47 protein-coding genes and 6 pseudogenes are annotated in these 52,952 nt (G+C 52.0%); 32 read left to right on the plus strand and 21 right to left on the minus strand.

Annotated elements, in window-relative coordinates; all coding sequences use genetic code 11:
- Window positions 1-317 precede the first annotated feature (317 nt).
- The 13 genes from nuoA (at window position 318) to nuoN (ending at window position 15,342) form a co-directional block, all read left to right on the plus strand.
- Entirely contained in the window at window positions 318-761 is a 444-nt protein-coding gene (gene nuoA, locus ACUU1M_RS02655; RefSeq protein WP_000062997.1) for an NADH-quinone oxidoreductase subunit NuoA, read from the plus strand.
- 15 nt (window positions 762-776) lie between these two features.
- Entirely contained in the window at window positions 777-1,439 is a 663-nt protein-coding gene (gene nuoB, locus ACUU1M_RS02660) for an NADH-quinone oxidoreductase subunit NuoB (protein WP_000386733.1), read from the plus strand.
- Window positions 1,440-1,532: 93 nt separating this feature from the next.
- A complete protein-coding gene (gene nuoC, locus ACUU1M_RS02665; protein ID WP_000247878.1) occupies window positions 1,533-3,335 on the plus strand; it encodes an NADH-quinone oxidoreductase subunit C/D in 1,803 nt (600 codons plus the stop codon).
- 2 nt (window positions 3,336-3,337) lie between these two features.
- A complete protein-coding gene (gene nuoE / locus ACUU1M_RS02670; RefSeq protein WP_000545042.1) occupies window positions 3,338-3,838 on the plus strand; it encodes an NADH-quinone oxidoreductase subunit NuoE in 501 nt (166 codons plus the stop codon).
- Window positions 3,835-5,172 (plus strand): NADH-quinone oxidoreductase subunit NuoF, encoded by a 1,338-nt coding sequence (gene nuoF, locus ACUU1M_RS02675; protein WP_000789502.1) that lies wholly within the window; start codon window positions 3,835-3,837, stop codon window positions 5,170-5,172. Before nuoE ends, nuoF begins: the two co-directional genes overlap by 4 nt.
- 52 nt (window positions 5,173-5,224) lie before the next feature.
- The gene (gene nuoG, locus ACUU1M_RS02680; protein ID WP_152028871.1) at window positions 5,225-7,951 is read left to right on the plus strand and encodes an NADH-quinone oxidoreductase subunit NuoG; all 2,727 of its coding nucleotides are present in this window, start codon (window positions 5,225-5,227) and stop codon (window positions 7,949-7,951) included.
- The gene (gene nuoH, locus ACUU1M_RS02685) at window positions 7,948-8,925 is read left to right on the plus strand and encodes an NADH-quinone oxidoreductase subunit NuoH (protein WP_000118507.1); all 978 of its coding nucleotides are present in this window, start codon (window positions 7,948-7,950) and stop codon (window positions 8,923-8,925) included. The genes nuoG and nuoH overlap by 4 nt, the downstream gene beginning before the upstream one ends.
- A 14-nt stretch (window positions 8,926-8,939) precedes the next feature.
- On the plus strand, window positions 8,940-9,482 hold the full coding sequence (gene nuoI / locus ACUU1M_RS02690; protein WP_000172749.1) for an NADH-quinone oxidoreductase subunit NuoI: 543 nt from the start codon (window positions 8,940-8,942) through the stop codon (window positions 9,480-9,482).
- Between the two features lie 11 nt (window positions 9,483-9,493).
- Window positions 9,494-10,048: an NADH-quinone oxidoreductase subunit J gene (gene nuoJ / locus ACUU1M_RS02695; protein WP_000393511.1), complete on the plus strand. Its 555-nt coding sequence runs from the start codon at window positions 9,494-9,496 to the stop codon at window positions 10,046-10,048.
- Window positions 10,045-10,347 (plus strand): NADH-quinone oxidoreductase subunit NuoK, encoded by a 303-nt coding sequence (nuoK, locus tag ACUU1M_RS02700; protein WP_000612644.1) that lies wholly within the window; start codon window positions 10,045-10,047, stop codon window positions 10,345-10,347. The genes nuoJ and nuoK overlap by 4 nt, the downstream gene beginning before the upstream one ends.
- Window positions 10,344-12,185 carry an NADH-quinone oxidoreductase subunit L gene (nuoL, locus tag ACUU1M_RS02705; RefSeq protein ID WP_001056622.1) on the plus strand — a complete coding sequence of 614 codons (1,842 nt, stop codon included), beginning with the start codon at window positions 10,344-10,346 and terminating at the stop codon, window positions 12,183-12,185. Before nuoK ends, nuoL begins: the two co-directional genes overlap by 4 nt.
- 163 nt (window positions 12,186-12,348) lie before the next feature.
- Window positions 12,349-13,878 carry an NADH-quinone oxidoreductase subunit M gene (gene nuoM, locus ACUU1M_RS02710; RefSeq protein ID WP_000926433.1) on the plus strand — a complete coding sequence of 510 codons (1,530 nt, stop codon included), beginning with the start codon at window positions 12,349-12,351 and terminating at the stop codon, window positions 13,876-13,878.
- 6 nt (window positions 13,879-13,884) lie between these two features.
- Window positions 13,885-15,342: an NADH-quinone oxidoreductase subunit NuoN gene (nuoN, locus tag ACUU1M_RS02715; protein ID WP_000156718.1), complete on the plus strand. Its 1,458-nt coding sequence runs from the start codon at window positions 13,885-13,887 to the stop codon at window positions 15,340-15,342.
- A gap of 66 nt (window positions 15,343-15,408) precedes the next feature.
- Here nuoN and ACUU1M_RS02720 read toward each other — a convergent pair whose 3' ends face one another.
- From ACUU1M_RS02720 to rbn, 4 genes and pseudogenes are all read right to left on the minus strand, one after another.
- Window positions 15,409-15,912, minus strand: coding sequence for a YfbM family protein (locus tag ACUU1M_RS02720; protein ID WP_000525354.1), 504 nt, complete (start codon window positions 15,910-15,912; stop codon window positions 15,409-15,411).
- A 102-nt stretch (window positions 15,913-16,014) separates the two neighbouring features.
- Window positions 16,015-16,398 (minus strand): annotated as a pseudogene (locus tag ACUU1M_RS02725) (M28 family peptidase); the annotation flags it as partial.
- 464 nt (window positions 16,399-16,862) lie between these two features.
- Window positions 16,863-18,083 carry a deubiquitinase ElaD gene (gene elaD, locus ACUU1M_RS02730; protein WP_134799656.1) on the minus strand — a complete coding sequence of 407 codons (1,221 nt, stop codon included), beginning with the start codon at window positions 18,081-18,083 and terminating at the stop codon, window positions 16,863-16,865.
- Window positions 18,084-18,270: 187 nt separating this feature from the next.
- Window positions 18,271-19,188 (minus strand): ribonuclease BN, encoded by a 918-nt coding sequence (rbn, locus tag ACUU1M_RS02735; RefSeq protein WP_005075994.1) that lies wholly within the window; start codon window positions 19,186-19,188, stop codon window positions 18,271-18,273.
- 64 nt (window positions 19,189-19,252) lie between these two features.
- Between rbn and ACUU1M_RS02740 the strand changes: the two genes are divergently transcribed.
- The 9 genes and pseudogenes from ACUU1M_RS02740 to pmrD all read left to right on the plus strand — a co-directional run bounded on the left by ACUU1M_RS02740 (window position 19,253) and on the right by pmrD (window position 27,525).
- Window positions 19,253-19,714, plus strand: a complete 462-nt coding sequence (locus ACUU1M_RS02740) for a GNAT family N-acetyltransferase (protein WP_000574091.1) — start codon at window positions 19,253-19,255, stop codon at window positions 19,712-19,714.
- 54 nt (window positions 19,715-19,768) lie between these two features.
- Complete coding sequence (elaB, locus tag ACUU1M_RS02745) at window positions 19,769-20,074, plus strand: stress response protein ElaB (RefSeq protein WP_000070621.1); 306 nt, start codon at window positions 19,769-19,771, stop codon at window positions 20,072-20,074.
- A gap of 78 nt (window positions 20,075-20,152) precedes the next feature.
- On the plus strand, window positions 20,153-21,448 hold the full coding sequence (gene menF / locus ACUU1M_RS02750) for an isochorismate synthase MenF (protein ID WP_001191398.1): 1,296 nt from the start codon (window positions 20,153-20,155) through the stop codon (window positions 21,446-21,448).
- Window positions 21,449-21,536: 88 nt separating this feature from the next.
- Entirely contained in the window at window positions 21,537-23,207 is a 1,671-nt protein-coding gene (menD, locus tag ACUU1M_RS02755) for a 2-succinyl-5-enolpyruvyl-6-hydroxy-3-cyclohexene-1-carboxylic-acid synthase (RefSeq protein WP_005075990.1), read from the plus strand.
- A complete protein-coding gene (gene menH, locus ACUU1M_RS02760) occupies window positions 23,204-23,962 on the plus strand; it encodes a 2-succinyl-6-hydroxy-2,4-cyclohexadiene-1-carboxylate synthase (protein WP_000600518.1) in 759 nt (252 codons plus the stop codon). The genes menD and menH overlap by 4 nt, the downstream gene beginning before the upstream one ends.
- A 14-nt stretch (window positions 23,963-23,976) precedes the next feature.
- The gene (gene menB / locus ACUU1M_RS02765; RefSeq protein ID WP_000640007.1) at window positions 23,977-24,834 is read left to right on the plus strand and encodes a 1,4-dihydroxy-2-naphthoyl-CoA synthase; all 858 of its coding nucleotides are present in this window, start codon (window positions 23,977-23,979) and stop codon (window positions 24,832-24,834) included.
- Window positions 24,834-25,796 carry an o-succinylbenzoate synthase gene (gene menC, locus ACUU1M_RS02770; RefSeq protein ID WP_001255583.1) on the plus strand — a complete coding sequence of 321 codons (963 nt, stop codon included), beginning with the start codon at window positions 24,834-24,836 and terminating at the stop codon, window positions 25,794-25,796. The genes menB and menC overlap by 1 nt, the downstream gene beginning before the upstream one ends.
- Window positions 25,793-27,148 carry an o-succinylbenzoate--CoA ligase gene (gene menE, locus ACUU1M_RS02775; protein WP_000577603.1) on the plus strand — a complete coding sequence of 452 codons (1,356 nt, stop codon included), beginning with the start codon at window positions 25,793-25,795 and terminating at the stop codon, window positions 27,146-27,148. The genes menC and menE overlap by 4 nt, the downstream gene beginning before the upstream one ends.
- A gap of 109 nt (window positions 27,149-27,257) precedes the next feature.
- Window positions 27,258-27,525: pseudogene (gene pmrD / locus ACUU1M_RS02780) on the plus strand (signal transduction protein PmrD).
- Here the strand turns inward: pmrD and arnF are convergent.
- From arnF to arnB, 7 genes are read right to left on the minus strand one after another with little or no spacing between them, the layout of a single operon-like run.
- A complete protein-coding gene (gene arnF / locus ACUU1M_RS02785; RefSeq protein ID WP_000523005.1) occupies window positions 27,519-27,905 on the minus strand; it encodes a 4-amino-4-deoxy-L-arabinose-phosphoundecaprenol flippase subunit ArnF in 387 nt (128 codons plus the stop codon). The pseudogene pmrD and the gene arnF overlap by 7 nt on opposite strands.
- Window positions 27,905-28,240, minus strand: a complete 336-nt coding sequence (arnE, locus tag ACUU1M_RS02790) for a 4-amino-4-deoxy-L-arabinose-phosphoundecaprenol flippase subunit ArnE (protein WP_000638031.1) — start codon at window positions 28,238-28,240, stop codon at window positions 27,905-27,907. Before arnE ends, arnF begins: the two co-directional genes overlap by 1 nt.
- Window positions 28,237-29,889, minus strand: a complete 1,653-nt coding sequence (gene arnT, locus ACUU1M_RS02795; RefSeq protein WP_000844005.1) for a lipid IV(A) 4-amino-4-deoxy-L-arabinosyltransferase — start codon at window positions 29,887-29,889, stop codon at window positions 28,237-28,239. Before arnT ends, arnE begins: the two co-directional genes overlap by 4 nt.
- Window positions 29,889-30,779, minus strand: a complete 891-nt coding sequence (gene arnD / locus ACUU1M_RS02800) for a 4-deoxy-4-formamido-L-arabinose-phosphoundecaprenol deformylase (RefSeq protein WP_000169734.1) — start codon at window positions 30,777-30,779, stop codon at window positions 29,889-29,891. Before arnD ends, arnT begins: the two co-directional genes overlap by 1 nt.
- The gene (gene arnA, locus ACUU1M_RS02805; protein ID WP_000860241.1) at window positions 30,776-32,758 is read right to left on the minus strand and encodes a bifunctional UDP-4-amino-4-deoxy-L-arabinose formyltransferase/UDP-glucuronic acid oxidase ArnA; all 1,983 of its coding nucleotides are present in this window, start codon (window positions 32,756-32,758) and stop codon (window positions 30,776-30,778) included. Before arnA ends, arnD begins: the two co-directional genes overlap by 4 nt.
- Entirely contained in the window at window positions 32,758-33,726 is a 969-nt protein-coding gene (arnC, locus tag ACUU1M_RS02810) for an undecaprenyl-phosphate 4-deoxy-4-formamido-L-arabinose transferase (protein WP_000461657.1), read from the minus strand. Before arnC ends, arnA begins: the two co-directional genes overlap by 1 nt.
- A gap of 3 nt (window positions 33,727-33,729) precedes the next feature.
- Window positions 33,730-34,869 carry a UDP-4-amino-4-deoxy-L-arabinose aminotransferase gene (arnB, locus tag ACUU1M_RS02815; RefSeq protein ID WP_001379974.1) on the minus strand — a complete coding sequence of 380 codons (1,140 nt, stop codon included), beginning with the start codon at window positions 34,867-34,869 and terminating at the stop codon, window positions 33,730-33,732.
- A 307-nt stretch (window positions 34,870-35,176) separates the two neighbouring features.
- Between arnB and ais the strand changes: the two genes are divergently transcribed.
- On the plus strand, window positions 35,177-35,779 hold the full coding sequence (ais, locus tag ACUU1M_RS02820) for a lipopolysaccharide core heptose(II)-phosphate phosphatase Ais (RefSeq protein WP_005075977.1): 603 nt from the start codon (window positions 35,177-35,179) through the stop codon (window positions 35,777-35,779).
- Window positions 35,780-35,817: 38 nt separating this feature from the next.
- Here the strand turns inward: ais and nudI are convergent, their stop codons facing one another.
- Window positions 35,818-36,243, minus strand: coding sequence for a nucleoside triphosphatase NudI (gene nudI, locus ACUU1M_RS02825; RefSeq protein WP_152028872.1), 426 nt, complete (start codon window positions 36,241-36,243; stop codon window positions 35,818-35,820).
- Between the two features lie 278 nt (window positions 36,244-36,521).
- Here nudI and ACUU1M_RS02830 point away from each other — a divergent pair, with 278 nt between their 5' ends.
- The 3 genes and pseudogenes from ACUU1M_RS02830 to ACUU1M_RS02840 form a co-directional block, all read left to right on the plus strand.
- On the plus strand, window positions 36,522-37,064 hold the full coding sequence (locus ACUU1M_RS02830; protein WP_000717009.1) for a YfaZ family outer membrane protein: 543 nt from the start codon (window positions 36,522-36,524) through the stop codon (window positions 37,062-37,064).
- A gap of 86 nt (window positions 37,065-37,150) precedes the next feature.
- Entirely contained in the window at window positions 37,151-38,353 is a 1,203-nt protein-coding gene (locus ACUU1M_RS02835) for a nicotinamide mononucleotide deamidase-related protein YfaY (RefSeq protein ID WP_000921659.1), read from the plus strand.
- Window positions 38,354-38,416: 63 nt separating this feature from the next.
- Window positions 38,417-38,878: pseudogene (locus ACUU1M_RS02840) on the plus strand (aldolase/citrate lyase family protein); the annotation flags it as partial.
- A 40-nt stretch (window positions 38,879-38,918) separates the two neighbouring features.
- Here the strand turns inward: ACUU1M_RS02840 and ACUU1M_RS02845 are convergent.
- The 5 genes and pseudogenes from ACUU1M_RS02845 to glpA form a co-directional block, all read right to left on the minus strand.
- Window positions 38,919-39,155 (minus strand): annotated as a pseudogene (locus tag ACUU1M_RS02845) (hypothetical protein); the annotation flags it as partial.
- A 3-nt stretch (window positions 39,156-39,158) separates the two neighbouring features.
- Window positions 39,159-40,058, minus strand: coding sequence for an ISNCY family transposase (locus ACUU1M_RS02850; protein ID WP_000140526.1), 900 nt, complete (start codon window positions 40,056-40,058; stop codon window positions 39,159-39,161).
- A gap of 192 nt (window positions 40,059-40,250) precedes the next feature.
- On the minus strand, window positions 40,251-41,441 hold the full coding sequence (glpC, locus tag ACUU1M_RS02855; protein ID WP_134799659.1) for an anaerobic glycerol-3-phosphate dehydrogenase subunit GlpC: 1,191 nt from the start codon (window positions 41,439-41,441) through the stop codon (window positions 40,251-40,253).
- Window positions 41,438-42,697: a glycerol-3-phosphate dehydrogenase subunit GlpB gene (gene glpB, locus ACUU1M_RS02860; protein WP_001209897.1), complete on the minus strand. Its 1,260-nt coding sequence runs from the start codon at window positions 42,695-42,697 to the stop codon at window positions 41,438-41,440. Before glpB ends, glpC begins: the two co-directional genes overlap by 4 nt.
- Complete coding sequence (glpA, locus tag ACUU1M_RS02865; RefSeq protein ID WP_000857257.1) at window positions 42,687-44,315, minus strand: anaerobic glycerol-3-phosphate dehydrogenase subunit A; 1,629 nt, start codon at window positions 44,313-44,315, stop codon at window positions 42,687-42,689. Before glpA ends, glpB begins: the two co-directional genes overlap by 11 nt.
- A gap of 272 nt (window positions 44,316-44,587) precedes the next feature.
- On the opposite strand from glpA, the gene glpT reads away from it, so the two are divergent.
- Both glpT and glpQ read left to right on the plus strand, forming a co-directional pair.
- Complete coding sequence (glpT, locus tag ACUU1M_RS02870; RefSeq protein WP_000948706.1) at window positions 44,588-45,946, plus strand: glycerol-3-phosphate transporter; 1,359 nt, start codon at window positions 44,588-44,590, stop codon at window positions 45,944-45,946.
- Between the two features lie 4 nt (window positions 45,947-45,950).
- Window positions 45,951-47,027, plus strand: coding sequence for a glycerophosphodiester phosphodiesterase (gene glpQ, locus ACUU1M_RS02875; RefSeq protein WP_000768975.1), 1,077 nt, complete (start codon window positions 45,951-45,953; stop codon window positions 47,025-47,027).
- 41 nt (window positions 47,028-47,068) lie between these two features.
- Here the strand turns inward: glpQ and ACUU1M_RS02880 are convergent.
- A pseudogene (locus ACUU1M_RS02880) lies at window positions 47,069-47,311 on the minus strand (LysR family transcriptional regulator); the annotation flags it as partial.
- Here ACUU1M_RS02880 and ACUU1M_RS02885 point away from each other — a divergent pair.
- Window positions 47,306-47,410, plus strand: a pseudogene (locus tag ACUU1M_RS02885) (hypothetical protein); the annotation flags it as partial. The pseudogenes ACUU1M_RS02880 and ACUU1M_RS02885 sit on opposite strands and share 6 nt — an antisense overlap.
- 79 nt (window positions 47,411-47,489) lie before the next feature.
- A complete protein-coding gene (inaA, locus tag ACUU1M_RS02890) occupies window positions 47,490-48,140 on the plus strand; it encodes a lipopolysaccharide kinase InaA (protein ID WP_000301039.1) in 651 nt (216 codons plus the stop codon).
- Window positions 48,141-48,193: 53 nt separating this feature from the next.
- Here the strand turns inward: inaA and yfaE are convergent, their stop codons facing one another.
- From yfaE to nrdA, 3 genes are all read right to left on the minus strand, one after another.
- Window positions 48,194-48,448: a ferredoxin-like diferric-tyrosyl radical cofactor maintenance protein YfaE gene (gene yfaE, locus ACUU1M_RS02895; RefSeq protein WP_000135039.1), complete on the minus strand. Its 255-nt coding sequence runs from the start codon at window positions 48,446-48,448 to the stop codon at window positions 48,194-48,196.
- Window positions 48,448-49,578 (minus strand): class Ia ribonucleoside-diphosphate reductase subunit beta, encoded by a 1,131-nt coding sequence (nrdB, locus tag ACUU1M_RS02900; protein ID WP_000332036.1) that lies wholly within the window; start codon window positions 49,576-49,578, stop codon window positions 48,448-48,450. Before nrdB ends, yfaE begins: the two co-directional genes overlap by 1 nt.
- Before the next feature lie 233 nt (window positions 49,579-49,811).
- Complete coding sequence (gene nrdA / locus ACUU1M_RS02905) at window positions 49,812-52,097, minus strand: class 1a ribonucleoside-diphosphate reductase subunit alpha (RefSeq protein WP_001075180.1); 2,286 nt, start codon at window positions 52,095-52,097, stop codon at window positions 49,812-49,814.
- Between the two features lie 127 nt (window positions 52,098-52,224).
- Here nrdA and ypaB point away from each other — a divergent pair, with 127 nt between their 5' ends.
- Window positions 52,225-52,368 carry a protein YpaB gene (gene ypaB, locus ACUU1M_RS02910; protein WP_001753443.1) on the plus strand — a complete coding sequence of 48 codons (144 nt, stop codon included), beginning with the start codon at window positions 52,225-52,227 and terminating at the stop codon, window positions 52,366-52,368.
- A gap of 424 nt (window positions 52,369-52,792) precedes the next feature.
- The coding region (locus ACUU1M_RS02915) for a hypothetical protein (protein ID WP_449144639.1) at window positions 52,793-52,952 on the plus strand (160 nt) is incomplete at its 3' end.

Genomic DNA, 52,952 nt, shown 5'->3' on the forward strand with positions numbered 1-52,952 from the left:
TCAAAATAGACCCGTATTTTTTCCATTGCTTCACAACGGACACGATTCAACAACATCTAATTATCCTGGAGTCGTCAAGGATCTGGGGTGAAAGGGCATTAAATGCTAATGGTGTTGATATTATGTAAACTAATGTGAAGAAGCTTTTGTTAAAGTTGACAAAAGGTTATAGAAAGGAGTAAAAGACCACATCAATTAGCTGTATAAAAGAATTTCTACAGTGATTGTAAGGTTTTTTTATTCCTCCCCATGAATCGATGTGGCGTCCATCTGCCGTGAAGAGCAGTGAATCTGGCGCTACTTTTGATGAGTAAGCAATGAGTATGTCAACATCCACTGAAGTCATCGCTCATCACTGGGCATTCGCTATCTTTCTTATCGTTGCCATTGGCCTGTGTTGCCTGATGCTGGTAGGCGGTTGGTTTTTAGGCGGTCGCGCACGCGCGAGGTCGAAAAACGTGCCGTTTGAATCCGGTATCGACTCGGTCGGCTCCGCCCGCTTACGCCTGTCCGCCAAGTTTTATCTGGTGGCCATGTTCTTCGTTATCTTCGACGTTGAAGCGCTGTATCTGTTCGCATGGTCAACCTCTATCCGCGAAAGCGGCTGGGTAGGCTTTGTGGAAGCTGCAATTTTTATTTTTGTGTTACTGGCAGGTCTGGTTTATCTGGTGCGTATTGGCGCGCTGGACTGGACGCCCGCGCGTTCACGCCGCGAGCGTATGAACCCGGAAACGAACAGTATCGCTAATCGTCAACGCTAACCGCGAGGCATTAAGATGGATTATACGCTCACCCGCATAGATCCCAACGGTGAGAACGACCGTTACCCCCTGCAAAAGCAGGAGATCGTAACCGACCCTCTGGAGCAAGAAGTTAACAAAAACGTGTTTATGGGCAAGCTCAATGACATGGTTAACTGGGGTCGTAAAAACTCAATTTGGCCGTATAACTTCGGTCTTTCCTGCTGTTACGTTGAGATGGTGACTTCGTTTACCGCGGTGCATGACGTGGCGCGTTTTGGCGCAGAAGTATTGCGTGCTTCGCCGCGTCAGGCTGACCTGATGGTGGTTGCAGGAACCTGCTTTACCAAAATGGCACCGGTTATTCAGCGTCTGTATGACCAGATGCTGGAACCAAAATGGGTTATCTCAATGGGTGCCTGTGCCAACTCTGGTGGTATGTACGATATTTATTCCGTTGTGCAGGGCGTCGATAAATTCATCCCGGTTGATGTGTATATCCCGGGCTGCCCGCCGCGTCCTGAAGCGTACATGCAGGCACTGATGCTGTTGCAGGAATCTATCGGCAAAGAACGTCGTCCGCTCTCCTGGGTGGTTGGCGATCAGGGCGTTTATCGCGCCAATATGCAATCAGAGCGCGAACGCAAGCGCGGTGAACGCATTGCCGTAACCAACCTGCGTACACCTGACGAGATTTAATTTGCGCCTGTCGGCAAAGGGATTTTTCTTCGCTTATTCCTAAATCTATTTCGCGAAGCTTACTGCGCCGACAGTCACCACGGACCATTTGCAATGGTGAACAATATGACCGACTTAACCGCGCAAGAACCCGCCTGGCAGACCCGCGATCATCTTGATGATCCGGTAATTGGCGAACTGCGCAACCGTTTTGGGCCGGATGCCTTTACTGTTCAGGCGACTCGCACCGGGGTTCCCGTTGTGTGGATCAAGCGTGAACAATTACTGGAAGTTGGCGATTTCTTAAAGAAACTGCCGAAACCTTACGTCATGCTGTTTGACTTACACGGCATGGACGAACGTCTGCGCACACACCGCGAAGGGTTACCTGCCGCGGATTTTTCCGTTTTCTACCATCTGATTTCTATCGATCGTAACCGCGACATCATGCTGAAGGTGGCGCTGGCAGAAAACGACCTGCACGTACCGACCTTCACCAAACTGTTCCCGAACGCTAACTGGTATGAGCGTGAAACCTGGGATCTGTTTGGCATTACTTTCGACGGTCACCCGAACCTGCGCCGCATCATGATGCCGCAAACCTGGAAAGGTCACCCGCTGCGTAAAGATTACCCGGCGCGCGCTACCGAATTCTCGCCGTTTGAGCTGACCAAAGCCAAACAGGATCTGGAGATGGAAGCCCTGACCTTCAAACCGGAAGAGTGGGGGATGAAGCGCGGCACCGAAAACGAGGACTTCATGTTCCTCAACCTCGGTCCGAACCACCCGTCGGCGCACGGGGCTTTCCGTATCGTTTTACAACTCGACGGCGAAGAGATTGTCGACTGCGTACCAGACATCGGCTACCACCACCGTGGTGCGGAGAAAATGGGCGAGCGCCAGTCCTGGCACAGCTACATTCCGTATACCGACCGTATTGAATACCTCGGCGGCTGCGTTAACGAAATGCCTTACGTGCTGGCGGTAGAGAAACTGGCCGGGATCACCGTGCCGGATCGCGTTAACGTCATTCGCGTTATGCTCTCCGAACTGTTCCGTATCAACAGCCACCTGCTGTACATCTCGACCTTTATTCAGGACGTCGGCGCAATGACGCCCGTGTTCTTCGCCTTTACCGATCGTCAGAAAATTTACGATCTGGTGGAAGCGATCACGGGTTTCCGTATGCACCCGGCGTGGTTCCGTATTGGCGGCGTAGCGCACGACCTGCCGCGCGGCTGGGATCGTCTGCTGCGTGAGTTCCTCGACTGGATGCCGAAACGTCTGGCGTCTTACGAGAAAGCGGCGCTGCAAAATACCATTCTGAAAGGTCGTTCCCAGGGCGTTGCCGCCTATGGCGCGAAAGAGGCGCTGGAGTGGGGCACCACTGGCGCGGGCCTGCGTGCTACCGGGATCGACTTCGACGTGCGTAAGGCGCGTCCTTATTCTGGCTATGAAAACTTCGACTTTGAAATCCCGGTTGGTGGTGGTGTTTCTGACTGCTACACCCGCGTAATGCTGAAAGTGGAAGAGCTGCGCCAGAGTCTGCGCATTCTTGAGCAGTGCCTCAACAACATGCCGGAAGGCCCGTTCAAAGCGGATCACCCGCTGACCACGCCGCCGCCGAAAGAGCGCACGCTGCAACATATCGAAACCCTGATCACCCACTTCCTGCAAGTGTCGTGGGGGCCGGTGATGCCTGCCAATGAATCTTTCCAGATGATTGAGGCGACCAAGGGGATCAACAGTTACTACCTGACCAGCGACGGTAGCACCATGAGTTATCGCACTCGTATCCGCACGCCGAGTTATGCGCATTTGCAGCAAATTCCGGCGGCGATCCGCGGCAGCCTGGTGTCTGACCTGATTGTTTATCTGGGCAGTATCGATTTTGTTATGTCAGATGTGGACCGCTAATTATGCACGAGAATCAACAACCACAAACCGAGGCTTTTGAGCTGAGTGCGGCAGAGCGTGAAGCGATTGAGCACGAGATGCACCACTACGAAGACCCGCGTGCGGCGTCCATTGAAGCGCTGAAAATCGTTCAGAAGCAGCGTGGCTGGGTGCCGGATGGTGCGATCCACGCGATCGCCGATGTGCTGGGTATTCCGGCAAGCGACGTCGAAGGTGTGGCAACGTTCTACAGTCAGATCTTCCGCCAGCCGGTTGGTCGCCATGTGATCCGTTATTGCGACAGCGTGGTCTGTCATATCAACGGGTATCAGGGTATTCAGGCGGCGCTCGAGAAAAAGCTGAACATCAAACCAGGGCAAACGACATTTGATGGCCGCTTTACGCTGCTGCCAACTTGCTGCCTGGGGAACTGTGATAAAGGGCCAAACATGATGATCGATGAGGACACTCACGCGCATCTGACCCCGGAAGCGATCCCTGAACTGCTGGAGCGGTATAAATGAAAAACATTATCCGTACTCCCGAAACGCATCCGCTGACCTGGCGTCTGCGCGATGACAAACAGCCAGTGTGGCTGGACGAATACCGCAGCAAAAACGGTTACGAAGGGGCGCGTAAGGCGCTGACCGGGCTGTCTCCGGACGAAATCGTTAATCAGGTAAAAGACGCTGGTCTGAAAGGGCGCGGCGGCGCGGGCTTTTCGACTGGCCTGAAGTGGAGCCTGATGCCGAAAGACGAATCCATGAACATCCGTTACCTGCTGTGTAACGCCGATGAAATGGAGCCGGGCACCTATAAAGACCGCCTGTTGATGGAGCAACTGCCGCACCTGCTGGTGGAAGGTATGCTCATCTCCGCGTTTGCGCTGAAAGCTTACCGTGGCTACATCTTCCTGCGTGGCGAATATATCGAAGCGGCAGTAAATCTGCGCCGCGCCATTGCCGAAGCCACTGAAGCGGGCTTGCTTGGCAAAAACATTATGGGAACAGGTTTCGACTTCGAACTGTTCGTCCATACCGGGGCAGGGCGCTACATCTGCGGGGAAGAAACAGCGTTAATCAACTCCTTGGAAGGGCGTCGTGCTAACCCACGCTCGAAACCCCCCTTCCCGGCAACCTCCGGCGTATGGGGCAAACCGACCTGTGTCAACAACGTCGAAACCCTGTGTAACGTTCCGGCGATCCTCGCTAACGGCGTGGAGTGGTATCAGAACATCTCGAAAAGTAAAGATGCTGGCACCAAGCTGATGGGTTTCTCCGGTCGGGTGAAAAATCCGGGACTGTGGGAACTGCCGTTCGGCACCACCGCACGCGAGATCCTCGAAGATTACGCCGGTGGTATGCGTGATGGTCTGAAATTTAAAGCCTGGCAGCCAGGCGGCGCGGGGACTGACTTCCTGACCGAAGCGCACCTTGATCTGCCGATGGAATTCGAAAGTATCGGTAAAGCGGGCAGCCGTCTGGGTACGGCGCTGGCGATGGCGGTTGACCATGAGATCAACATGGTGTCGCTGGTGCGTAACCTGGAAGAGTTTTTCGCCCGTGAGTCCTGCGGCTGGTGTACGCCGTGCCGCGACGGTCTGCCGTGGAGCGTGAAAATTCTGCGTGCGCTGGAGCGTGGCGAAGGCCAGCCGGGCGATATCGAAACACTTGAGCAACTGTGTCGATTCTTAGGCCCGGGTAAAACTTTCTGTGCCCACGCACCTGGTGCAGTGGAGCCGTTACAGAGCGCCATCAAATATTTCCGCGAAGAATTTGAGGCGGGAATCAAACAGCCGTTCAGCAATACCCATTTGATTAATGGGATTCAGCCGAACCTGCTGAAAGAGCGCTGGTAACCGAATTTCGATTAACGCTCGGTCCCTGACCGAGAAAACTGGAAGCATGCTAATGGCTACAATTCATGTAGACGGCAAAGAATACGAGGTCAACGGAGCGGACAACCTGCTGGAAGCTTGTCTGTCTCTGGGCCTTGATATTCCTTACTTTTGCTGGCATCCGGCGCTGGGAAGCGTCGGTGCTTGCCGCCAGTGTGCGGTGAAGCAATACCAAAACGCGGAAGACACGCGTGGTCGCCTGGTGATGTCCTGTATGACACCGGCTTCCGATGGCACCTTTATTTCCATTGACGACGAAGAAGCGAAACAGTTCCGTGAAAGTGTGGTCGAGTGGTTAATGACCAACCACCCGCACGACTGTCCGGTATGTGAAGAAGGCGGTAACTGCCATCTTCAGGATATGACCGTGATGACCGGACACAGCTTCCGTCGCTACCGTTTCACCAAACGTACCCACCGTAATCAGGATTTGGGGCCATTCATCTCTCACGAAATGAACCGCTGCATCGCCTGCTACCGCTGTGTGCGTTACTACAAAGATTACGCTGACGGTACAGATCTGGGCGTTTATGGCGCGCACGACAACGTCTACTTCGGTCGCCCGGAAGACGGCACGCTGGAAAGCGAATTTTCCGGTAACCTGGTCGAAATTTGCCCGACCGGCGTATTTACCGACAAAACGCACTCCGAGCGTTACAACCGTAAATGGGATATGCAGTTTGCGCCGAGCATCTGCCAGCAATGTTCCATCGGCTGTAACATCAGCCCCGGTGAACGTTACGGCGAACTGCGTCGTATCGAAAACCGTTACAACGGTACGGTAAACCACTACTTCCTCTGCGACCGTGGTCGTTTCGGTTACGGTTACGTCAACCTGAAGGATCGTCCGCGTCAGCCAGTACAGCGTCGTGGCGATGATTTCATTACCCTCAACGCCGAACAGGCAATGCAGGGCGCGGCAGATATTCTGCGTCAGTCGAAGAAAGTGATCGGTATTGGTTCTCCGCGTGCCAGCGTGGAAAGCAACTTTGCGCTGCGTGAACTGGTGGGCGAAGAAAACTTCTACACCGGTATCGCTCACGGTGAGCAGGAACGTCTGCAACTGGCGCTGAAAGTGCTGCGTGAAGGCGGCATTTATACTCCGGCTCTGCGCGAAATCGAATCTTACGATGCGGTACTGGTGCTGGGCGAAGACGTTACCCAGACCGGCGCGCGCGTCGCGCTGGCAGTGCGTCAGGCGGTGAAAGGTAAAGCGCGCGAAATGGCTGCAGCACAGAAAGTGGCTGACTGGCAGATTGCGGCAATCCTCAACATCGGTCAACGTGCGAAGCATCCGCTGTTTGTTACCAACGTTGATGACACTCGTCTGGATGATATCGCGGCGTGGACTTACCGCGCACCGGTTGAAGATCAGGCGCGTTTAGGTTTTGCCATCGCCCATGAGCTGGATAACTCCGCACCAGCGGTTGACGGTATCGAACCTGAGCTGCAAAACAAAATCGACGTCATCGTGCAGGCACTGGCAGGTGCGAAGAAACCGTTGATTATCTCCGGGACGAACGCCGGTAGCATAGAGGTGATTCAGGCTGCGGCTAACGTCGCGAAAGCCCTGAAAGGTCGCGGCGCTGACGTTGGTATCACCATGATTGCCCGTTCCGTCAACAGCATGGGGCTGGGCATTATGGGTGGCGGTTCGCTTGAAGACGCGTTAACCGAACTGGAAACCGGACACGCCGACGCGGTGGTGGTGTTGGAAAACGATCTGCATCGTTACGCTTCTGCTACCCGCGTGAATGCTGCGCTGGCTAAAGCGCCGCTGGTGATGGTGGTTGATCATCAACGCACAGCGATCATGGAAAACGCCCATCTGGTGCTTTCCGCTGCCAGCTTTGCTGAAAGCGACGGTACGGTAATTAATAATGAAGGTCGCGCCCAACGTTTCTTCCAGGTTTACGATCCGGCTTATTACGACAGCAAAACTGTCATGCTGGAAAGCTGGCGCTGGCTGCACTCGCTGCACAGCACCTTGCTGAGCCGTGAAGTGGACTGGACGCAGCTCGACCATGTAATTGACGCTGTTGTGGCGAAAATCCCGGAACTGGCGGGTATCAAAGATGCTGCGCCGGATGCGACATTCCGTATTCGTGGGCAGAAACTGGCCCGTGAACCGCACCGTTACAGCGGTCGTACCGCCATGCGCGCCAATATCAGCGTTCATGAGCCGCGTCAGCCGCAGGATATTGACACCATGTTCACCTTCTCGATGGAAGGTAACAACCAGCCGACCGCGCACCGTTCGCAAGTGCCGTTTGCCTGGGCGCCGGGCTGGAACTCCCCGCAGGCGTGGAACAAATTCCAGGACGAAGTGGGCGGCAAACTGCGCTTTGGCGATCCGGGCGTGCGTCTGTTTGAAACCAGCGAAAACGGTCTGGATTACTTCACCAGCGTACCGGCACGCTTCCAGCCGCAGGACGGGAAATGGCGTATCGCGCCGTACTACCACCTGTTTGGCAGCGATGAATTGTCACAGCGTGCTCCGGTCTTCCAGAGCCGTATGCCGCAGCCGTACATCAAACTCAACCCAGCGGATGCCGCGAAGTTGGGTGTGAACGCAGGTACACGCGTCTCCTTTAGTTACGATGGCAACACGGTCACGCTGCCGGTTGAAATCGCCGAAGGACTGACGGCAGGGCAGGTGGGCTTGCCGATGGGTATGTCCGGCATTGCTCCGGTGCTGGCTGGCGCGCATCTTGAGGATCTCAAGGAGGCACAACAATGAGTTGGATATCACCGGAACTGATTGAGATCCTGCTGACCATCCTCAAAGCGGTGGTGATCCTGCTGGTGGTTGTCACCTGTGGGGCATTCATGAGCTTTGGCGAACGTCGCCTGCTGGGTCTGTTCCAGAACCGTTATGGACCTAACCGTGTTGGCTGGGGCGGTTCGCTCCAGCTGGTTGCGGACATGATCAAAATGTTCTTTAAAGAAGACTGGATCCCGAAATTCTCGGATCGCGTCATCTTTACCCTGGCACCGATGATTGCCTTTACCTCGCTGCTGCTGGCCTTTGCAATTGTGCCAGTCAGTCCGGGTTGGGTGGTTGCCGACCTGAACATCGGGATTTTGTTCTTCCTGATGATGGCAGGTCTGGCGGTTTACGCGGTGCTGTTTGCGGGCTGGTCAAGTAACAACAAATACTCGCTGCTGGGTGCGATGCGTGCTTCTGCGCAGACCCTGAGCTACGAAGTGTTCCTCGGGCTTTCCCTGATGGGCGTGGTGGCGCAGGCCGGTTCATTCAACATGACCGACATCGTCAACAGCCAGGCGCATGTGTGGAACGTCATCCCGCAATTCTTTGGTTTTATTACCTTTGCCATCGCGGGCGTGGCGGTGTGTCACCGTCACCCGTTTGACCAGCCGGAAGCCGAGCAGGAACTGGCGGATGGTTACCACATTGAATATTCCGGTATGAAGTTCGGTCTGTTCTTCGTGGGTGAGTACATCGGGATTGTGACCATCTCTGCATTGATGGTGACGCTGTTCTTCGGTGGCTGGCAAGGCCCGTTGTTACCGCCATTCATCTGGTTCGCGCTGAAAACCGCGTTCTTTATGATGATGTTCATTTTGATTCGTGCGTCGTTACCGCGTCCGCGTTATGACCAGGTAATGTCCTTCGGCTGGAAAATCTGCCTGCCGCTGACGCTGATCAACTTGCTGGTAACGGCGGCTGTCATTCTCTGGCAGGCGCAATAAGGGGCAATAAGACCATGACCTTAAAAGAATTGTTAGTAGGTTTCGGCACCCAGGTTCGTAGTATCTGGATGATCGGCCTGCACGCGTTCGCCAAACGCGAAACGCGAATGTACCCGGAAGAGCCGGTCTATCTGCCGCCCCGTTATCGTGGTCGTATCGTTCTGACCCGCGACCCGGACGGCGAAGAGCGTTGCGTAGCCTGTAACCTCTGTGCGGTAGCCTGCCCGGTCGGCTGTATCTCGCTGCAAAAAGCAGAAACCAAAGACGGTCGCTGGTATCCGGAATTTTTCCGCATTAACTTCTCACGCTGCATTTTCTGTGGTCTGTGCGAAGAAGCCTGTCCGACCACGGCGATTCAGTTAACCCCGGATTTCGAAATGGGGGAATACAAGCGCCAGGATCTGGTTTACGAGAAAGAGGATCTGCTGATCTCCGGTCCGGGCAAATACCCGGAATATAACTTCTACCGGATGGCAGGTATGGCAATCGACGGCAAAGATAAGGGCGAAGCAGAGAACGAAGCCAAGCCTATCGACGTCAAGAGCCTGTTACCGTAAGGAGAGGGGCAATGGAGTTCGCTTTTTATATCTGTGGCCTGATAGCCATACTTGCGACCTTGCGAGTGATCACCCATACCAATCCGGTACACGCACTGCTGTACCTGATTATTTCGCTGCTGGCGATTTCCGGGGTGTTCTTCTCACTAGGCGCTTACTTCGCCGGTGCGCTGGAAATTATCGTCTACGCGGGTGCCATTATGGTGCTGTTCGTGTTCGTGGTGATGATGCTCAACCTGGGCGGTTCAGAAATCGAACAGGAACGCCAGTGGCTGAAACCGCAGGTGTGGATTGGCCCGGCAATTTTGTCGGCCATCATGCTGGTGGTGATTGTTTACGCCATCCTCGGTGTTAACGATCAGGGTATCGACGGTACGCCAATCAGTGCTAAAGCAGTGGGTATTACGCTGTTCGGGCCTTACGTACTGGCGGTGGAACTGGCTTCTATGCTGCTGCTCGCGGGTCTGGTTGTGGCCTTCCACGTCGGTCGTGAAGAGCGTGCGGGTGAAGTGCTGAGCAATCGTAAAGACGACAGCGCGAAAAGAAAAACGGAGGAGCACGCATGATCCCCTTACAACATGGACTGATCCTCGCGGCAATCTTATTCGTTCTTGGCTTAACCGGTCTGGTTATCCGTCGCAATCTGCTGTTTATGCTGATTGGTCTGGAAATCATGATTAACGCCTCCGCGCTGGCCTTTGTGGTCGCCGGAAGCTACTGGGGTCAGACCGACGGTCAGGTGATGTACATTCTCGCCATCAGCCTCGCGGCGGCAGAAGCGAGTATCGGCCTTGCGCTGCTGCTGCAACTTCACCGTCGTCGCCAGAACCTGAACATCGATTCAGTAAGTGAGATGCGCGGATGAACATGCTTGCCTTAACCATTATTTTGCCATTGATTGGCTTCGTCCTGCTGGCGTTCTCCCGTGGGCGCTGGTCTGAAAACGTTTCGGCGATCGTCGGCGTTGGCTCTGTGGGCCTGGCGGCGCTGGTAACCGCCTTTATCGGCGTTGATTTCTTCGCTAACGGCGAGCAGGCATACAGCCAGCCGCTGTGGACGTGGATGTCGGTAGGCGACTTTAACATCGGTTTTAACCTGGTGCTGGACGGCCTGTCGCTGACCATGCTCTCGGTGGTCACTGGTGTGGGTTTCCTTATTCACATGTACGCCTCCTGGTACATGCGCGGTGAAGAGGGCTACTCTCGCTTCTTCGCCTACACCAACCTGTTCATCGCCAGCATGGTAGTTCTGGTTCTCGCCGATAACCTGCTGCTGATGTACCTCGGCTGGGAAGGCGTGGGCCTGTGCTCCTATCTGCTGATCGGTTTCTATTACACCGATCCGAAGAATGGCGCAGCAGCAATGAAAGCGTTCGTCGTGACCCGTGTGGGTGACGTTTTCCTCGCTTTCGCACTGTTCATTCTTTACAACGAACTGGGCACCCTGAACTTCCGCGAAATGGTGGAACTGGCACCAGCGCACTTTGCTGACGGCAATAACATGCTGATGTGGGCGACGCTGATGCTGCTGGGCGGTGCGGTCGGTAAATCTGCGCAGTTGCCGTTGCAGACATGGCTTGCTGACGCGATGGCGGGCCCGACGCCTGTCTCCGCGCTGATCCACGCCGCAACGATGGTAACCGCGGGTGTCTACCTGATCGCCCGTACCCACGGCCTGTTCCTGATGACGCCGGAAGTTCTGCATCTGGTGGGTATTGTCGGGGCGGTTACGCTGCTGCTGGCCGGTTTTGCCGCGCTGGTACAGACCGACATCAAACGTGTTCTCGCTTACTCTACCATGAGCCAGATTGGCTACATGTTCCTCGCGCTTGGCGTGCAGGCATGGGATGCGGCGATTTTCCACTTGATGACTCACGCGTTCTTTAAAGCGCTGCTGTTCCTGGCATCCGGTTCCGTCATTCTGGCCTGCCATCACGAACAGAACATCTTCAAGATGGGCGGTCTGCGTAAATCTATTCCGCTGGTTTATCTCTGCTTCCTGGTGGGCGGCGCAGCACTGTCGGCACTGCCGCTGGTCACTGCGGGCTTCTTCAGTAAGGATGAGATCCTCGCGGGTGCGATGGCGAATGGTCATATCAATCTGATGGTGGCAGGTCTGGTCGGTGCGTTTATGACCTCGCTCTACACCTTCCGTATGATTTTCATCGTCTTCCACGGAAAAGAACAAATTCACGCTCACGCCGTGAAAGGGGTAACTCACAGCCTGCCGCTGATTGTGCTGCTGATCCTTTCCACCTTTGTTGGCGCACTGATTGTACCGCCGCTGCAGGGCGTGCTTCCGCAAACGACGGAACTGGCGCACGGCAGCATGTTGACCCTGGAAATTACCTCTGGCGTGGTCGCGGTGGTCGGCATTCTGCTGGCAGCCTGGCTGTGGCTGGGTAAACGTACTCTGGTGACCTCCATCGCCAACAGTGCGCCGGGCCGCCTGCTGAGTACCTGGTGGTACAACGCCTGGGGCTTTGACTGGCTGTACGACAAAGTGTTCGTCAAGCCGTTCCTGGGTATTGCCTGGTTGCTGAAACGCGATCCGCTGAACTCAATGATGAACATCCCGGCGGTTCTTTCCCGCTTTGCAGGTAAAGGTCTGCTGTTAAGCGAGAACGGTTATCTGCGCTGGTATGTGGCATCCATGAGCATCGGTGCGGTCGTGGTGCTGGCACTGTTGATGGTACTGCGTTGAGTTAAGGATTGTGGGATTGCCCCTGGGCATATAAGAACGTAGGTCGGATAAGCTGCCTTCGCGGCGCATCCGACACTACCCCCAGTCCGAAGAGAATTTTCTGTCGTGAGAATTCGTTGAAAATCCGGTCCTGACGGGACTTTTACAAGGAATAAAGATCGCCATGTTACTACCCTGGCTAATATTAATTCCCTTTATTGGCGGCTTCCTGTGCTGGCAGACCGAACGCTTTGGCGTCAAGGTGCCACGCTGGATCGCGCTGATCACCATGGGATTGACGCTGGCGCTGTCGCTGCAACTGTGGTTGCAGGGCGGTTATTCACTGACGCAATCCGCCGGAATTCCGCAGTGGCAGTCTGAATTCGACATGCCGTGGATCCCGCGTTTTGGTATCTCTATTCATCTCGCCATTGACGGTCTGTCGCTGCTGATGGCCGTGCTGACCGGTCTGCTCGGTGTGCTGGCGGTACTATGTTCGTGGAAAGAGATCGAAAAATATCAGGGCTTCTTCCACCTCAACCTGATGTGGATCCTGGGCGGCGTTATCGGCGTGTTCCTTGCCATCGACATGTTCCTGTTCTTCTTCTTCTGGGAAATGATGCTGGTGCCGATGTACTTCCTGATCGCACTGTGGGGGCATAAAGCCTCTGACGGTAAAACGCGTATCACGGCGGCAACCAAGTTCTTCATTTACACCCAGGCGAGTGGTCTGGTGATGTTGATCGCCATCCTGGCGCTGGTTTTTGTTCACTACAATGCGACCGGCGTCTGGACCTTCAACTATGAAGAGCTGCTGAATACGCCAATGTCCAGTGGTGTGGAATATCTGTTGATGCTGGGCTTCTTCATCGCCTTCGCAGTCAAAATGCCGGTGGTTCCGCTGCATGGCTGGCTGCCGGATGCGCACTCCCAGGCTCCGACCGCCGGTTCCGTGGACCTCGCGGGGATCTTGCTGAAAACCGCCGCTTACGGTTTGTTGCGTTTCTCCCTGCCGCTGTTCCCGAACGCGTCGGCAGAGTTCGCGCCAATCGCTATGTGGCTGGGTGTTATCGGAATCTTCTACGGTGCGTGGATGACCTTCGCTCAGACCGATATCAAACGTCTGATCGCCTACACCTCGGTTTCCCACATGGGCTTCGTGCTGATTGCAATCTACACCGGCAGCCAGTTGGCCTACCAGGGCGCGGTAATCCAGATGATTGCGCACGGCTTGTCGGCGGCGGGTCTGTTTATTCTCTGCGGTCAGCTTTATGAACGTATCCATACCCGCGACATGCGCATGATGGGCGGTCTGTGGAGCAAGATGAAATGGCTGCCAGCACTGTCGCTGTTCTTTGCGGTGGCAACGCTTGGGATGCCTGGCACCGGTAACTTCGTCGGCGAATTTATGATTCTGTTCGGCAGCTTCCAGGTTGTCCCGGTGATTACCGTTATCTCTACCTTTGGGCTGGTCTTTGCATCTGTTTATTCGCTGGCGATGTTGCATCGCGCTTACTTCGGTAAAGCGAAAAGCCAGATTGCCAGCCAGGAACTGCCAGGGATGTCGCTGCGTGAGCTGTTTATGATCCTGTTGCTGGTGGTGCTGCTGGTACTGCTGGGCTTCTATCCGCAGCCGATTCTGGATACCTCGCACTCCGCGATTGGCAATATCCAGCAGTGGTTTGTTAATTCCGTTACTACTACAAGGCCGTAAATCGCCATGACAATAACTCCACAAAACCTGATCGCACTGCTACCGTTGCTGATCGTCGGCTTGACGGTGGTGGTTGTGATGCTCTCCATTGCGTGGCGACGCAATCATTTCCTCAACGCTACGCTCTCGGTTATTGGGCTTAACGCGGCGCTGGTTTCGCTCTGGTTTGTTGGCCAGGCGGGCGCTATGGACGTTACGCCGCTGATGCGCGTTGATGGTTTCGCCATGCTTTACACCGGGCTGGTATTGTTGGCGAGCCTCGCCACCTGTACTTTCGCCTACCCGTGGCTTGAAGGCTATAACGACAACAAGGATGAGTTCTACCTGTTGGTGTTAATTGCCGCGCTGGGCGGGATCCTGCTGGCGAATGCAAACCATCTGGCGTCTCTGTTCCTCGGTATTGAACTGATCTCTTTGCCGCTGTTTGGCCTGGTCGGTTACGCTTTCCGCCAGAAACGTTCGCTGGAAGCCAGTATCAAATACACCATCCTTTCTGCCGCAGCGTCTTCTTTCCTGCTGTTCGGTATGGCGCTGGTGTATGCGCAGTCTGGCGACCTGTCGTTTGTCGCGCTGGGTAAAAACCTCGGCGACGGTATGCTCAACGAGCCGCTGTTGCTGGCAGGTTTCGGCATGATGATTGTTGGCCTCGGCTTCAAACTCTCTCTGGTGCCGTTCCACCTGTGGACGCCAGACGTATACCAGGGCGCGCCTGCGCCGGTTTCCACTTTCTTGGCGACGGCGAGCAAAATCGCTATCTTCGGTGTGGTGATGCGTCTGTTCCTCTACGCACCGGTGGGTGACAGCGAAGCGATTCGCGTAGTACTGGCGATTATCGCCTTTGCCTCCATCATCTTCGGTAACCTGATGGCGTTGAGCCAGACCAACATCAAACGTCTGCTCGGTTACTCATCTATCTCTCACCTCGGCTATCTGCTGGTGGCGCTGATTGCGCTGCAAACCGGCGAGATGTCGATGGAAGCGGTAGGGGTTTACCTGGCCGGTTATCTGTTCAGCAGCCTCGGCGCGTTCGGCGTGGTCAGCCTGATGTCCAGCCCGTATCGTGGCCCGGATGCTGATTCCCTGTTCTCTTACCGCGGTCTGTTCTGGCATCGTCCGATCCTCGCGGCAGTGATGACGGTGATGATGCTGTCTCTGGCCGGTATCCCGATGACGCTGGGCTTTATCGGTAAGTTCTACGTGCTGGCGGTCGGTGTCCAGGCACACTTGTGGTGGCTGGTGGGTGCCGTGGTTGTCGGTTCGGCAATCGGCCTCTACTACTACCTGCGCGTGGCGGTGAGCCTGTACCTGCACGCACCGGAACAACCGGGTCGCGATGCACCGTCAAACTGGCAGTACAGCGCGGGCGGTATCGTGGTGCTGATTTCTGCACTGTTGGTACTGGTGCTGGGTGTATGGCCACAACCGCTGATTAGTATTGTGCGGTTAGCAATGCCGCTGATGTAAACTGTTAGTTTGTAAGTCAGAAAGCCGCCGACATGTTCGGCGGTTTTTTTTGGCGCTCTGACACCATCATCCAACAATAACCGTCAGCGCATGATTCCCTTGTCGCAGCATACGTCGATACGCGCTAATCAGCTTTTCCATATCAAGCATGATCGAGGCAAAGAGTTGCCCCTCTAACTCTTCTGAAAAGGTCACTCCCGGATAAATCTCCATTTCATTGAGTCGCTTAATGGAAAACTGTTTACGCAGTTCACTTCGATCCAGTGATTCCAGTCGGTCGATTGTCGCGGCTAATTCCTGATTCCAGGTCAATCCCAGGAAGCCATCTATACCATCTTCGAGGCTGTGTTCATCAAGCACGGCACGACTCAGCGGATCATTCTTCGCGGGATCAAAAGCAGAGGTGCCTGTCAGCCCAAAGTGTAAAAAATCCCAGCGTTTATCAATATCCAGTCGGCGTAATCCTGAAAGCGTGTCATGTATATTATCCATCAAAGGTTTTTCAGTAGACTCAAGCAGTTGGTTAATCTTTTCTGAGTCAATTTCTGCAAAATAGCCAATCATTCCCATTTATTTTTCCTCCATTGAATTTTATGTTTCGCATCTTAAAACAGACGAGGGAAAATAAAATGTACATGTCGCTGTTTCTGGACCCGCCTCGAGAAATTTTTATTATTTACTGTTGTATAACAAGGTTATAACACCATCTACCACCTGAGCCATTTTCTGATAATTCAATCTGTCTGCGGTATCACCGGGCAAGTGGTATTGTTTATTACGATAAAAAGCGGTGTCAGTAATCATTACGGCGGGAATATCGTGTTGCCAATAATTAAGGTGATCAGAAAAATCAATACCGGGAATAAACCCTGGGGCATTCATAGAATAAACAGATAAATCCCGGGATGACAACAATGCCGCTTTTACCTGACGAACGGCGTTGATATCCTGCATTCTGCCGACCACAGCAATAAAGTCTCCCCGATCGGGATAAAGCCAGGACATTGCCGGGTAAGGGTAATTCTGGCTTCCAGGCGCAGAGTCGTAATAGCCAATCGGGGACGCCCTGCGCGGTAACTCTGGCACCGCTACTGACAAAGAACTCTTTTATATACTCTGCGGACCTATTCAGATTATCAATAAAAGGCGTTATTTCATTATTATTTATAATGAATTATGATCGTTTATTTTATTACGCTTGGTAGAGGTATACAAAAAGTGTTTTTTACAGTGGCTTCGCTATTTTTAAAAAGGAATTTCTGTGAGGAATAAAAATATAATTATGTTATTTATTGGCAGATTGAATTGACAAGTGGGGCAGAAATCTGAGGGTAAGAAAAGTCAGCAACTACAATCCACTACATCAACAGACCAGCAATCGCGTGCCGCGATACGCTGGAAATACCCGTAGATTGAACTGGCAGATGGTGGGACTGACATCAGTCAGTGATGACTTTTTAGCAAATTATGTTCGACCAGTCAGCATATTTACTGACTGGTCGAATTGATTAACAATGATGTTAACTCACTCTTTTGCCGGATGCTCTATTTTTGGGTTGTGAGTGTTTTATTTCTAATTGTGTATAAGAAGCATTGATTCGTGCATCGCCATATTTATCTAAATAACAATTTCTGTTTACCAGTCGATGTTGAAAATCAATTTCGTACTGCTCTTCTGCTGAATATTTTTTAAATCTGTCAGCATAGTTTTTTAATAACGTATAGGGGGCGCTGTCAGAATTGCTTTCCCTTTGTTCAATCACTTCCTGGGCTGCCATGCACACAAACGCACCGCAACTTTGGCTTAAGTATTGCTGAAGATCGGCATGTAAAAATATTATCTCTGGTTCATTTAAATGAACTTTTATATTATTATTCGACATTTCTCCCATGAGTTCAGAATTAAAACTATTAATGACACGCTTAAGTGAATTTTCTTTATCATGGCCTAGTGCACGCAATGAGTTGAATATGACGCATTTTATTTGTAGTTTATTATTTTTTTTATTTGCTATTTTCTGTAGCGAAACTAATATCCAGTGTCCGCCAGTATTTATGGGGAATAACTGGACTTCATTCGGCCATGATGGATCGCTCTTAATATTTTCATTGAGAGCGTCTTCCAGGAGAGTTCTGGTGGAGTAGGGGACGTAGAGACCAGTAGGATAATTGACTTGAGTATTTTTTGCATTAGCGGCGATCTTCTGAAGATAGCAAGCTATTTCATCTGTGGTTAATTGACGATTTTTATCCCAGAAGTTTGTACCATCACTCAGTTCATTATTCTCATCATTTAAAAGCACCTTTGAAAGCGACTGTTTTTCAGATATAAGAGGAATTTCATTACCGATAATTGTCATTAATTTCGAAGGGGAGAATAGCTTTTTGAACAGGAGAACATCTGAATTATCCGGACCAGTTGGTTTAAGGTGGGAGTTGGTTGCGGTATGTGCCAAATTATATAATTTTAAACAGGCATTTTTAATAAGTCGGATAATCGATAGGGGCTCATTTGTTGGGTTTCTAACAATATGGTAAAGAATATCTTCAGCTTTTTTTCCAAATTCATCATAACCTAACGCAATATTATGCAGTAACTCAATACTTTCTTCATCTCCGGATAACGCTGTTTTTTTTAAAGACTGCAGTAATTCCTCGGTCACAGTAAATTTTTCTGCAAATGTCTGACTGAGTTGGGTTTGAGATAATTGACAATAATTGCTGACAACTGTAACCATCATGGGCTCCTTTTAGTTGCAAAGGTTGTGCTGAATCAAGATGAAAAGAGGCAACTTATTGCTCTGAATATAGTGCGTAAGGAGATGAATAAATATCAAAAATCGCTCAATATGCCTGTGTGGGTGGATATATGTAGCGCGGGTTGCTATAACAGGGCAAGTTTCACCCTGTTTTTAATAATAAGCAGAGTTAAACGTTAAACACGGTGAAATCATTCGCCAGTTCAGTCGCCGGGAAAATTGACCTGCATTCACGTAACAGGTGTTGACAACCTTTGTCATCATAGCGCGAGCTGACGTGGGTAATGATTAGCTTGCCGACTCCAGCCTCACGGGCTAGTGTCGCAGCCTGGCGTGTAGAGCTATGGCCGCGACTATTGGCTTTGGCTTCCATGGTTATATCCAGCGTCGCTTCGTGCACCATGACATCGACACCTTTAGCCAGGTCAAGTGCGGCATCGCAGGGGCCGGTATCGCCGAAAATAGCGAGCGCTTTACCTGGCACTGGAGCAGCTAAGTAATCTGCGCCGTTAATCTGCCTTCCATCTTCCAGCGTGATTGTTTTGCCCGCTTTTAATTCCTGAAACAGTGGGCCAGGTGGCACGCCAGCAGCTTTTAATGCTTGGGCATTTAATGCACCCGGTTTATCATGTTCTTCAATACGATAGCCATAACATTCCAGTGGGTGTTCCAGCGGATAAGCGGTTACTTTGCGCAGGCCATCATCGAGAATTTCGCCAGCGCCAATTTCGACAATTTCCAGCGGATAATCGGTCCATGAGCCGCTAATCCGCAGCGCGGTTTCCACAAATTCACGGATACCTTGCGGACCATAAATCGTTAAGGGTTGGATAATGCCTGACATAGAACGACTGCACAGCAAGCCGGGTAAACCAAAAAGATGATCGCCATGAAGGTGACTGATAAAAATCTTGTCCAGTTTTCCAGGGTTAAAGGCGGCATGCAGTAGCTGATGCTGGGTGCCTTCACCGCAGTCAAACAACCAAAGTCCGCTCTGGGTCGGATGTTGCAGGTTAAGCAATATTGCCGTGACATTGCGCGTGCGGGTTGGCACACCGGCTGAAGTACCTAAAAAAATTAATTCCATGAGTTCATCACGTTTCAAAAAATATTCCGGCTAGTATAAGGCATACATCTAAAAGGAGAGCATTATGATTGAATGGCAAGATCTGCATCACTCTGAATTATCGGTTTCCCAGCTTTATGCCTTATTACAACTGCGTTGCGCGGTGTTTGTTGTCGAGCAGAATTGCCCTTATCAGGATATCGATGGTGATGATTTGACGGGGGATAATCGCCATATTCTCGGTTGGAAAAATGATGAACTGGTGGCGTATGCGAGGATTCTGAAAAGTGATGATGATCTTGAGCCGGTCGTTATAGGTCGGGTGATTGTCAGTGAAGCGTTGCGTGGTGAAAAAGTGGGGCAGCAGCTGATGAGTAAAACACTCGAAACATGTACGCATCACTGGCCTGATAAGCCTGTTTACCTCGGGGCGCAGGCGCATCTGCAAAACTTCTACCAGAGTTTCGGTTTTATCCCTGTGACGGAGGTCTATGAAGAAGATGGTATCCCACACATTGGGATGGCACGCGAGGTAATTCAGGCGTAATCAACAACTCTTGTCTATAGTTAGTGACAGGTTTTACGCAAATGGAGAACGAGAATGTCTAATCAGTTTGGTGATACACGTATCGATGACGACCTGACGCTGCTTAGTGAAACACTGGAAGAGGTGCTCCGCTCCTCTGGCGATCCCGCCGATCAGAAATATGTTGAGCTGAAAGCGCGTGCAGAAAAAGCGCTGGATGATGTGAAAAAACGGGTTAGCCAGGCTTCAGACAGTTATTACTATCGGGCGAAGCAGGCTGTTTATCGTGCTGATGACTACGTCCACGAAAAACCCTGGCAAGGAATTGGTGTGGGCGCGGCCGTCGGGCTGGTACTAGGACTGTTGCTGGCACGCCGTTAAAACCTCCCTACACCGGGGTACTGCATTTTTTTTGTAGTACCCCGTATAATGTGAGGCTTTTAACAGGGAGAGGTCCGCGTGCAATCACTTACTACGGCGCTGGAAAATCTACTGCGCCATTTGTCGCAAGAGATTCCGGCGACACCCGGCATTCGGGTTATCGATATTCCTTTCCCTCTCAAAGACGCTTTTGATGCCTTGAGCTGGCTGGCCAGTCAGCAAACGTACCCGCAATTCTACTGGCAACAACGTAATGGTGATGAAGAAGCTGCTGTCCTGGGCGCGATTACCCGTTTTACGTCGTTGGACCAGGCACAACGTTTTCTTCGCCAGCACCCGGAACACGCCGACTTACGCATTTGGGGGCTGAATGCTTTTGACCCGTCGCAGGGCAATTTACTTTTACCCCGCCTGGAATGGCGACGCTGTGGCGGTAAAGCCACGCTGCGGCTGACGCTATTCAGCGAAAGCTCCCTTCAGCACGATGCGATTCAGGCAAAAGAATTTATCGCCACACTGGTGAGTATCAAGCCCTTGCCTGGGTTACATTTAACCACCACGCGAGAACAACACTGGCCGGACAAAACGGGCTGGACGCAATTAATCGAACTGGCAACGAAAACCATCGCCGAAGGTGAGCTCGACAAAGTGGTGCTCGCTCGGGCAACTGACCTGCATTTCGCAAGTCCGGTCAACGCGGCGGCGATGATGGCTGCCAGTCGTCGACTGAATCTGAATTGCTACCATTTTTACATGGCCTTTGATGGCGAAAATGCTTTTCTTGGCTCTTCACCGGAACGGTTATGGCGGCGGCGTGACAAAGCGCTGCGTACTGAAGCGCTGGCGGGAACAGTAGCAAATCATCCTGATGATAAGCAGGCGCAGCAGTTAGGAGAGTGGCTGATGGCGGATGATAAAAACCAGCGCGAGAACATGCTGGTGGTGGAAGATATCTGCCAACGATTACAGGCCGATACCCAGACGCTGGATGTTTTACCGCCGCAGGTACTGCGTCTGCGTAAAGTGCAGCATCTTCGCCGCTGTATCTGGACTTCACTCAACAAAGCGGATGATGTGATCTGTTTACATCAGTTGCAGCCAACGGCAGCAGTTGCTGGCTTACCGCGCGATCTGGCGCGACAGTTTATCGCCCGTCACGAACCGTTCACCCGAGAATGGTACGCCGGTTCTGCGGGCTATCTCTCATTACAACAAAGCGAATTCTGCGTTTCCCTGCGCTCAGCAAAAATTAGCGGCAATGTCGTGCGATTATATGCTGGCGCGGGCATTGTCCGTGGTTCCGACCCCGAGCAAGAGTGGCAGGAAATCGACAACAAAGCGGCAGGGCTGCGTACTTTATTACAAATGGAATAGTAATGAGTCGCATCATTACCGATTCATATCAATAATCTATTTTTGTAGCTCCTTATACTTAGCCGCAATATTGATACCGGACAAACTCATGTCAGTAAGCGCATTTAACCGACGCTGGGCGGCGGTCATTCTGGAAGCATTAACGCGTCACGGCGTCAGACACATCTGTATCGCCCCAGGCTCGCGTTCTACACCGTTAACGTTAGCGGCGGCGGAGAATTCCGCATTCATTCACCACACCCATTTCGATGAGCGTGGGTTGGGGCATCTGGCGCTGGGGCTGGCGAAAGTCAGCAAGCAGCCGGTGGCGGTGATTGTGACCTCCGGCACGGCGGTGGCAAATCTCTATCCGGCACTGATTGAAGCCGGGTTAACCGGAGAAAAACTGATTCTCTTAACCGCCGATCGCCCGCCGGAGCTAATTGACTGCGGCGCGAATCAGGCAATTCGCCAGCCGGTAATGTTCGCCTCTCACCCCACGCACAGTATTTCATTTCCGCGCCCGACCCAGGATATCCCCGCACGTTGGCTGGTTTCTACCATCGACCACGCTCTCGGTACGCTTCATGCGGGGGGAGTCCATATCAACTGCCCGTTTGCTGAACCGCTGTATGGCGAAATGGACGATACCGGGCTTAGCTGGCAACAGCGTCTGGGTGACTGGTGGCAGGACGACAAACCGTGGCTGCGTGAAGCGCCTCGTCTGGAAAGTGAAAAACAGCGCGACTGGTTCTTCTGGCGACAAAAGCGCGGCGTGGTGGTTGCCGGGCGCATGAGTGCGGAAGAGGGCAAAAAAGTTGCCCTGTGGGCGCAAACTCTTGGCTGGCCGCTGATTGGCGATGTGCTGTCACAAACCGGGCAGCCGCTGCCGTGTGCCGATCTTTGGTTAGGCAATGCCAAAGCGACCAGCGAGCTGCAGCAGGCGCAAATTGTGGTGCAACTGGGAAGCAGCCTGACGGGGAAACGGCTCCTGCAATGGCAGGCAAGCTGTGAACCAGAAGAGTACTGGATTGTTGATGACATTGAAGGGCGACTTGATCCGGCACACCATCGCGGACGTCGCTTAATTGCCAATATTGCCGACTGGCTGGAGCTGCATCCGGCAGAAAAACGCCAGCCCTGGTGCGTTGAAATCCCGCGCCTGGCGGAACAGGCAATGCAGGCGGTTATTGCCCGCCGTGATGCGTTTGGCGAAGCGCAACTGGCGCATCGCATCAGCGACTATCTGCCTGAACAGGGGCAATTGTTTGTTGGTAACAGCCTGGTGGTACGTCTGATTGATGCGCTTTCGCAACTTCCGGCAGGTTACCCGGTGTACAGCAACCGAGGGGCCAGCGGTATCGACGGACTGCTTTCGACCGCCGCAGGCGTTCAGCGGGCAAGCGGCAAACCGACGCTGGCGATTGTGGGCGATCTCTCCGCACTTTACGATCTCAACGCGCTGGCGTTATTGCGTCAGGTTTCTGCGCCGCTGGTATTAATTGTGGTGAACAACAACGGCGGGCAAATTTTCTCGCTGTTGCCAACGCCGCAAAGCGAGCGTGAGCGTTTCTATTTGATGCCGCAAAACGTCCATTTTGAGCACGCCGCCGCGATGTTCGAGCTGAAATATCATCGTCCGCAAAACTGGCAGGAACTTGAAACGGCATTTGCCGACGCCTGGCGCACGCCAACCACCACGGTGATTGAAATGGTGGTTAACGACACCGATGGTGCGCAAACGCTCCAGCAACTTCTGGCGCAGGTAAGCCATTTATGATCCTGCACGCGCAGGCAAAACACGGAAAACCAGGTTTACCCTGGCTGGTGTTTTTGCACGGTTTTTCCGGCGATTGCCACGAATGGCAAGAAGTGGGCGAGGCGTTTGCCGACTACTCACGGTTGTATGTTGATCTCCCAGGTCATGGTGGTTCGGCGGCGATTAGCGTCGATGGATTTGATGATGTCACCAACTTACTGCGTAAAACCTTGGTTAGTTACAACATTCTTGACTTCTGGCTGGTGGGGTACTCGCTTGGCGGACGGGTGGCGATGATGGCGGCTTGCCAGGGGCTGGCGGGGCTTTGTGGGGTTATTGTCGAAGGCGGGCATCCGGGGCTGCAAAATGCTGAACAACGTGCGGAACGTCAGCGTTCCGATCGCCAATGGGCGCAGCGTTTTCGCACAGAACCGTTAACGGCGGTATTTGCCGACTGGTATCAACAGCCTGTTTTTGCCTCGCTCAATGACGATCAACGCCGGGAGCTGGTGGCGCTGCGCAGCAACAATAATGGCGCAACCCTTGCCGCCATGCTGGAGGCGACTTCTCTCGCCGTCCAGCCTGATTTACGTGCTAACCTTAGCGCCCGCACATTTGCGTTTTATTATTTATGTGGTGAACGTGACAGCAAATTCCGCGCCCTGGCGGCGGAACTGGCTGCCGACTGCCATGTCATTCCTCGCGCCGGACATAACGCGCATCGGGAAAATCCCGCTGGCGTAATCGCAAGTCTGGCGCAGATCTTGCGTTTCTGACTAAAGGACACAATATGATTTATCCTGATGAAGCAATGCCTTACGCACCGGTTGAATGGCACGACTGCTCCGAAGGTTTCGAGGACATTCGTTATGAAAAATCCACCGACGGTATCGCAAAAATCACCATTAATCGTCCGCAGGTGCGCAATGCCTTCCGTCCTCTGACGGTAAAAGAGATGATCCAGGCACTGGCAGATGCGCGTTATGACGACAATATCGGCGTGATCATTCTGACTGGCGCAGGCGATAAAGCGTTCTGCTCCGGTGGTGACCAGAAAGTGCGTGGTGATTACGGCGGCTATAAAGATGATTCCGGCGTACATCACCTGAACGTGCTGGACTTCCAGCGTCAGATCCGTACCTGTCCGAAACCGGTTGTCGCGATGGTGGCTGGCTACTCCATCGGCGGTGGTCACGTTCTGCACATGATGTGCGACCTGACTATCGCAGCAGATAATGCCATCTTCGGTCAGACTGGCCCGAAAGTCGGTTCCTTCGACGGCGGCTGGGGCGCTTCCTACATGGCTCGTATCGTCGGGCAGAAAAAAGCGCGAGAAATCTGGTTCCTGTGCCGTCAGTACGACGCAAAACAGGCGCTGGATATGGGCCTTGTCAACACCGTGGTACCGCTGGCGGATCTGGAAAAAGAAACCGTCCGTTGGTGCCGCGAAATGCTGCAAAACAGCCCGATGGCGCTGCGCTGCCTGAAAGCTGCGCTGAACGCCGACTGTGACGGGCAGGCGGGGCTGCAGGAGCTGGCGGGCAACGCCACCATGCTGTTCTACATGACGGAAGAAGGTCAGGAAGGTCGCAACGCTTTCAACCAGAAACGTCAGCCTGATTTCAGCAAATTTAAACGGAATCCGTAATGCGTAGCGCGCAGGTATACCGCTGGCAGATCCCCATGGACGCGGGGGTGGTTCTGCGCGACAGGCGGTTAAAAACCCGCGACGGGCTGTACGTTTGCCTGCGTGAGGGCGAGCGCGAAGGGTGGGGGGAGATCTCCCCACTGCCGGGCTTCAGCCAGGAAAACTGGGAAGAGGCGCAAAGCGTGCTGCTTGCCTGGGTAAATAACTGGCTGGCAGGCGATTGCGAGCTACCGCAGATGCCTTCCGTGGCCTTTGGCGTAAGCTGTGCATTGGCAGAACTGACAGATACGTTGCCGCAAGCAGCCAACTACCGTGCGGCACCGCTGTGTAATGGCGATCCGGACGATCTGATCCTCAAACTTGCCGATATGCCGGGCGAGAAAGTGGCGAAGGTCAAAGTGGGATTGTACGAAGCGGTGCGCGACGGCATGGTGGTGAATCTGTTGCTGGAGGCAATTCCGGATCTGCATTTGCGTCTTGACGCAAATCGCGCCTGGACACCGCTGAAAGGTCAGCAGTTTGCCAAATATGTTAACCCGGATTATCGCCACCGCATCGCGTTTCTCGAAGAGCCGTGCAAAACCCGCGATGATTCGCGAGCGTTTGCCCGTGAAACCGGCATTGCCATTGCCTGGGATGAAAGCCTGCGCGAGCCGGATTTTGCCTTTGTGGCTGAAGAGGGCGTGCGCGCGGTAGTTATCAAACCCACGCTCACGGGCAGTCTGGAAAAAGTACGCGAGCAGGTACAGGCGGCGCATGCGCTGGGGCTGACGGCGGTGATCAGTTCTTCCATTGAGTCGAGCTTAGGTCTAACGCAACTGGCGCGGATTGCTGCCTGGTTAACGCCAGACACCATTCCGGGACTGGACACGCTGGATCTGATGCAGGCGCAGCAGGTTCGTCGCTGGCCGGGGAGCCCACTGCCGTTAGTGGACGCTGATGTACTGGAGCAGTTGTTATGATCTTCTCTGACTGGCCGTGGCGTCACTGGCGGCAAGTGCGAGGAGAAGCCATCGCCTTACGTCTTAATGACGAGCAACTCAACTGGCGCGAGCTTTGTGCTCGCGTCGATGAGTTAGCTACGGGCTTTGCGGCGCAGGGTGTGGTTGAGGGCAGCGGCGTGATGTTGCGGGCGTGGAATACGCCGCAAACGCTGCTCGCCTGGCTGGCGTTACTGCAATGCGGGGCGCGGGTGTTGCCCGTGAACCCTCAGCTGCCGCAACCGTTGCTTGAAGAATTGCTGCCCAATCTGACGCTGCAATTTGCGCTGGTGCCGGATGGGGAAAACACGTTTCCGGCATTAACGTCGCTGCACATTCAGCTGGTTGAAGGCGTACATGCCGCTGCGTGGCAGCCGACGCGTCTGTGCTCAATGACGTTGACCTCGGGTTCTACCGGTTTGCCGAAAGCCGCTGTCCATACTTATCAGGCCCATCTTGCCAGTGCGCAAGGTGTGTTATCGCTGATTCCGTTTGGCGATCACGATGACTGGTTGCTCTCTTTACCGCTGTTTCACGTCTCCGGTCAGGGAATTATGTGGCGCTGGTTATACGCTGGTGCGCGGATGACGGTGCGTGATAAACAGCCATTGGAGCAAATGCTGGCAGGCTGTACTCACGCTTCACTGGTGCCAACACAACTCTGGCGTTTGCCGGTTAACCGCAGTTCCGTTTTCCTGAAAGCGGTGTTACTTGGCGGCGCGGCTATCCCGGTCGAGTTGACGGAACAGGCGCGCGAGCAGGGGATTCGTTGCTTTTGCGGCTATGGTCTGACCGAGTTTGCCTCCACGGTATGTGCGAAAGAAGCCGACGGCCTGGCAGACGTTGGTTTGCCGCTGCCGGGTCGGGAAGTGAAAATCGTTAATAATGAAGTGTGGCTGCGGGCTGCCAGTATGGCAGAAGGTTACTGGCGTAACGGGCAACTGGTTTCACTGGTTAATGACGAAGGCTGGTACGCTACGCGCGATCGCGGTGAGATGCATAATGGCAAGCTGACCATTGTCGGACGTTTAGACAATCTGTTCTTCAGTGGCGGTGAGGGTATTCAGCCGGAAGAAGTCGAGCGTGTTATTGCTGCACATCCTGCGGTTTTGCAGGTGTTTATCGTTCCCGTTGCCGACAAGGAGTTTGGTCATCGGCCGGTAGCGGTGGTGGAGTATGACCAGCAAACCGTTGATCTTGGCGAATGGGTGAAAGATAAGCTGGCTCGTTTTCAACAACCGGTGCGCTGGCTGACTTTACCGCCGGAGCTGAAAAACGGCGGTATTAAAATTTCACGTCAGGCGCTAAAAGAGTGGGTGCAACGTCAGCAATAATTAACCCTCCGTTTCACTTCTCATTTCTGCCATTCCATTGCCGTTGATAAAGAGTTTATCTGTTAATCTGTAAATTGATGTGAAAACTCTTAGCAAACAGGATAATGCAATGGAATGGCTGGCACAAAAAATCGTGCTGCAATAAACAAGATAACAGACATGTACTTATGCTCTGCGATGCTGGCGGCGCGATAAAAATGATCGCCGAAGTGAAGAGTGACTTCGCCGTGAAAGTGGGGGATTTACTCTCGCCTTTGCAGAATGCGCTTTATTGTATTAATCGTGAAAAGCTGCATACGGTGAAAGTCCTCTCGGCAAGCAGTTATAGCCCCGATGAGTGGGAACGGCAGTGTACAGCGGCAGGGAAAACTCAGTAACGTTGTTTTGTCGTGGGCAGGAAAATCAGCATCAACCCGCTCATAATACAGGCTACTCCCAGTAGTGCTTTCAGCGAAAAAGTCCCTTCCCAGCCGGGAAGTACCATTGAAGCAATCCATACCAGCACATAACTCATACTGAGCAAGGCATAGGCTTTGCTTAGCGCAAGTTTATGTAGCGTTTTATACCAACAAAAAACGGAAAGCAGATAACCCAGCAGCCCGAGTAACAGTATCCGGGCATCCAGGCCAAAAGCTAACAGAGCCGCGATAAAATCCCATAAGTGCGTCATCGGCGGCAGATGACTTGCCGCAAAACCCAGGCTTAATTGCGCAACTGAGGCAATAATGACGCTGAATAATCCCCATATCAGGCCCATTACACCGTACTCCCGAGGATCACAATGCCACCAATAATGAACGCCACCCCACACCAGTGACGCGGCGATACCGGTTCGTGCCACAGTTTTACTGCAGCCAGCGTCACCCAGACAAAATTCAGACTTAACATCGGGTAGGCAATGCCTACCGGTACGTTCTGCAAGACCAGCAGCCAGAGCACCATGGCAAGACCAAGACAAGCCAGCGCCAGTCCCAGCCACAGCACGATATGTTTGCGCCGTTTGTTTATCGCCACAAAGCAGGTTGCCTGTTTCTGACACAACTGCCCGGCAACGCTAAGCAAGCTGGCAAAGACTAATGTTAGCCAGATCATTTGGGACGATACTGAATCAGCACCAGACGTTCCTGACGAACGATGGCATCTGCGGGCGGAATGGCGAGACTGTTGATATCTTCATCGCGGTCAACCGAAAGCACGAGTGTAATAATCCCCTCCTGACGATGTTGATTAAGCCAGTTTGCGAACTCATCACCGCTGACAAATCTCCCTTTCGCATCCGGATAATTAAGGCCGTATTTCAACTCACCTGTCTGGCGATACATGATGATGTCATCGCGTTGCAGGCTCCATGCCAGACCTGCGGCAACACCGACGCTATCAGTAAGAATATAGCGGCTTGGCTGAAGTGATTCTTGTGTCATCTCGACAAAAAATTGCGGATGTTTTCCTTCCATGACTCTGTCAGGAATTGAAAATCCTACCAGCAACGCCAGCCCCAGCGGGCAAAGCGCGGCGAAAGACCAGGTCTTTTCGACGTTTGTTAAGGTGTACCAGCCGAAAAATGCCCATAGCGAAAAAATCGACCAGGCACAAAAGACTTTATAGCTCTCGAAGGTTTGCCACACCGGCGTGTTCATTGGTCCCCAGGGGGAGATCACAAATGTGGCAATAATGCCAGTGACGCCAAAAGCGATGTTAATCCAGCCATTAATCCGCAGCGCCAGAGGATTATTTTTTGCTGCCAGCAAAGCGTAATGCGCCAACAGCATTGCCAGAGGTGCAAAGCAAGAAAGAATATAGGTGGGCAATTTGCCTTTAGCGACGGAGAAAAACAGCAGCGGCATTATCGTCCAGCTCAACAAATAGACGGTTGCGGAATGCTTGCGGTTTTTCCAGCCTGTGTACAGTGCACCGGGGAGTAATCCCAGCCACGGCAGGCTACCGGCAATGATGACCGGCACGTAGTACCAGAACGGAGCTCTATGTTGGGCATCATCTAGTGCAAAGCGTTGAATATGCTCAACCCAGAAAAAATAGTGCCAGAAGTCAGGCTCCCGCTGCGCTATCGCCAGTCCCCAGGGGAGAACCGTCAGTACGCAACTGATAACCGCCAGCCAGCCGTAAATAAAGAGATCTTTCCAGCGTTTTTGCGTCGCTACCCATGGCAGCACGCTTAATACCGGCACGGCAAGGGCGAGAAAACCTTTGGTCATCACCCCCATGCCGCAGGTGATTCCCAGCAGTAAAAATCCTGCGCTTTTGCCTTTCCACGTCTGTGCCTGCATTGCCAGCCAGAAGCTGCACATTCCCGCCACCAGCCAGAATGCAATAAACGGATCGAGCACGGCATAAGTGCCGATGGCATAGACAATAAACAATGAGAGATAAATTACTGTGGCGAGTAGAGCCAGACGTTTATCGCGCCATAAGCGCAGAGTAAACCAGGTCACCAGCACGGCAGTTAACAGGGTCGCAAAGATAACGCCTGCCCGCACACCAAAGTTATTCGCGCCAAATAGCCATTGCCCAATGCTGTTAATCCAGTATCCGGCAATGGGTTTTTCGAAATAACGTAGCCCTAACAGATGGGGCACAATCCAGTCGCCGGATGCCAGCATTTCTCGACTGATTTCCGCATAACGCGTTTCATCGGGTTGCCAGAGCAGACGCGTGCTGATCGGTAACAGGTAATAGCAGGCAATAAACGCGAAGATGCCGATAAGGTAACGTACCGATTTCATCAGCGACTACCCGCAATTTGTTGGCAACCCAGCCAGCCTTCACGTCCGGCAATATTTCCGCGAACAACTTGTCCGAGCGGCAACGTCTCTGATAACAGTTCGCTTAAAGGGCAAAATGTCACGCCTTCCTGAGCTGCGCGTTTGAGGAGATCCACAAAATTATGCTGATAAGCGCAGCCTTCAACTTCTGCATGAATGGTATAAACCGGCGTGCCTTTATCTCGCAGGATGCGGTTGAGTAACCAACCGTTAAAATCTTCTGCTTTCACATCCCGACCAATCACTTCATCCCAGGTGGGTAAGGTCACCGGAATTTGCGCAGTGCTAGGGTTTCCTGATTCGAGCAGTGGACGGAACGGCATGGCCCCACGACAATCGCTGTTGTAGCGCAAATGGAACGCTTCTTTTGCTTCGATCACCTTCTGGTCGGCACGCCAGCCCGCAGCGGCAGAACAGGTTACCGGTTGACCGATAATCTCTTCCAGAGTGCGAAGACCGCGTGCAATATCGTCGATCATTGTTTGCCGATCCCAGTTACCGCTACGGGCTTGCCAGGCATGGTGATCCCAGGCGTGCAGACCGACTTCGTGATGTTTAGCCGCTTCACGAATGATATCGGCATTGGCATGACCAATCTCTTTACCTGGCCAGGCCGTACCTGCCAGTAAAATATCCCAGCCATAAAGCGATGCCGCGTTTGAGCGCAGCATCTTCCACAAAAACTGTGGCTTCACTAGTCGCCAGAGATGGCGGCCCATATTGTCCGGGCCGACGCTGAAAAAAATGCTGGCCTGAATATTATGCTTACTCAAGATTTCCAGCAGACGCGGCACGCCTTCACGGGTGCCACGAAAGGTATCGACATCAATGCGTAAGCCTACTTTGGTCATGATGGTTTATCCGTAAGATCAACGGTGCGCAGGAAGAAATCCAGCGTTTCGTCGATGGTTTCCTGCATATCAATTTTCGGCTCCCAGTCCAGGCAGCGGTGGGCATTGCGGATGCTCGGTTTACGATGCTCTACGTCCTGATATCCTTTGCCGTAGTAGCTGCTACTTTCGACAACGCGAAAGCCCGCAAACGGTGGGAAATGATGGCGCAGCGGATGTTTTTCGAAGCTCGCCAGCAGCATCTCGCCCAGTTCCTCAATGCTCGCTTCGTTCTCAGGATTGCCAATGTTGATAATTTCGCCGTCGCAGCGATTTCCCGCATTTTCGATAATGCGGTACAACGCCTCGATACCGTCCCGGATATCAGTAAAGCAGCGTTTTTGTTTTCCGCCATCAATTAGCTTAATTGGTGAACCTTCTACCAGATTGAGAATGAGTTGCGTAATAGCGCGGGAGCTGCCAATTCGCGCTGCATTAAGGTTATCCAGTCGTGGTCCCATCCAGTTAAACGGGCGGAAGAGGGTGAACTGTAAACCCTCTTTTTCGCCATAGGCCCAGATCACCCGATCAAGTAATTGTTTTGACACCGAATAAATCCAGCGTGGTTTATTCACCGGGCCGACGATTAAATTAGAATGGTCCTCATCGAAGTATTTATCGCTACACATCCCATAAACTTCTGAAGTTGACGGGAAGATGATTCGCTTACGGTACTTAACGCAGTAGCGGATAATGCGCAGATTCTCTTCAAAATCGAGTTCAAATACGCGCAGCGGGTTGCGGGTATATTCAATCGGCGTGGCTATCGCCACCAGCGGCAAGACGACATCACATTTTTTGACGTGATACTCAATCCATTCGGAATGAATACTGATATCGCCTTCGACAAAGTGAAAATGTGGATGATTCAGAAAACGGCTTATCGCATCGCTGCCAATATCCAGACCGTAAACTTCATAATGATCTTCGCGCAGCAGGCGTTCTGTCAGATGGTTGCCAATAAAGCCATTCACCCCGAGGATGAGTACCCGGGTACGGCGTCGGGCGGTGCAGGCAGGCTGGCTATTCAAGCGTGAACCTTGCACCAGGCCCAGCATCTGCGCTAATTGCGAGCCCTGCATAGTAATGCCGTCGCCCGCCTGTCCGGTGACGATTTCCAGCGCGCCATCGCCACAGGCAATCAGCAGTGGCGCAACAGAAATCACGCTCCCCGGCTGTGCTTTGCTGGCATGAGGATGAACACGCGACGACCAGACGGTGAATTTCTGATTGCCAACATAGCTGAAGGCACCCGGCCACGGATCGGCAACGGCACGTACCATGTTGTGCAGTACGGATGCCGGTTTATGCCATTCAAGGAAACTGTCATCCGGCGTTCTGCGACCAAAACAGGTGGCTTCGTTTTCGCGCTGGGCGATTTCCAGAATATTACCGTGTTTAATGGCGGGTAATGTCTGTTCCAGTAGCTGGCGCGCGGCATGGCACAATTTATGATGCAGCGTAATAGCGATATCGTCTGGCGCAATGGCAACGCGCAGTTGCGCCACAATGGCCCCAGCATCGGCACGTTTTACCATTCGGTGCAATGTAACGCCCGTTTCCGTTTCACCGTTCACCAGCACCCAGTTCAGCGGCGCGCGACCACGATATTTTGGTAACAGCGAACCGTGCAGATTAAATGCACCTGCGGGAGCGAGCTGCAAAATCTCGTCGCAAATAAGATAGCGATAATAAAAAGAGAAAATCACCTCTGGTGACAGTTGGGCAATGCGTTCCACCCACAGCGGATGATTAACGTTATCCGGCGCATAAACCGGAATGTCTCTTTCCGCCGCCAGATGAGCCACCGAACCATAAAAGGCTTTTTCACCGGGATTATCGGTATGGGTAAAAATGGCGCTAATTTCGTAACCGGCAGCCAGCAGAGCTTCAATACCGAGGCATCCCATATCGTGGTAGGCAAAAACGACGGTTTTCATTATTCATTTTCCTTGCTGGATGGACGGATAACTTGCTGAACAAAATAGCGGGGGCGGGCGCGGACATCGGTGTAGATCCTGCCGATATATTCACCGAGTAATCCCATGCCGATAAACTGAGCGCCAATAAAAGTAAACAGCACGGCAAATAGCATAAAGACGCCTTCTGCCGCCCATTGTGGTCCGAAGGTCAGGCGTAAAATCACCAGCAGCACCGCAATGCTAAAACCTCCAATCGCAATAATGCTGCCGAGCAGACTCAGCATACGTAGCGGCGTTGTGGTAAGGCAGGTCACTAGGTCGTACATCAAATTAATCAGGCGCATAAAACTGTATTTGGATTCACCAAACTCACGCTCGGCATGATGTACTGGAATTTCAATTGCACGGCGGGCGAAGATATTCGCCAGAATCGGGATAAAGGTGCTGCGTTCATGGCAGTGCAACATCGCATCGACAATATGACGGCGATAGGCGCGCAGCATACAACCGTAGTCACCCATCGCTTTGCCAGTGGTGCGCTGAATAAGCCGGTTAATCATCTTCGAAGCTGTTTTACGAAACCAGCTGTCCTGGCGGTTCTGGCGTACAGTCCCTACCACGTCGTAACCTTCATCGGCTTTTGCCACCAGGCGGGGGATTTCTTCTGGCGGATTCTGGAGATCGGCATCAAGGGTAATAATTAAGTCGCCAGTAACGTGACTGAATCCCGCCATAATCGCTGAATGTTGCCCGTAATTGCGGTTAAGCAAAATAGACACAATATGGCTGTTCTCCGCTTGTGAGGCTTCGACCAGCATATGCGCGGAATTATCGCTACTGCCGTCATCAATCAGCAGGATCTCATACTCTTTCCCCAACGATTCACAGGCTGTGGTGGTGCGCCTGATTAATTCCGGTAAGCTTTCCTGCTCGTTATAAACGGGAATAACCACCGAGACTTTCTTAACAGGGTGGATTTCAAACATGGCTTATTGTCCTGCGAGTTGCTGAAGGGCTGTGATGACGCGGTCGGCATCGGCGGTAGTCATATCCGGGAACAGCGGCAACGAACAGATGCGTTCGCTATTCCATTCGGTATTCGGTAACGACAGCGTGGGAAAACGCTCGCGATAATATTTTTGTGTGTGAGCGGCGCGGAAATGTAACCCGGTACCAATGCCTCTTTCTTTTAACGCTTCCATCAACGCATCGCGACTGATACCACAACGTTGTTCATCGACACGAATAATAAACAGATGCCAGGCGTGAACGTGCGGCCAGGCGGGAAGGCTTAATGGCTGAAAGGGGAGAGCTGCCAGTGCTTGCTGATATTGCTGGGCAATTTCGCGCCGACGGGTGTTGAGGTGCTCTAATTTGACTAACTGTGTCAGGGCAATCGCGGCGTTAATATCGGTCAGATTGTACTTATAGCCCGGTGTTAAGACTTCAGCCTGCGGTGCACGGCCCCAGGTTTGTCTGTCATAGGCATCGACACCCAGACCGTGAAATTTCAGCATCCGTAGCTGGCGGGCAAGGTTTTCATTATCAGTTACAATCAGGCCACCTTCAGCACAGGTAATATTTTTAATGGCATGAAATGAAAAAATAGCGGTACCTTTTGCGCCAATATGTCGCCCTTTGTAATACGTACCGACGGCATGGGCAGCATCTTCGATAACTGCGATGCCGTAACGTTCGCCAATGGCGCGAATGGCGTCAATATCTGCTGGCGCACCGGCATAATGCACCGGAATGATGGCTTTAGTGCGTGGCGTAATGGCTGATTCGATCGCTTCAGGCGTGACCATCAGCGTATCGCGGTCGACATCCACCATTACCGGCGTTGCACCCAGCAAGGAAATCATATTGAGAGTTGAAACCCAGGTCAGGGAAGGCGTAATCACTTCATCGCCCTTGCCAATTTCCAACGCCATTAGCGTGATATGCATTCCGGCGGTGGCTGAACTGACCGCGATGGCATGCTGATTTCCCGTCAACTGGCAAAAGGCTTGCTCAAGCGCCTGATTCTTCGGACCGGTTGTGATCCAACCGGATTCGAGAACCTCTTTAACTGCAGCGAGTTCCTCCACGCCCATTGCTGGTCGCGAAAAAGGCAAAAATTCTGACATTGCTTTTCCTTCCGCCATTGAATACCTGTCCACTTATATTTGCTATAAAGAGTGTTGTGTATATTTTGCCATTTGGAGCGAAATTTTAAGGATAGAATATTAACTTAACCTTAAGAAACTAATATTAGACGTAAATATTGAAATTTTTATATTTTTTCTTATTTAGGCTTTGCATTTGGCAAAAATTTGAGGCATTTTGCCGACATCGTAGGATTTTTAATATTACACCAACTGCTAATTATCGCCAGAAATGTCGCTCAATTTCACGGTAATTGTCTGGTTGCGCTTGTCTATAGGTGGAGTTTACGTGTTAGCTTTTTGCCGCTCATCATTGAAGTCAAAAAAATATTTCATCATTTTACTGGCGCTCGCTGCAATTGCCGGACTGGGTACTCATGCCGCCTGGAGTAGCAATGGTTTGCCACGTATCGACAATAAAACATTGGCCAGACTGGCACAGCAGCACCCGGTTGTCGTTTTGTTTCGCCATGCTGAACGTTGCGATCGTTCAACCAATCAATGCTTGTCAGATAAAACAGGTATTACGGTTAAAGGTACCCAGGATGCCCGTGAACTAGGCAACGCTTTTAGCGCTGACATCCCTGATTTCGATCTTTATTCCAGTAATACCGTCCGGACCATTCAGTCGGCGACCTGGTTTTCCGCGGGTAAAAAGCTGACGGTAGATAAACGACTTCTTCAGTGCGGTAATGAGATTTATAGTGCAATTAAGGACTTACAAAGCAAAGCGCCTGATAAAAATATCGTTATTTTCACCCATAATCATTACCTGACATATATTGCTAAAAATAAGCGTGATGCGATATTTAAACCTGATTATCTGGATGGTTTAGTCATGCATGTGGAAAAAGGCAAAGTTTATCTGGATGGGGAATTCGTTAACCACTAAATTTTCAATCTGACAGCCAGTGATGGCTGTCATCATTGTTAAAGAAGACCTTTCAAACGTAACGTTTTTCGGGTGGCAACATTTAAATCATAATGCACCAGATCTTCAGTTTTTACCCACGCGTAGTCCTGAAACTCTTCGTTTATTTTCACTTCTCGGTTGGCAGAAACGCAGTCAAAAATCAGGTAAATCATATAAATCTCTTCCTTGCGACCATCTGCATATGTCTTGGTGCGAATATCATCGCTGAAGGTCCACGGCGTGATTTCTGTCAAAAGCAGCTGTTCTCCCAGTTCTTCGCGAATTTCGCGGCGTAGTGCCTCTTCAATTCGTTCGCCAGACTCCACGCCGCCACCCGAAAGCGCCCATTGACCGGGGAAAACGCCGCGATCGTCGGCCATTTTGCACAGCAAATAAGCACCATCATTTTGAATCAAAGGGCATACAATAGTCCGTTGTCGCACAGGGGTATTCCTTATAAATAAAAAGAAACCATGAGAATACGGTAACTCAGAAATATGTGAAAGTGACAGTAATCTCTTTTGCAATGATAACTGCACTTATTATTATTTTTGTGTGTATCGGTAAAGTGTGTTTATTTTTTCGGCGTTTAATTATTTAAGAAGTATTTAGTTACAATAAGTGACTAGATCCCTTTTTTCGCTCATTGAATCCTCTGTGCCAGGCAGTACAATCCCGCAGCTTTGGGAATTTTGATTAATTGCTTGTGGGAAAGGGGATAATGAAAAAAATTGCGCTAGCAGGTCTGGCCGGAATGCTGTTGGTTTCTGCATCGGTCAATGCAATGAGCATCAGCGGCCAGGCGGGTAAAGAATACACCAATATTGGTGTCGGTTTTGGGACTGAATCGACGGGCTTGGCTTTAAGCGGTAACTGGACACATAACGACGACGACGGTGACGTCGCGGGCGTGGGGCTGGGGTTGAATCTGCCTCTCGGGCCGTTAATGGCGACCGTTGGCGGAAAAGGCGTGTACACCAACCCGAATTACGGCGATGAAGGTTATGCCGCAGCGGTAGGAGGTGGCTTGCAGTGGAAAATTGGCAACAGCTTCCGTTTGTTTGGCGAGTATTACTACTCTCCGGATTCGCTCTCCAGCGGTATTCAAAGTTATGAGGAAGCGAATGCTGGCGCGCGTTACACCATTATGCGTCCAGTCAGTATTGAGGCGGGTTATCGCTACCTGAATCTGTCGGGTAAAGACGGTAACCGCGACAACGCCGTGGCTGACGGCCCGTATGTTGGGGTTAACGCCAGTTTCTGATCCCTTCCGGCGCGGCATTCAGTTTCTTACTACGCCTTATCTCCCTTTGCGTTATAGTGATTCGATAACAAAAGCAGGAGATAACCATGTTAAAAGTGGAAATGCTATCCACCGGGGATGAAGTGTTATACGGGCAAATCGTTGACACTAACGCTGCCTGGCTGGCCGATTTTTTCTTTCATCAGGGGCTGCCATTATCTCGCCGCAATACGGTGGGGGATAACCTTGATGACTTAGTCACCATTCTTCGCGAACGTAGTCAGCACGCCGATGTGCTGATCGTTAACGGCGGGCTGGGACCGACCAGCGATGATTTAAGCGCACTCGCCGCTGCGACAGCAAAAGGTGAAGGCCTGGTGCTGCATGAAGCCTGGCTCAAAGAGATGGAACGCTATTTCCACGAACGTGGACGAGTAATGGCACCGAGCAACCGTAAACAAGCGGAGCTGCCTGCCAGTGCTGAATTTATCAATAACCCGGTAGGCACCGCCTGTGGTTTTGCCGTGCAGCTTAATCGTTGCCTGATGTTCTTTACTCCCGGCGTACCGTCAGAATTTAAGGTGATGGTCGAGCACGAAATCCTGCCGCGCCTGCGCGAGCGTTTTTCTTTACCACAGCCGCCGGTTTGTCTGCGTTTAACTACCTTTGGTCGTTCGGAAAGCGATCTGGCACAAAGCCTGGACACTCTACAACTGCCGCCGGGCGTAACAATGGGCTATCGCTCCTCAATGCCGATCATCGAACTGAAACTCACCGGACCGGCAAGCGAGCAACAGGCGATGGAAAAACTGTGGCTGGACGTTAAACGTGTTGCCGGACAGAGCGTGATTTTCGAAGGCACCGAAGGACTGCTCGCGCAGATCAGTCGCGAATTGCAAAACCGCCAGTTCAGCCTGACGTTGAGCGAGCAATTCACCGGTGGTTTATTGGCTTTGCAACTTTCTCGCGCAGGTGCTCCATTGCTGGCGTGTGAAGTGATTCCTTCACAGGAAGAAACCCTGGCGCAAACTGCGCACTGGATTACAGAACGGCGGGCCAACCATTTTGCCGGGCTGGCACTGGCTGTTTCGGGTTTCGAGAACGAGCATCTCAACTTTGCGCTAGCCACGCCAGACGGCACTTTCGCTCTGCGTGTGCGTTTCAGCACTACACGCTACAGCCTGGCTATCCGTCAGGAAGTGTGCGCAATGATGGCACTGAATATGCTACGCCGTTGGTTAAACGGCCAGGACATCGCTAGTGAGCATGGCTGGATTGAGGTTGTTGAGTCCATGACTTTATCCGTCTGATTTCGTCACTCTGTGCCGGTTTACTGCACCGGCACATTCCCCCTCCGGCAAAATTTGTCCAACCCTCCCTACGGTGAGCGTGGTGTTGGGGCCAGTGTGGCACGGGCTGCGCGCTGGGGACGCATTGAGAATTACATGGCGCAAGTCAACGATTCGCTTTGTCTGTTAGTGCAGGTGGAAAGTAAAACGGCACTGGATAACCTGGACGAGATCCTCGACGTCGAAGGGATTGATGGCGTGTTTATTGGACCAGCGGATCTTTCTGCGTCGTTGGGCTACCCGGATAACGCCGGGCACCCGGAAGTGCAGCGAATTATTGAAACCAGCATTCGGCGGATCCGTGCTGCGGGTAAAGCGGCTGGTTTTCTGGCTGTGGCTCCTGATATGGCGCAGCAATGCCTGGCGTGGGGAGCGAACTTTGTCGCTGTTGGCGTTGACACGATGCTCTACAGCGATGCCCTGGATCAACGACTGGCGATGTTTAAATCAGGCAAAAATGGGCCACGCATAAAAGGTAGTTATTGATATCAAAGGCCCATGGGGAGCGGCTGTGGGCCTGTGCTAATTAGTGGTTATTCGCTGCCAGATCGGCTTCGCTTAGCTGGGTGGCCGCGAGCACCTGGTCACGATCAATGCCCTGTTCCAGCATGCGCAAAGCAATTTTAATGGCTTGTTCATGCATACCTTCCTGCAAACCTTCTAATTTACCTTGCTGCAAACCTACTAATTTACCTTCTTGCCAGCCAATTTGATGTCCTTCCTGCCGTAGCCGTTCAGCAATAGTCATCAATCTCTCCCTCTCCTTTTAATAACAGTTCGGAATATCAGCATCAGTGAGTTGGGTTGCCGCCAGCACAATCTCACGTTCAAAGCCCTGCTCCAGCATGCGCAAGGCAATTTTAATGGCTTGTTCATGCATACCTTCCTGCCAGCCAATTTGATGCCCTTCCTGCCGTAGCCGTTCAGCAATAGTCATTAATCTCTCCTTTTGTAGTGGTGAACGTTCGGCAATCTCCTGAATAAAACGGGTGAAACGGGAGGTATCGCCGCATTGCAGCAGATAATTAAACAGTGTTTGTAGCTGGCTGTCATTAGTGAAGCCTCTAACCAAAAGCGTGGTGATCCTGTCGACCATGCCGATTAAATCGTGGTCGCGAATATGCTTTTGAATCAGTTCCAGCAGAGCTATACGCCGATGTTGCATGATCTCATCGTCAGGTACGATGGTGATATCCACCAACGGAAAAGCTTCGGTGTACAACTGCCGGGCAAGTTGCGGATCGTCAAACTCATCCAGCCAGTTAAGTGAGTACGGGTAGGGCGATGTTTCGCCATGATAAAACAGCAATGGCACCACCAGCGGAACTCTGTCATAGCCTTTATCTAGGTGACGCTGCATGGCGGCAGTGGCATAGCGCATTGGCCGAAAAGCCATATTCTTTTCTGCAGAGCTTTGATGTTCAATCACGCAGTAGATATAGCCGTCACCGTCGCTGGTTTCCACGGACCACAAAACATCCGAGTAGTAAGCGCGTAAACTTTTTTCAATAAAACTAGTGGGTTCCAGGCGTAAGGTTTGCAGGTTGCAAAGCTTGCGCAGTGGTTCTGGTAAATGTATTTCGAGAAAATCCCGTGCGGTTTCGGGTGTGAATATAAAGGTTTTAAATACCGCATCATGCGGGGAGGAGGTTGTTGATTCGGTCATGGTTGTCCGTCACCTGATATTTATGATGACGCGACATTACGGTTATCCCAGGCCTTTGACATCTGCCAGTTTCAGCCTTTGCGAGACGTTTTTAGAGGAATTTTCACTGCGTTGCAACGCATACATTGGGCACGGAATCGTGTACGCAAAAATGCCCGGTAACCACATGCTTACCGGGCATCAGAAGGGAGTTTAAGCCAGCGCCTGGGCCAGTAGCGTAATCGGATATTCGCAGCGAAGACTTGTGGACATCTCAATCTGCCATTTACAGGTTTCGCAGTCGGTGACCACCAGATCTGCGCCGCTTTCTTCTATCTGGCGGAACAGTGGTGCGCCGATGGCTTGTGAGGTGGGGTAGTTCTCTTTTTTGAAACCGTAAGTACCCGCAATACCGCAGCACTGGGAATCCAGCACCGTTAACTCAAGCCCCGGGATGTTACGCAACAGCTCCAGGGTGTAGAGCGTCCAGCCCATTTTTTCCATATGGCACGGAGTGTGATAAACCACTTTCAGCGGCAGCGGTTTCAGCGGTAACGTTTTGCCTTCGTCCAGCTTGCGCCACAGCCAGCGGGTTGCCAGTTCGATATGATCGCGCAAGCCTTTGTTGTCGACATTCAGCACTTCCGGGTATTCGTCGCGCAGGGCAAATGTACAGGTTGAGGAGGTGGCAATCACCGGAATGCCTTTTACTCCCACAGCTTCGCGGATCGACTCTACATTCGTAATTGCCTGTTTGCGTGCTTTATCGGTAAAGCCGTTGGCGATTAGCGGTACGCCGCAGCATTTTTCTTTGCTGAGCAGTTGTACACCGGTACCCATTGCGTTGAGCACTTTAATTAAATCTTTACCTAACTGCGGATGGTTGTAGTTAACGAAGCAGCCGTGAAAGAAAGCGACCTGGTCTTTATATTGTGCTTGCTGAGCCGCTATGCTGCGATACCAGCGACGGAACGTGCCGAAGGAGTATTTCGGTAGCGTGCGACGATGATCGATTTTTAACGCCGCATCAAGCAGCTGCCGCACCGGTTTCAGCGAGGTAGCGGTGTTGACGATTGGTGCGAACGGCGTGGAAACGCTACCCATCAGGTCGGTATGACTCAACACAAAATTACGCAGCGACGGGCGCGTGGTGTCATATTTCGCCCGCGCGCGCTGGATAATATCGCCAATCTTCACATCGGACGGGCAGGCGACTTCACAACGTTTGCAGTTGATGCAATATTTCAGCGCCTCGTCATACAGTGCGCCATCTTTCAAACGCAGACGCTCGCCATCCGGCCCGGCTTGTTTTGGCCCTGGATAACCGGGATTCACCCGGCTCACCGGGCAGGCGGTGGTGCAGACGGTGCACTTAATGCAGTTTTCGAAGCTGGTGTCGTTCATTGTTGGCCTCCTGCGCGTTGGGCAATCTGTTGAGCGGCATGTAAAGCACTGACGGCACAAACACCGCCGCCGCATCCCTGGGCGATGGGATCAAATCCGCCCAGCACCGAACCGATGGCAAACAGGTTCTCAATGGTTTGCCCTGCCTGCGACGGGCGTAGCGTCTCATCAGTGGTTACACCGAACTGCTGCCACGGTTGCGGCGCAAAAAAATCGCCCTTATACCATTCACCCCGCGTGGCGGTTTGTAGCACATCAAGGCCGAGAATCGGCTCGCGAATGCCGTTACGTTCCGCTACCAGTCCGCCACTAAAGAAACTGCCGCTGGCGAGAACCGCGAAACGTGGACGTAGCGGAATATCGGCGTGATTGCGGGTCCAGATTTCATTCACTACGCCATTTTTACAGGTCACTTTTTTCACTTCATCGCCCGGCATCCACACGCCACCCTGGCGCACAAACTGGCGCTGTAACTGGTTTTGCAGACGAATGCCCAGCACGGAAGGCGGCAGCGTTGGCAAAAGCATCAGTGAACAAGGTAGTTTTTCATTCAACCAACGCCACAGTTTGTCATCGGCCAGGCCGAAGCAGGCGGGCATCAGGATCATTTCGCAGGTATTGGCGACAGGAATAAGCGCATCAAGTAACAGCGGCCAGTTTTCTTCATTATCAAGGAAACGGGCGATATTCACCGCGCGAAATTCGGTGGCGTTATTGCGCAGGACATCCAGTTCCGGCAGCTCTATTTCTGCGGTTTCAACCGAAAGATCCAGTTCGCGCAACGAAGCCGCCGCAAGATGCGCCTGGAAATCCATCAGCCCGCTTATCCCCACTACACATATCTTCTTCGCGGGTAGCGGCCAGACGGGAACTTCTGGCGAACTTAACCAGGTTGCACGCAAAGTGCCGAGCGGCGTAATCCGCTGGTGAGCCAGTTCTACGCTGCCCTGCAATTGCGCACCGCTTTCAGCGATTAATGCCTGCGCCTGGCAAGCGAGATCGAGCACGCGTTGTGGCCCGAGAAGAGAGTAAGGATGTGCAGGTGCCTGCTGACGCAAAGATTCCAGTCCACTGTGAATGTCTGCCACGGGTTGACCATCTGGCAGATGGCTCAGCAAATCCAGCGAACCGGATGAGAAATGCAACGCGCTTTGACCACGCGTGACAATGGCACAGCGCAGGCCGTGTTTTTGCAGTTGCAGGCCACAGAGTAATCCGGCGAGGCCGCCGCCCATAATGACAGTATCAAAGCGCATCTTTCTGCTCCTTCTCCAGACCACACAGTCCCTGATAAACCCAGCGGGTAAATTCGCTTTCGCGCAGTGCGTCTCCCCAGGCGATGGGTTGCACGCCTTTCCAGCGTTCGTTAAGGAAGGTGGAAAGTTGCTCGATAGATTGCGCGGACGTCGTGACGTTAAACCGTTGCAGCAGTCCGGCAGCGCGGCAGGCGCAGAGTTCGCCCTGGCAGGTGCCCATCCCCACACGGGTACGACGGCGTAAATCCAGCAGGCTATTAACGTTTAAATTTTCTACCGCGTACTGCACTTCACCCGCAGTTACCGCTTCGCACTCACATACCAGGCTACGGTGCAGACGGCCTTCGCTCAGCCAGGCAGGCGTGCGATCGCCATGACGATAAACCGCAGAACCGCGCAGCGGGGCAGGCAGGGAGATGACTTTACGCAAGGTAACTTCAGCGGGTTCTTGTGAACCAGGCAGTGCCAGATCGGCAGTCGTACAGGGGCGCGTGTTGCCCAGTTTGCGGCATACCGCGTCGGTAGCCCATTCAGCCATCAGCCGATAGGTCATCAGTTTGCCACCGGTGATGGTGATAAATCCGTCCAGACCATCGCGTTCAGCATGGTCGAGCAGCACGATGCCACGGCTGACGTTACGTCCGCTCGGGTCGTCATCGCTGGCAACCAGCGGGCGCACGCCAGAATAGGCCCGCAAAATGCGCGTTTTCGCCATCACGGGGGCCAGTTTTTCCCCTTCACGCAGCAGAATATCAACCTCTTCTGCCGTCACTCGATTATCGTCAATCTCGTTGTAATCAATACGTAAAGAGGTGGTACCAATCAGCGAAATGGTATCGCCAGGCACCAGAATATCGGCGTCGGAAGGTTTACGGCAGCGGTTGATCACATGCTGGTTAATGCGGTGATCCATGATCAGCAGCGATCCTTTCGCCGGGAACATGCGAATGCGCAGATCGGCATATTCGGCAATGTGTTGCCCCCAGATCCCAGCGGCATTAACCACGACAGGTGCATGAAGGGCCTGAGTTTCGCCGGTGAGATGGTTACGTACACGAACACCGCACACCGTCGCGCCTTCACGAATCAGCCCCGTGACTTCATGAGCGGTAAGGATAACGGCACCGTGTTCTTTGGCATCCAGCATGTTTGCTGCGGTCAGACGAAATGGATCAACGGTGCCATCCGGAACTTTCACCGCGCCAATCAGTGCCGGGTTAACGGCAGGTTCGATAATGCGCGCTTGCTGCGGGTCTATAGCTTCTGCGCTGATCCCTGCTTCTTCGCAGGCGCGAATAAAAGTGGCCTGGAATGAGAGGTCATCTTCCGGCAGGGTGATAAACAGGCCGTTGGTTGGTTCAACGCAGTGACGTGCAATGCGTTTCAGGATCTGGTTTTCACTAATGCATTCGCGGGCCGATTCCGCATCGGTTACTGCATAGCGCGCACCGCTGTGCAGCAGGCCGTGGTTACGCCCGGTGGCACCGGTTGCGATGTCGTGGCGCTCAACCAAAATCACGCGCAGCCCGCGCAGGGCACAGTCGCGGGCAATCCCGGCTCCCGTTGCGCCGCCGCCAATGATAATCACGTCACTTGATTGCGAGTCGCGAGTTTTCATTGTTATCCCTCTGAAGTTCGTTTTTTACCATTTAGCCATAGTAAAAACATGAATTGTTTGATTTCGCGCATATTCGCTCATAATTCGAAAGTGAAACGTGATTTCATGCGTCATTTTGAACATTCTGTAAATCTTATTTAATAATGTGTGCGGCAATTCACATTTAATTTATGAATGTTTTCTTAACATCGCGGCAACTCAAGAAACGGCAGGTTCTCTCACTGAATCAGGCTGTTAATCATAAATAAGACCACGGGCCACGGAGGCTATCAATGTTGAGTATTTTTAAACCAGCGCCACACAAAGCGCGCTTACCTGCCGCGGAGATCGATCCGACTTATCATCGATTGCGCTGGCAAATTTTCCTGGGGATATTCTTTGGCTATGCGGCTTACTATTTGGTTCGTAAGAACTTTGCGCTTGCTATGCCTTATCTGGTTGAGCAGGGATTCTCACGCGGTGATTTAGGTTTTGCCCTTTCGGGGATCTCGATTGCTTATGGATTTTCGAAATTCATCATGGGTTCGGTATCGGATCGCTCGAATCCGCGCGTTTTCCTGCCCGCAGGTTTGATTCTGGCGGCGGCAGTGATGTTGTTTATGGGCTTTGTGCCATGGGCGACGTCGAGCATTGCGGTGATGTTTGTACTGTTGTTCCTCTGCGGTTGGTTCCAGGGGATGGGGTGGCCGCCGTGTGGTCGTACTATGGTGCACTGGTGGTCGCAGAAAGAACGTGGCGGCATTGTGTCAGTGTGGAACTGTGCGCACAACGTCGGTGGTGGTATTCCGCCGCTGCTGTTCCTGCTGGGGATGGCCTGGTTCAATGACTGGCATGCGGCGCTCTATATGCCTGCTTTCTGCGCCATTCTGGTGGCATTATTCGCCTTTGCGATGATGCGCGATACCCCGCAATCCTGTGGCTTGCCGCCGATCGAAGAGTACAAAAATGATTATCCGGACGACTATAACGAAAAAGCGGAACAGGAGCTGACCGCGAAGCAAATCTTCATGCAGTACGTGCTGCCGAACAAACTGCTGTGGTACATCGCCATCGCCAACGTGTTCGTTTATCTGCTGCGTTACGGCATCCTCGACTGGTCACCGACTTATCTGAAAGAGGTTAAGCATTTCGCGCTGGATAAATCCTCCTGGGCCTACTTCTTCTATGAGTATGCGGGTATTCCGGGCACCCTGCTGTGCGGCTGGATGTCGGACAAAGTCTTCCGTGGTAACCGTGGGGCAACCGGCGTCTTCTTTATGACACTGGTGACCATCGCGACTATCGTTTACTGGATGAACCCGGCAGGTAACCCAACCGTCGATATGATTTGTATGATTGTTATCGGCTTCCTGATCTACGGTCCTGTGATGCTGATCGGTCTGCATGCGCTGGAACTGGCACCGAAAAAAGCGGCAGGTACGGCAGCGGGCTTTACCGGGCTGTTTGGTTACCTGGGCGGTTCGGTGGCGGCGAGCGCGATTGTTGGCTACACCGTGGACTTCTTCGGCTGGGATGGCGGCTTTATGGTAATGATTGGCGGCAGCATTCTGGCGGTTATCTTGTTGATTGTTGTGATGATTGGCGAAAAACGTCGCCATGAACAATTACTGCAAAAACGCAACGGAGGCTAATGGCATGAAATTGAAGCTGAAAAACCTTAGCATGGCGATCATGATGAGCACTATAGTCATGGGAAGCAGTGCAATGGCGGCGGACAGCAACGAAAAAATAGTCATCGCCCATCGCGGTGCCAGTGGATATTTGCCGGAGCATACGCTGCCAGCAAAAGCGATGGCGTATGCGCAGGGAGCGGATTATCTGGAACAGGATTTGGTGATGACCAAAGACGACCATCTGGTTGTTCTGCATGACCATTATCTCGATCGTGTTACTGATGTTGCCGATCGTTTCCCGGATCGGGCGCGTAAAGACGGTCGTTACTACGCGATAGATTTCACGCTGGATGAAATTAAGTCGCTGAAATTTACCGAAGGTTTCGATATTGAAAACGGTAAAAAAGTACAGACTTATCCGGGGCGTTTCCCAATGGGTAAGTCCGACTTCCGGGTGCACACCTTTGAAGAAGAGATTGAATTTGTTCAGGGGTTAAATCACTCTACCGGGAAAAATATCGGTATCTATCCAGAAATCAAAGCGCCGTGGTTCCATCATCAGGAAGGGAAGGATATTGCGGCAAAAACGCTGGAAGTGCTGAAGAAATATGGTTACACCGGTAAAGACGATAAAGTTTATTTGCAATGTTTTGATGCTGATGAGCTGAAGCGTATTAAGAATGAGCTGGAACCCAAAATGGGCATGGAGCTCAATCTGGTACAGCTGATTGCCTATACCGACTGGAATGAAACGCAGCAGAAACAGCCGGATGGAAGCTGGGTTAATTACAACTACGACTGGATGTTTAAGCCGGGTGCCATGAAACAGGTGGCGGAATATGCAGATGGTATTGGTCCGGATTACCATATGTTGATTGAGGAGACATCGCAGCCGGGTAATATCAAACTCACTGGCATGGTGCAAGATGCTCAGCAGAATAAACTGGTAGTGCATCCTTATACCGTGCGGTCAGATAAACTGCCTGAATACACTCCTGATGTGAATCAGTTATATGATGCTCTGTATAACAAAGCGGGTGTAAATGGGCTGTTTACTGATTTCCCTGATAAGGCAGTAAAATTTCTTAATAAAGAGTAATGTTACTGCAGGATGGCGTTCATGCGCCATCCTGTCTCATATCAAATTTTTCCAATCGCCACTAATTGTTCCATGCACATTTGTAGTAAAAACAGTGGACTGCCTTCTACCGGCTTTTCTTTAGTCAGCAACGAAATCTGTCGATAGAAGGTTGGTTCGTGAGGAACGGAACACAATTCACCTGCAATGCTTTTCAGCGTTAACTCTGGTTGTAAGGCGATGCCTAATCCCTGTCGAATAAAATTCATCGCTGTATCCGACTGATTAAATTCACATTTTATCTGCTGGGCGCACTATTAGTGGTAGTGGCTGGTGGAATCTATGCGCTGCAAATGAAGGGCAAAAGCGGTGTCACACCTGTAGCGGCAAAAGAAATTCATTAATACGACACGTTTCATTAAGATTTTCCTCAGGTAACCACCTATAGTCATTGTCGTTAATAAAAATGACCGGCGATAGGGTATGGCAGTTTCAGCAAAGTACGACGAATTTAATCACTGGTGGGCAACAGAGGGCGACTGGGTTGAAGAGCCTAACTATCGCCGTAATGGTATGAGCGGGGTGCAATGCGTCGAGCGCAACGGCAAAAAGCTGTATGTAAAGCGCATGACGCATCATCTGTTTCATTTAGTACGTTATCCGTTCGGCCGACCAACGATTGTCCGTGAGGTTGCGGTAATTAAAGAACTGGAACGGGCCGGTGTCATCGTGCCGAAGATCGTTTTTGGTGAAGCGGTGAAAATTGAGGGTGAATGGCGCGCGTTGCTGGTGACTGAAGATATGGCGGGGTTCATCAGCATTGCTGACTGGTATGCCCGACATGCAGTATCGCCTTATTCTGACGAAGTACGGCAAGCCATGTTGAAAGCAGTGGCACTGGCGTTTAAGAAAATGCATAGCGTTAATCGTCAGCATGGCTGTTGCTATGTTCGCCATATCTATGTGAAAACAGAAGGTAAGGCAGAAGCTGGTTTTCTTGATCTGGAGAAAAGTCGTCGCCGCTTGCGTCGTGATAAAGCGATTAATCATGACTTCCGCCAGCTGGAAAAATATCTGGAGCCGATCCCTAAAGCGGACTGGGAGCAGGTGAAAGCGTATTACTACGCCATGTAATCGTTGTAGGCCAGATAATACGCGTAAGCGTCGTATCTGGCGCTAGTACCCGATCACAACTCGATTTCAATATCGCCTTTTGCCCGGCAACAACAGGGCAAAATTTCCCCCGGCTGAATAAAGGCTAACGGTTCGGCAATCCAGTCCACCTGACCTGCGACCAGTCGGGTGCGACAGGAGCCGCAGTAACCTTCGCGGCACTGGTACTCAACCGCCACATTGTGGGATTCCAGCGCCGCCAGAAGGGAAGGGTGTTCATCCTGGCACAGCAGTTGTGTGCCAGTGATGCGCAGGGTAACGCGGGCCATCAGAGCTGGAAGTTACTCAAATCGTCGGTGTCCACTTCCGCGTCAATCTGCCCGACCAGATAAGAACTGACTTCCACTTCCTGCGGAGCAACCTGCACGTTATCAGACACCAGCCAGGTGTTGATCCACGGGATCGGGTTGGAGCGCGTCTGGAACGGCAGATCCAAACCGACTGCCTGCATGCGGATATTGGTGATGTATTCAACGTACTGGCAGAGAATATCTTTATTCAGACCAATCATCGAACCGTCACGGAACAGATAATCCGCCCAGTCTTTCTCTTGCTGTGCCGCCTGGACAAACAGGTCATAGCACTCCTGCTTACATTCTTCGGCAATTTCCGCCATCTCCGGATCATCCGCGCCGCTGCGCAGCAGATTCAGCATATGCTGAGTACCGGTCAGGTGCAGGGCTTCATCGCGGGCAATCAGGCGAATAATCTTGGCGTTACCTTCCATCAGTTCGCGTTCTGCAAAGGCAAAGGAACAAGCAAAGCTGACGTAGAAGCGGATCGCTTCCAGCGCGTTAACGCTCATCAGGCAGAGATACAGTTTTTTCTTCAGCTCGCGCAGGCTAACGGTTACGGTTTTACCGTTAACGGTGTGGGTGCCTTCGCCCAGAAGGTGCCAGTAGCTGGTCATTTCGATCAGTTCATCGTAATAGCTGGAGATCCCTTCCGCACGTTTCTGGATCTGCTCGTTGGTGACGATATCGTCAAACACAACAGACGGATCGTTAACGATATTACGAATGATATGAGTATAGGAACGGGAATGAATCGTTTCTGAGAACGCCCAGGTTTCGACCCAGGTTTCCAGTTCCGGAATAGAAATAAGCGGCAATAGCGCCACGTTCGGGCTACGACCCTGAATGGAATCCAGCAGCGTCTGATATTTCAGGTTGCTGATAAAGATGTGTTTTTCGTGCTCCGGCAGCGCCTGGTAATCTATACGGTCGCGGGAGACGTCAACTTCTTCCGGACGCCAGAAGAAAGAGAGCTGCTTTTCGATCAGCTTTTCGAAGATGTCATATTTTTGCTGATCGTAGCGAGCCACGTTGACCGGCTGACCAAAGAACATCGGTTCTTTGAGCTGATCATTTTTCGTCTGTGAAAAGGTGGTATATGCCATGAGTGTGTCCTGTTGGGAGTTTAATGCCGGATAAGGCATTTTACGCCGCATCCTGTGCCTGATGCGACGCTGGCGCGTCTTATCAGGCCTACAAATCCGAGCCGTAGGCCGGATAAGGCGTTCACGCTGCATCCGGCACCCGGAGCCTGATGCGACGCTGGCGCGTCTTATCAGGCCTACAAACCGAGCCGTAGGCCGGATAAGGCGTTTACGCCGCATCCGGCATCTCAATATCAGATCTTACATGCGCCGCTTTCGCAGCCATCGTCCTGGATTGACGGTACCAGATCGTCCTGCGCGTCTTCAGCGCCGTCACGGGTGTTCTGATAATACAGCGTTTTGACCCCGAATTTGTAGGCGGTGAGCAGGTCTTTCAGCAACTGCTGCATCGGCACTTTTCCTGACGGGAAACGTGACGGATCGTAGTTGGTGTTAGCAGAGATCGACTGATCGATAAATTTCTGCATGATACCTACCAGTTGCAGGTAGCCATCGTTACCCGGCATTTCCCACAGCAGCTCATAGGCGTCGTGCAGGTGCTCGTAGTCCGGCACCACCTGGCGCAAAATACCGTCTTTCGACGCTTTGATGCTGACGTAACCGCGCGGCGGTTCAATACCGTTAGTGGCGTTAGAGATCTGCGAAGAGGTCTCGGACGGCATCAGGGCAGAAAGCGTGGAGTTACGCAGGCCGTGCGTTTTGATTGATTCACGCAATGCTTCCCAGTCGTAATGCAGCGGCTCATTAGCGATGGCATCCAGATCTTTCTTATAGGTATCGATCGGCAGGATCCCTTTCGCGTAAGTGGTTTCGTTAAACCACGGGCACGCGCCTTGCTCTTTAGCCAGCTCATTAGACGCTTTCAGCAGGTAATACTGAATCGCTTCGAAGGTTTTATGCGTCAGGTTGTTGGCGCTGCCGTCGGAGTAGCGTTTACCGTGCTTCGCCAGATAGTAAGCGAAGTTAATCACACCAATACCCAGCGTACGACGCCCCATCGCTCCACGTTTGGCGGCCGGGATCGGGTAATCCTGATAATCCAGTAGCGCGTCAAGTGCACGAACCGCCAGAATCGCCAGCTCTTCCAGTTCATCCAGGCTATTAATTGCGCCCAGGTTGAAAGCAGACAGCGTACACAGCGCGATTTCACCGTTCTCGTCGTTGACGTCGTTCAGCGGTTTGGTCGGCAGGGCAATTTCCAGGCACAGGTTAGACTGGCGAACTGGCGCGATGGTCGGATCAAACGGACTATGGGTATTACAGTGGTCAACGTTCTGAATATAGATACGACCGGTAGACGCACGTTCCTGCATCATCAGCGAGAACAGCTCAACGGCTTTCACACGCTGCTTGCGGATGCTGTCGTCTTTCTCATATTTGGTATACAGGCGTTCAAACTCTTCCTGATCGGCGAAGAACGCGTCGTACAGCCCCGGTACGTCGGACGGGCTGAACAGGGTGATATCTTCACCTTTCAGCAGGCGGGTATACATCAGTTTGTTGATTTGTACCCCGTAGTCCATATGACGCACGCGGTTGCCTTCAACCCCACGGTTGTTTTTCAACACCAGCAGGCTTTCCACTTCCAGATGCCACATCGGGTAGAACAGCGTTGCCGCACCGCCGCGCACACCGCCCTGAGAGCAGGATTTCACCGCTGTCTGGAAATGTTTGTAGAACGGGATACAGCCGGTATGGAACGCTTCGCCACCGCGAATCGGGCTGCCCAGCGCACGAATACGTCCGGCGTTGATGCCGATCCCGGCACGCTGGGAAACATATTTCACAATCGCGCTGGAGGTGGCGTTGATGGAATCCAGGCTGTCACCGCACTCGATCAGTACGCAGGAGCTGAACTGACGAGTCGGGGTACGCACGCCGGACATGATTGGCGTCGGCAGCGAAATTTTAAATGTGGAAACCGCGTCGTAAAAACGCTTCACGTATTGCAGGCGCGTTTCACGCGGGTAGTTCGAGAACAGGCACGCGGCAACAAGAATATAAAGGAACTGGGCGCTTTCGTAGATTTCGCCGGTCACGCGGTTCTGTACCAGATATTTGCCTTCCAGCTGCTTAACGGCAGCATAAGAGAAGGTCATATCACGGTCGTGATCGATAAACGTGTCCATCTGCTTGAACTCTTCTTCCGTGTAGTCTTCCAGCAGATGATTATCGTATTTGCCCATCTCGACCATTTTCACCACGTGGTCGTACAGCGCAGGCGGCTCAAACTGGCCGTAGGCTTTTTTACGCAGGTGGAAGATCGCCAGGCGCGCGGCGAGATACTGATAATCCGGCGCATCACGGGAGATCAGGTCTGCGGCAGCCTTGATAATAGTTTCGTGGATGTCAGAGGTCTTGATACCGTCATAAAACTGAATGTGGGAGCGCAGCTCGACCTGGGAAATCGAAACGTTATGCAGTCCTTCTGCCGCCCAATCCAGAACGCGATGGATTTTGTCGAGATTGATGCGCTCTGTGCTACCGTCGCGCTTTGTCACCAGCAGATTCTGATTCATGTATGTCGTACCTGTTTTTGGAATTCTTTCCGCAATAGTTTCATGCAGACTACCTGTAGTAAGGGAAGCTGCTTAGAACACTATATATAGGGGGTATGTTTGGGATTCACTGCAAGATAGTGTGAAAATGACCCTCTTGCAAGTGCATAACTTTGTGGATAACTCAGGAAGGAAAAAGTGGCTTTCGCGCACCTTAGGTCAGACAAGGTGTCCGGGAAAGTCAATGGGAAGAGAAAAATTTGTTAAAAATAACTGTTCGGCGATTTCTTGAACGGCAGAATAGGTTGGATAAATTGATATAGATGGTTTATTAATCTTTTTGCTAATGATTGCAAAAATTGATCTAAGCACGAGTCATCACATAATCTGATGTATCAGTTGTGGTCAATATATAAGCGAATGTAAGCGATTGTTGATGTCGAAATGGTTGTTTTCTATTCGGTTATTGTTAAATGCGAAGCCATTTTGTTAATTTACCTTATATTATAAGAAAATTATTCATTACTTTAATTTAGTTTAAATATAACTGGTATCCCTTAAGGTTATTAACTTGAATTATGACGCACTGATATTATTCATCAAATAATAACAAAATAGCCATTGCATCGGGTTGGACAATTTACAAAAGAAAGATAACCCATATTGTATAATGCGTTTAAATATGCCGTCTTATATAAAATGATGGTCAGATTAATATGCGGATTATCTTTCTACGCAAGGAGTATTTATCTCTACTCCCGTCAATGATTGCATCTCTTTTCTCTGCTAACGGTGTCGCGGCGGCCATTGATTTATGCCAGGGATATGATATCAAAGCGAGTTGTCACGCCAGCAGGCAAAGCCTTTCAGGCATTA

Source organism: Shigella sp. SIG6, from assembly GCF_053555815.1.

Coding starts and splice junctions, on each gene's coding strand:
- arnF (WP_000523005.1), bottom strand. CDS start 27,905: ATGGGCCTGATATGGGGATTATTCAGCGTCATTATTGCCTCAGTTGCG.
- arnA (WP_000860241.1), bottom strand. CDS start 32,758: ATGAAAACCGTCGTTTTTGCCTACCACGATATGGGATGCCTCGGTATT.
- menE (WP_000577603.1), top strand. CDS start 25,793: ATGATCTTCTCTGACTGGCCGTGGCGTCACTGGCGGCAAGTGCGAGGA.
- arnD (WP_000169734.1), bottom strand. CDS start 30,779: ATGACCAAAGTAGGCTTACGCATTGATGTCGATACCTTTCGTGGCACC.
- nuoJ (WP_000393511.1), top strand. CDS start 9,494: ATGGAGTTCGCTTTTTATATCTGTGGCCTGATAGCCATACTTGCGACC.
- menB (WP_000640007.1), top strand. CDS start 23,977: ATGATTTATCCTGATGAAGCAATGCCTTACGCACCGGTTGAATGGCAC.
- nuoG (WP_152028871.1), top strand. CDS start 5,225: ATGGCTACAATTCATGTAGACGGCAAAGAATACGAGGTCAACGGAGCG.
- nuoC (WP_000247878.1), top strand. CDS start 1,533: ATGGTGAACAATATGACCGACTTAACCGCGCAAGAACCCGCCTGGCAG.
- ACUU1M_RS02850 (WP_000140526.1), bottom strand. CDS start 40,058: ATGACCGAATCAACAACCTCCTCCCCGCATGATGCGGTATTTAAAACC.
- glpT (WP_000948706.1), top strand. CDS start 44,588: ATGTTGAGTATTTTTAAACCAGCGCCACACAAAGCGCGCTTACCTGCC.
- arnB (WP_001379974.1), bottom strand. CDS start 34,869: ATGTCAGAATTTTTGCCTTTTTCGCGACCAGCAATGGGCGTGGAGGAA.
- nuoL (WP_001056622.1), top strand. CDS start 10,344: ATGAACATGCTTGCCTTAACCATTATTTTGCCATTGATTGGCTTCGTC.
- nuoB (WP_000386733.1), top strand. CDS start 777: ATGGATTATACGCTCACCCGCATAGATCCCAACGGTGAGAACGACCGT.
- menC (WP_001255583.1), top strand. CDS start 24,834: ATGCGTAGCGCGCAGGTATACCGCTGGCAGATCCCCATGGACGCGGGG.
- yfaE (WP_000135039.1), bottom strand. CDS start 48,448: ATGGCCCGCGTTACCCTGCGCATCACTGGCACACAACTGCTGTGCCAG.
- rbn (WP_005075994.1), bottom strand. CDS start 19,188: ATGGAATTAATTTTTTTAGGTACTTCAGCCGGTGTGCCAACCCGCACG.
- nuoE (WP_000545042.1), top strand. CDS start 3,338: ATGCACGAGAATCAACAACCACAAACCGAGGCTTTTGAGCTGAGTGCG.
- nuoK (WP_000612644.1), top strand. CDS start 10,045: ATGATCCCCTTACAACATGGACTGATCCTCGCGGCAATCTTATTCGTT.
- nrdB (WP_000332036.1), bottom strand. CDS start 49,578: ATGGCATATACCACCTTTTCACAGACGAAAAATGATCAGCTCAAAGAA.
- nuoI (WP_000172749.1), top strand. CDS start 8,940: ATGACCTTAAAAGAATTGTTAGTAGGTTTCGGCACCCAGGTTCGTAGT.
- nuoH (WP_000118507.1), top strand. CDS start 7,948: ATGAGTTGGATATCACCGGAACTGATTGAGATCCTGCTGACCATCCTC.
- elaD (WP_134799656.1), bottom strand. CDS start 18,083: ATGATGGTTACAGTTGTCAGCAATTATTGTCAATTATCTCAAACCCAA.
- glpA (WP_000857257.1), bottom strand. CDS start 44,315: ATGAAAACTCGCGACTCGCAATCAAGTGACGTGATTATCATTGGCGGC.
- arnT (WP_000844005.1), bottom strand. CDS start 29,889: ATGAAATCGGTACGTTACCTTATCGGCATCTTCGCGTTTATTGCCTGC.
- glpB (WP_001209897.1), bottom strand. CDS start 42,697: ATGCGCTTTGATACTGTCATTATGGGCGGCGGCCTCGCCGGATTACTC.
- glpC (WP_134799659.1), bottom strand. CDS start 41,441: ATGAACGACACCAGCTTCGAAAACTGCATTAAGTGCACCGTCTGCACC.
- menD (WP_005075990.1), top strand. CDS start 21,537: ATGTCAGTAAGCGCATTTAACCGACGCTGGGCGGCGGTCATTCTGGAA.
- nuoA (WP_000062997.1), top strand. CDS start 318: ATGAGTATGTCAACATCCACTGAAGTCATCGCTCATCACTGGGCATTC.
- nuoN (WP_000156718.1), top strand. CDS start 13,885: ATGACAATAACTCCACAAAACCTGATCGCACTGCTACCGTTGCTGATC.
- arnE (WP_000638031.1), bottom strand. CDS start 28,240: ATGATCTGGCTAACATTAGTCTTTGCCAGCTTGCTTAGCGTTGCCGGG.
- nuoM (WP_000926433.1), top strand. CDS start 12,349: ATGTTACTACCCTGGCTAATATTAATTCCCTTTATTGGCGGCTTCCTG.
- ACUU1M_RS02720 (WP_000525354.1), bottom strand. CDS start 15,912: ATGGGAATGATTGGCTATTTTGCAGAAATTGACTCAGAAAAGATTAAC.
- arnC (WP_000461657.1), bottom strand. CDS start 33,726: ATGTTTGAAATCCACCCTGTTAAGAAAGTCTCGGTGGTTATTCCCGTT.
- inaA (WP_000301039.1), top strand. CDS start 47,490: ATGGCAGTTTCAGCAAAGTACGACGAATTTAATCACTGGTGGGCAACA.
- ACUU1M_RS02830 (WP_000717009.1), top strand. CDS start 36,522: ATGAAAAAAATTGCGCTAGCAGGTCTGGCCGGAATGCTGTTGGTTTCT.
- menH (WP_000600518.1), top strand. CDS start 23,204: ATGATCCTGCACGCGCAGGCAAAACACGGAAAACCAGGTTTACCCTGG.
- ACUU1M_RS02740 (WP_000574091.1), top strand. CDS start 19,253: ATGATTGAATGGCAAGATCTGCATCACTCTGAATTATCGGTTTCCCAG.
- elaB (WP_000070621.1), top strand. CDS start 19,769: ATGTCTAATCAGTTTGGTGATACACGTATCGATGACGACCTGACGCTG.
- ACUU1M_RS02835 (WP_000921659.1), top strand. CDS start 37,151: ATGTTAAAAGTGGAAATGCTATCCACCGGGGATGAAGTGTTATACGGG.
- nuoF (WP_000789502.1), top strand. CDS start 3,835: ATGAAAAACATTATCCGTACTCCCGAAACGCATCCGCTGACCTGGCGT.
- glpQ (WP_000768975.1), top strand. CDS start 45,951: ATGAAATTGAAGCTGAAAAACCTTAGCATGGCGATCATGATGAGCACT.
- nrdA (WP_001075180.1), bottom strand. CDS start 52,097: ATGAATCAGAATCTGCTGGTGACAAAGCGCGACGGTAGCACAGAGCGC.
- ypaB (WP_001753443.1), top strand. CDS start 52,225: ATGACCCTCTTGCAAGTGCATAACTTTGTGGATAACTCAGGAAGGAAA.